Source organism: Streptomyces sp. NPDC001594, from assembly GCF_042893675.1.
In the GTDB taxonomy this organism is placed as follows: domain Bacteria; phylum Actinomycetota; class Actinomycetes; order Streptomycetales; family Streptomycetaceae; genus Streptomyces.
This window is the reverse complement of sequence record NZ_JBIAVB010000018.1, coordinates 125686-182702: the sequence shown is the minus strand read 5'-3', so window position 1 is coordinate 182702 and position 57017 is coordinate 125686. Positions and strand designations below refer to the sequence as shown.

Genomic DNA, 57017 nt, shown 5'->3' with positions numbered 1-57017 from the left:
ACCCCCTTGAACGGAGGTAGGTTCCGGTAGCGGGTGCCGACAACCGGCATGGAGAGATATGTTCGGTTGTGAGGAACTGGCGATCCTTGGGCCCCTGGTATCGGAGCGCCGGTCCGCCCGTTTTGGAATCTTCGTGTCAGAGGGTGTCTCTCTACTCCGAAGTCGGTGGGGTGTAGATCTTGCCGATGGGGGAGGAGGAGGTGAAAGTCGCCAAGTCCGAGGCTCCGGTGTTCACCGGAGCCTGGTGCGAAAGGGAGACGCTTCGCCGCTCGTGGTGAAGGTCTCCGGGAACGGAGTTCTGCGTGGACATCGTCGTCAAGGGCCGCAAGACCGAGGTGCCCGAGCGGTTCCGCAAGCACGTGGCCGAGAAGCTGAATCCCGAGCGGATCCAGAAGCTCGACGCCAAGGTGATCAGCTTGGACGTCGAGGTGTCCAAGGAGCACAACCCGCGCCAGGCCGACCGTTCCGACCGTGTCGAGATCACCCTGCATTCGCGGGGCCCGGTGATCCGCGCCGAGGCCGCCGCCGGCGACCCGTACGCAGCCCTCGACCTGGCTCAGGACAAGCTGGAGGCCCGGCTGCGCAAGCAGCACGACAAGCGGTTCACCCGCCGCGGCACCGGACGGCTCTCGGCGGCCGAGGTCGCCGACAGCGTGCCGGGCGTCGCGACGCTCAACGGCAACGGCCAGCCGGTCGGCGAGGAGATCGAGGACGGAATTCCGACCACCCGGATCGGATCCCTCGAAGTACAGGGCGAAGGCCCGCTGATCGTCCGCGAGAAGACCCACCCGGCCCGGCCCATGTCGCTCGACCAGGCCCTCTACGAAATGGAACTGGTCGGCCACGACTTCTATCTGTTCGTCGACTCCGAGACCAAGATGCCGAGCGTCGTCTACCGGCGCCACGCCTACGACTACGGCGTCATCCACGTGGACCCCGACGGGGCGTCCAGCTCGGAGGAGTCGGCCGTCGGCGGTGCCGGCGGAGCACTCGGAGGCTGATCATCGATCCGTTGCCCCTGCGGAAGCCGCGTGTTTCCGCAGGGGCACCTGTATGACTCGTATGAGCCAAAGGGATTCCGCCAGACCCCCGTGTGACGGTGCGGGCATGGAATCATGGCGGGCAGTCAACCGGCGGCCGCCCCCGCCGGGTTGGCCCAGCAGCTCGGTACATGCAGGGGGAGGAACGATGGCGGACAGCTTCGGGCCGGTGCGCGGTGACGACGGAGCCGGCTGTCGCGCGGCGGCGGAGGCGGTGGAGGCGGTCGACCCGGCGGAGGCCGGGGAGCCCATCCGGGTCCTGGTGGTCGACGACCACGCCCTCTTCCGGCGCGGGCTGGAGATCGTCCTCGCGCAGGAGGAGGACATCCAGGTCGTGGGTGAGGCCGGGGACGGGGCGGAGGCCGTGGACAAGGCCGCCGACCTGCTTCCGGACATCGTGCTGATGGACGTGCGGATGCCGCGGCGCGGCGGGATCGAGGCCTGCACCTCGATCAAGGAGGTCGCCCCCTCCGCGAAGATCATCATGCTGACGATCAGCGACGAGGAGGCCGACCTCTACGACGCGATCAAGGCGGGCGCGACGGGCTACCTGCTCAAGGAGATCTCCACGGACGAGGTCGCCACCGCGATCCGCGCCGTCGCGGACGGGCAGTCGCAGATCAGCCCGTCGATGGCGTCGAAGCTGCTGACCGAGTTCAAGTCGATGATCCAGCGCACCGACGAGCGCCGGCTGGTGCCGGCGCCCCGGCTGACCGACCGGGAGCTGGAGGTGCTGAAGCTGGTGGCGACCGGTATGAACAACCGGGACATCGCCAAGCAGCTGTTCATCTCCGAGAACACGGTGAAGAACCACGTCCGCAACATCCTGGAGAAGCTCCAGCTGCACTCGCGGATGGAGGCCGTCGTGTACGCGATGCGCGAGAAGATCCTCGAGATCCGCTGAGCGGGCCGCTCCGCGGGCTGCGGGTTCCTTCGGCTGCGGGCCGCCGGTGGCTGGTGGCGCAGTTCCCCGGGCCCCTGGCGGGGTGCCGGGGGCGCGGGGCGCCCCTGTCCCGCGGCGCTGCGCGCGCCGGGCGGTAGCCCCGGCTCGGTTCGGGAGCCCGGGTCAGGCGAGCCGGGCCAGTTCGGCCGTCACCGCGGCCGCCTCGGCCGCGTCCCGCGCCCGCTCCACGCGGACCGCGTCGCAGCCGACCCACTCCGCCGCCTCGCGCAGCGCGAGTGCCATCGCCCCGGCCGCCTTCGGGGTGGTCAGGGACAGCTGCCGGGCCACCAGCGTGCGTCCCTCGCGGCCCGGGTCGACCCGGCCCTGGAGCCGCCCGCCGGCCAGCAGCGGCATCGCGAAGTACCCGTGTATCCGCTTCGGCTTGGGGACGTACGCCTCCAGCCGGTGCGTGAAGTCGAAGATCCGCTCGGTGCGGGGGCGGTCCCAGACGAGGGAGTCGAACGGGGACAGCAGGGTGGTGCGGTGCCGGCCGCGCGGCTCGGACTCCAGCGCCGCCGGGTGCGCCCAGGCCGGCTTGCCCCAGCCCTCCACCGTCACCGGGACCAGGCCGGAGTCCGCGACCACCGCGTCGAACTCCTCGCCCTTGAGGCGGTGGTAGTCGGCGATGTCGGCGCGGGTACCCACCCCCAGGGACCGGCCGGCCAGCTCCACCAGGCGGCGCAGGCACTCGCGGTCTTCGAGGTCGTCGTGGAACAGGGCGTCGGGGACGGCCCGCTCGGCGAGGTCGTAGACCCGCTTCCAACCGCGCCGCTCCGTGCACACCACCTCGCCGGTGTCGAGCAGCCACTCCACCGCGATCTTGGTCTCGGACCACTCGAACCACTCCCCGCCGTTCTTGGCGCCGCCCAGCTCGGAGGAGGTCAGCGGGCCGTCGGCGCGCAGCCGGTCCAGGACGGCGGCCGTCGAGCGCTCCTTGTCCCGCAGGACGTGCCAGCGGTGGCCGCGGGCCCGGCGGGCGCGGCGGCGGAAGGCGAAGTGCGGCCACTCCTCGATGGGCAGGATGCACGCCGCGTGCGACCAGTACTCGAAGGCGTGGCCGCCGGACCAGTAGGCCCGCTCCACGGCGTCCCGGCCGACCGCGCCGAGCCGGGCGTAGGGGATCAGCTCGTGCGACCGGGCCAGGACCGAGATGGTGTCCAGCTGCACGGCGCCCAGGTGCCGCAGCACCCCGCGCACCCCCGCCCTCCGGTCGGGCGCGCCGAGGAAGCCCTGCGCCCGCAGCGCGATGCGGCGGGCCTCGTCGGCGGAGAGGGAGACGGTCGGCTGGGGTGCGGTCGCGGTCGTCATGGCCGCACCCTAGGCCCCGCCACTGACAGCGGAGACCCCGTCCGGCCGGGTCCCGTAGGGCAAGGGCTCGGAGGTGCGGGTCAGGGGTGAGGGGGGTTCATTCGGCGGGGAGGTACGGCTGTCGGGAGGGCAGGGCGAGGTCCGAGGGGAGCAGGCCGCCGATCCAGCAGTCGCGCAGGGTGCCGCGTACGTCGAGGGCGGCCCGCAGGGTGCCCTCGATGCGGAAGCCCGCCTTCTCGGCGACGGCGCGGGAGGGGGTGTTGCCGACGGCGGCACGCCATTCCAGGCGGCCGGCGCCGACCTCCGTGAACAGCCAGCGCGCGACACCCCCGACGGCCTCGGCCATGTAGCCGCGGCCCCGGTGCTCCTTCGCCGTCCAGTAGCCGATCTCGTACGCGCCGGGGCCGCGCACGTGCACCCCTACGGAGGCGACCAGCGGGCCGTCCTCCCCGAGCCGCACCGCGAAGGTGTACGCGCGGTCCTCGCGCCAGGCGGCGGGGGAGAACTCGTTCACCCAGTACTCGGCGTCCTCCCGCTCGTAGGGGGAGGGGACGAGGGTCCAGCGCTGGATCTCGGGGTCCTGGCAGGCGGCGTACACCTCCTGCGCGTCTGAGGGGGCGAAGGGGCGCAGGGACAGCCGGGGCGTGGACAGGGTGCGGGGCTCCATGACCGGATTGTGGCCGCCCCGGGTAACCCGGGCGAGGGGTTTTCCTCCGCACCGGCACCCAACGGGGCCCCCGTACGTTCTCATTCCGGGCGCCCGTGCCCTGCGGACACGGCGGACCTCCCGACGCGACCACGTCCTCGCTTACGATGGCCGTTGCGGTGGGGCCCACCTGCCGTGCCCGGCTACGTAAAGTGCCCAGGCCCGACCGGCAAGGAGACCAGCCTCAGTGTCCGTCCTCACCAAGCTCATGCGTGCAGGCGAAGGCAAGATCCTGCGCAAACTGCACCGCATCGCGGACCAGGTCAACTCCATCGAAGAGGACTTCGTCAACCTCTCCGACGCCGAGTTGCGGGCCCTCACGGACGAGTACAAGCAGCGCTACCAGGACGGCGAGAGCCTCGACGACCTGCTCCCCGAGGCCTTCGCGACCGTCCGCGAGGCCGCGAAGCGCGTCCTGGGCCAGCGGCACTACGACGTCCAGATCATGGGCGGCGCCGCGCTGCACCTCGGGTACGTCGCCGAGATGAAGACCGGTGAGGGCAAGACCCTCGTCGGCACGCTGCCCGCGTACCTGAACGCCCTGTCGGGCCTGGGCGTCCACCTGATCACGGTCAACGACTACCTCGCCGAGCGCGACTCCGAGCTGATGGGCCGGGTGCACAAGTTCCTCGGCCTGGAGGTCGGCTGCATCCTGGCGAACATGTCGCCCGCCCAGCGCCGCGAGCAGTACGCCTGCGACATCACGTACGGCACGAACAACGAGTTCGGCTTCGACTACCTGCGCGACAACATGGCCTGGTCGAAGGACGAGCTGGTCCAGCGCGGCCACAACTTCGCCGTGGTCGACGAGGTCGACTCCATCCTCGTCGACGAGGCCCGTACCCCGCTGATCATCTCCGGCCCGGCCGACCAGGCGACGAAGTGGTACGCCGACTTCGCCAAGCTGGTCACCCGCCTGACCAAGGGCGAGGCGGGCAACCCGCTCAAGGGCATCGAGGAGACCGGCGACTACGAGGTCGACGAGAAGAAGCGCACCGTCGGCATCCACGAGGCGGGCGTCGCCAAGGTCGAGGACTGGCTCGGCATCGACAACCTCTACGAATCGGTCAACACCCCGCTCGTCGGCTACCTGAACAACGCCATCAAGGCGAAGGAACTGTTCAAGAAGGACAAGGACTACGTCGTCATCGACGGCGAGGTCATGATCGTCGACGAGCACACCGGCCGTATCCTCGCCGGCCGCCGCTACAACGAGGGCATGCACCAGGCGATCGAGGCGAAGGAAGGGGTGGACATCAAGGACGAGAACCAGACCCTCGCCACGATCACCCTCCAGAACTTCTTCCGCCTCTACACCAAGCTGTCCGGTATGACCGGTACGGCCATGACCGAGGCCGCCGAGTTCCACCAGATCTACAAGCTCGGCGTCGTCCCGATCCCGACGAACCGCGCCATGCAGCGCAAGGACCAGGCCGACCTGATCTACCGCACCGAGGTCGCCAAGTTCGCCGCCGTAGTCGACGACATCGCGGAGAAGCACGAGAAGGGCCAGCCGATCCTCGTCGGCACGACCTCCGTCGAGAAGTCCGAGTACCTCTCGCAGCAGCTCTCCAAGCGCGGCATCCCGCACGAGGTCCTCAACGCCAAGCAGCACGAGCGCGAGGCCGCGATCGTCGCCCAGGCCGGCCGCCGAGGCGCCGTCACCGTCGCCACGAACATGGCCGGCCGCGGTACCGACATCAAGCTCGGCGGCAACCCGGACGACCTCGCCGAGGCGGAGCTGCGCCAGCGCGGCCTCGACCCGGAGGAGCACATCGAGGAGTGGGCGCACGCCCTCCCCGAGGCGCTCAAGCGGGCCGAGGCGGCCGTGAAGGCGGAGTTCGAGGAGGTCAAGGAGCTCGGCGGGCTGTACGTGCTGGGCACCGAGCGGCACGAGTCGCGCCGCATCGACAACCAGCTGCGCGGCCGCTCCGGCCGTCAGGGCGACCCGGGCGAGTCCCGCTTCTACCTGTCGCTGGGCGACGACCTGATGCGCCTGTTCAAAGCCCAGATGGTCGAGCGCGTCATGGCCATGGCCAACGTGCCGGACGACGTCCCGATCGAGAACAAGATGGTCACGCGCGCGATCGCGTCGGCCCAGTCGCAGGTCGAGACCCAGAACTTCGAGACCCGTAAGAACGTCCTGAAGTACGACGAGGTCCTCAACAGCCAGCGCGAGGTCATCTACGGCGAGCGCCGCCGCGTCCTGGAGGGCGAGGACCTGCACGAGCAGGTGCGCTTCTTCATGGACGACACCATCGACGCGTACATCGCCGCCGAGACGGTCGAGGGCTTCGCCGAGGAGTGGGACCTGGACCGGCTGTGGGGCGCCTTCAAGCAGCTCTACCCGATCAAGGTGACGGTGGAGGAGCTGGAGGAGGCCGCCGGCGACCGCGCGGGCATCACCGCCGAGTTCATCGCCGAGTCGGTCAAGGACGACATCCACGAGCAGTACGAGGCGCGCGAGGCGGCCCTGGGCGCCGACGTCATGCGCGAGCTGGAGCGCCGCGTGGTCCTGTCGGTGCTGGACCGCAAGTGGCGCGAGCACCTCTACGAGATGGACTACCTCCAGGAGGGCATCGGCCTGCGCGCGATGGCCCAGAAGGACCCGCTGGTCGAGTACCAGCGCGAGGGCTTCGACATGTTCAACGCCATGATGGAGGGCATCAAGGAGGAGTCCGTCGGCTACCTGTTCAACCTGGAGGTCCAGGTCGAGCAGCAGGTCGAGGAGGTCCCGGTGCAGGCCGAGGCGGCCCCGTCGCTGGCCAAGGAGCCGGTGCCGTCGGCGCGCCCGGAGATCCGCGCCAAGGGCCTGGACACCCCGCAGCGCCCGGACCGCCTGCACTTCTCCGCCCCGACGGTGGACGGCGAGGGCGGCGTGGTCGAGGGCGACTTCGACGACGCCAACGGCGGAGACGGCCTGACCCGCGCGGAGCGCCGCAAGGCCCAGAAGACGACGGGCGGCCGCCGCCGCAAGAAGTAGCCCACGCCCCGCACGCGGGCCGGGGCCGGACACCTTGGGGTGTCCGGCCCCTTTGGTTTGCGGGGTATTCGCCCCCGCGAGGTGCCGGGGGCGGCCCGGTGGCTGCCCACCCGCCGCGCGGGGCGCCCGCCGGGCGGGGGCGGCACAGTGCGGCGGCCCCAGCGCCGGTACCGACGCCGGGCGGGGGTGGGGGGAGGCGGGGCGGGGCCGGGACCCCGCCCTCCCCTGTGCCGGGTCTTCGTGTGCGGAGAGTGAAGGGTCCCGGGGGTTGCTGGGGCAGGGGCTGGGGGGCCGGGAGGGTGAGTGGGGCGTCCCCTATCGGGGGCTGGCGGGGCGGGGTCCGGGCGTCCACGTAGGGCCTTCGTGAGGCGTTTTCGGGGCCTGGGGGAGAGGGGGCGGCACTCGGATAGGTGAACCTCGGCGGGAGCTTCGGGGGCCGGGCGGGGTGGTTGCGGAGCGTGTTCGGGGGTCCGTAGAAAGGCCGGGTCAAGTTACCGCCTGGTACCGCGGGGGCCAGGCCCGGTCTGATCGGGGGAACGGCATGGACACCACCACGCGCGGCACCATCGGCGGCGGAGGCAGCCGCAGCAGGCCGGGGGCGTCGAACCGGACCCGGCCCGCCGGGCGGCGGGATCAGCGGCGGCCGGGCGCCGGGCCGGCCCGGCCGGCGGGCGGGGTCCGACCCGCAGGCGGGCCGCCGCCGGCCGGGGGTGCGCCGCCGCCGTCGGGCGGGGCTGGGCTGCCGCCGGGCGGGCGGGCCGGCCTGATCGTGCCGCAGCAGGGCGGGCGCGGGGGGCCGGGGGTCGGGGCCCGGTCGGGCGGGGTTCCGCAGCAGCGGGGGGTCGGGGGGCCTCGGGGTGGGCGGTGGATGGGGCCGCATGAGTGGTTCGCGCAGCGGATCCTGGCCGTGGTGAGCGGGCAGCGGCCCGTGCATTCGTTGCTCGGGCTGACCGTCGGGGAGGCGTACGACCAGCTGGTCGAGCTCGCGCCCACCGGGCCGCTGCGGGAGCGGCTGAGGCCCGTGCTGCGGCACTGCGGGCGGTTCCATCCGGGGCCGGGGGTGATCGAGGCCTTCGCGCGGATCGCGACCGGGGAGCGGGTCTCCGCGATGGCCTTCCGGCTGGAGCAGGGGGCCGATCGGCGGTGGCGGTGTGCCGCCGTGGAGATCCGGGGGCCCAGGGTCTGGGGGAGTCCGCCCGGTGCGGTCGTATCCTGAGGGGGTTTTCCGACTACCGAAAGCAGCCGGCCATGCGCGTGTACGTCCCCCTGACCCTCCCCGGGCTCGCCGAGGCGCACAAGGCGGGCGAGCTGGGGCCCGCCCCGCTCCGCGCGTACGCGGTGACCCCCGGCCTGCGGGAGTGGTACGTCTCCGACGACATCGAGGAGCTGGAGTACGCGGCCCTGGGCCGGGCCGCCGCCGCCTCCCTGCGGATGCTGGCCGAGGACGCCGCCGCCCCGCGCAAGCGGGTCGTGGTCGCCGTCGACGTGGCGGACAAGGCCGCCGTCGCGACCCCGGGCGTGGACGAGGCCACCCTCGGGCAGGTGACGCTCGCCGCCGCCGTGCGGCTGGCCGTGGCCGCCGCCGTGCACGTGGACGCCGAGGACGCCGAGGCGGACGTGACCGCCGCCGCCGGGGCGCTGGCCGCCGCGGACGCCGGGGACGACGACGCGCGGTTCACCGTCGACGGCGCCGAGGACCACGAGTTGCTGTGGTTCGGGGTGCAGGAGATCCCCGGGCTGCTGGGCTGAGCGGGCTGAGGGGCGTGAGCGGGGTGGACCCGGTGAGTGGGGTGGACCCGGTGAGTGGGGTGGACCCGGTGGGTGAGTTGGGTGTGATGGGTGGAATGGCGGCGGAGGTTCCGGTGAGTGGTGGTACGGCCCACATCGTGTGGGACTGGAACGGGACCCTGCTGCACGACATCGACGCCGTCATGATCGCTACCAACGCCTCCTTCGCCGAGCTCGGTTTCGCGCCGATCACCCTGGAGCGGTACCGCGAGCTGTACGTCGTCCCCGTGCCGAAGTTCTACGAGCGGCTGATGGGCCGGCTGCCCACCGAGGCGGAGTGGGCCGTCATGGACGAGGCCTTCCACCGGCACTACTGGGCGGCCGCCGTGGACTCCGCTCTCGCCGAGGGCGCGCGGGAGCTGCTGCGGGGCTGGGAGGCGGACGGGTACACGCAGTCCCTGCTGTCCCTCGCGCCCCACGACAAGCTGGTGCCCCTGGTCCGCGAACACGGCATCGACGTGCACTTCCTCCGGGTCGACGGCCGCACCGGGCCCTCCCACACCTCCAAGGCGGGCCACCTCGTACGCCATATGGCCGCCCTGGAGGCGGCCGGTGTGACGGCTTCCCGTACGGTCCTCGTCGGCGACGCCGTGGACGATGCGCTGGCCGCCGCCCACGTGGGCGCACGCGCGGTCCTGTACACGGGCGGCTCGCACAGCCGGGCCAGTCTGGAGTCGGCGGGCGTGCCCGTGGTCGACAGCCTCGCCGAGGCCGTCGCCACCGCCCGTGAGCTGGCCGGATAACGACCCCCGCACGCCGCGGCGGCCGAGTCGCTGGCCAGAGTGTCCAGGTTTTACCCCGGGTTTTGTACAGATGCAGTGAATGACGACCTGGGGGTCCGGCGAGATAGCCTTGTACCCGTGATCAGCGCGATAGTCCTCGGGGGCACCCATGCCCCCGGCCCGCGCCCGGCGCACGTCCGTGCCCGGGCCCTCGCTGATCCCCGCCGCCGGGACCTGTCGATCATGGTCGAAGCCCTCCCGGGCGGCTCTCCCGACGACACTGCGTCGCAACCGGACGGATGTTCCGTTCGGCGCTTTGTCATTCCTTCCTTCACCTACGTCACGCAATGGCGCGCGACAGGAGCCAGAGGACATGCAGACCAAGCTGGACGAAGCAAAGGCCGAGCTGCTCGCGCGGGCGGCACGGGTAGCTGAGAACAGCCCGGCCGGGGGGCTACTTCCGACTGGGTCCGAGCAAGGGGAGCACCCCGGGCAGGGCGCGACGCTCGCCTACCTCCAGCGTTACTACCTGCACACGGCCCCCGAGGACCTCGCGGACCGCGACCCGGTCGACGTGTTCGGTGCGGCGCTCTCCCACTACCGGCTGGCGGAGAACCGCCCGCAGGGCACGGCGAACGTGCGCGTGCACACCCCCACAGTCGAGGAGAACGGCTGGACCTCCAGCCACTCGGTCGTCGAAGTCGTCACCGACGACATGCCCTTCCTCGTGGACTCGGTCACCAACGAGCTGTCCCGCCAGGGCCGCGGCATCCACGTCGTGATCCACCCGCAGGTCGTCGTGCGCCGTGACGTCACCGGCAAGCTGATCGAGATCCTCGGCCCGGACTGCGACGCCCACGGCCCCAAGACCGCGCGCCCGCACGACTCCCTCGTCGAGTCGTGGATCCACGTCGAGATCGACCGCGAGACCGACCGCGCCGACCTGAAGCAGATCACCGACGACCTGCGCCGCGTGCTGTCCGACGTCCGCGAGTCCGTCGAGGACTGGGAGAAGATGCGCGACGCCGCGCTGCGCATCGCCGACGAGCTGCCGAACGAGCCGACCGCGCCGGACCTGCGCGAGTACGAGCTGGAGGAGGCCCGCGAGCTGCTGCGCTGGCTGGCCGACGACCACTTCACCTTCATCGGCTTCCGCGAGTACAACCTGGTCGACGGCGACGCCCTCACGGCCGTCCCCGGCACCGGCCTGGGCATCCTGCGCTCCGACCCGGTCCACCACGGCCAGGAGGACGCGCACCCCGTCTCGCCGTCCTTCAACCGGCTGCCGGCCGACGCCCGCGCCAAGGCCCGCGAGCACGAGCTGCTGGTGCTGACGAAGGCCAACAGCCGCGCGACCGTGCACCGCCCGTCCTACCTCGACTACGTCGGCGTGAAGAAGTTCGACGCCGAGGGCAACGTCGTCGGCGAGCGCCGCTTCCTCGGCCTGTTCTCCTCCGCCGCGTACACCGAGTCCGTGCGCCGCGTCCCGGTGATCCGCCGCAAGGTCGCCGAGGTCCTGGAGGGCGCCGGCTTCTCGCCGTCCAGCCACGACGGCCGCGACCTGCTCCAGATCCTGGAGACCTACCCGCGCGACGAGCTGTTCCAGACCCCGGTCGACAAGCTCCGCGAGATCGCCACCTCCGTCCTGTACCTGCAGGAACGCCGCCGGCTGCGGCTCTACCTGCGCCAGGACGAGTACGGCCGCTACTACTCGGCGCTGGTCTACCTGCCGCGCGACCGGTTCACCACCGGCGTCCGGCTGCGCCTGATGGACATCCTGAAGGAGGAGCTCGGCGGCACCAGCGTCGACTTCACCGCCTGGAACACCGAGTCGGTCCTCTCCCGCATCCACTTCGTCGTCCGCGTCCCGCAGGGCACCCAGCTGCCCGCGCTGACCGACGCCGACGTCGAGCGCGTCGAGACCCGCCTGGTCGAGGCCGCCCGCTCCTGGGCCGACGGCTTCGCCGAGGCGCTCACCGCCGAGCTGGGCGAGGAGCGCGCCGCCGAGCTGCTGCGCAAGTACAGCGGCTCCTTCCCCGAGGGCTACAAGGCCGACCACACGCCGCGCATGGCCGTGTCGGACCTGTGCCACCTGGAGCGGCTGTCCGCCAGCGACCGCGAGTTCGCGCTCTCGCTGTACGAGCCCGTCGGCGCGGGCCCGGGCGAGCGCCGCTTCAAGATCTACCGCGAGGGCGAGCAGATCTCCCTGTCCGCGGTCCTGCCGGTCCTCCAGCGCCTGGGCGTCGAGGTCACCGACGAGCGCCCGTACGAGCTGCGCCGCAGCGACCGGGTGAGTGCCTGGATCTACGACTTCGGCCTGCGGATGCCGCTGTCCACCGGCAACGGGGACAGCTACCTCGGCGACGACGCCCGCGAGCGGTTCCAGGAGGCCTTCGCGGCCGTGTGGACCGGCGAGGCCGAGAACGACAACTTCAACACCCTGGTCCTGGGCGCCGGGCTCACCTGGCGGCAGGCCGTGGTCCTGCGCGCGTACGCCAAGTACATGCGCCAGGCCGGCTCCACCTTCAGCCAGGACTACATGGAGGACACCCTCCGCAACAACGTCCACACCACCCGGCTGCTGGTCTCCCTCTTCGAGGCGCGGATGTCGCCCAGCCGCCAGGTCGCGGGCACCGAGCTCGTCGACGCCATGCTGGAGGAGCTGGACGGGGCCCTGGACCAGGTCGCCTCGCTGGACGAGGACCGCATCCTGCGGGCGTTCCTGACGCTGATCAAGGCCACCCTGCGGACCAACTTCTTCCAGCTGAACGACGCGGGCGAGCAGCACGCGTACGTGTCGATGAAGTTCGACCCGCAGGCCATCCCGGACCTGCCGGCCCCGCGCCCGGCGTTCGAGATCTGGGTGTACTCCCCGCGCGTCGAGGGCGTCCACCTGCGCTTCGGCAAGGTCGCCCGAGGCGGTCTGCGCTGGTCCGACCGGCGTGAGGACTTCCGTACGGAGATCCTCGGCCTGGTCAAGGCGCAGATGGTGAAGAACACCGTCATCGTCCCGGTCGGCGCCAAGGGCGGCTTCGTCGCGAAGAACCTGCCGGACCCGTCCGTGGACCGCGACGCGTGGCTCGCCGAGGGCATCGCCTCGTACAAGATCTTCATCTCGGCGCTGCTGGACATCACCGACAACATGGTCGCGGGCGAGGTCGTCCCGCCCAAGGGCGTGGTCCGCCACGACGGGGACGACACCTACCTGGTCGTCGCCGCCGACAAGGGCACCGCGACGTTCTCCGACATCGCCAACGGTGTCGCCGAGTCCTACGGCTTCTGGCTGGGCGACGCCTTCGCCTCGGGCGGCAGCGCCGGCTACGACCACAAGGGCATGGGCATCACGGCCCGCGGCGCCTGGGAGTCGGTCAAGCGGCACTTCCGCGAGCTGGGCCACGACACCCAGACCGAGGACTTCACGGTCGTCGGCGTCGGCGACATGTCCGGTGACGTGTTCGGCAACGGCATGCTGCTCTCCGAGCACATCCGCCTGGTCGCCGCCTTCGACCACCGGCACATCTTCATCGACCCGACCCCGGACGCGGCCACCTCGTACGCCGAGCGCCGGCGCCTGTTCGAGCTGCCGCGTTCCTCGTGGGCGGACTACGACACCGCGCTGCTGTCGGCGGGCGGCGGCATCCACCCGCGTACGGCCAAGTCCATCCCGGTCAACGCGCACGTCCGCGAGGCCCTCGGGATCGAGGCGGGCGTCACCAAGATGACCCCGGCCGAGCTGATGCAGGCGATCCTCAAGTCCCCGGTGGACCTGCTGTGGAACGGCGGCATCGGCACGTACGTGAAGGCGACGGCCGAGACGCACGCCGACGTCGGCGACAAGGCCAACGACGCCATCCGCGTCAACGGCGCCGACGTCCGCGCGCAGGTCATCGGCGAGGGCGGCAACCTGGGTCTGACCCAGCTGGGCCGTATCGAGTTCGCCCGCAGCGGCGCCGGCGGCGAGGGCGGCAAGATCAACACCGACGCCATCGACAACAGCGCGGGCGTGGACACCTCGGACCACGAGGTGAACATCAAGATCCTGCTGAACGCCCTGGTCACCGAGGGCGACATGACCGTCAAGCAGCGCAACAAGCTGCTGGCCGAGATGACGGACGAGGTCGGTCACCTGGTCCTGCGCAACAACTACGCGCAGAACACGGCCCTGGCCAACGCCTCCGCGCAGGCGCCGAGCCTGCTCCACGCGCAGCAGCGCTTCATGCGCCGCCTGGGCCGTGACGGGCAGCTGGACCGCCAGCTGGAGTTCCTGCCCAACGACCGGCAGATCCGCGAGCTGCTGAACACCGGCCGCGGTCTGACCCAGCCGGAGCTGGCCGTCCTGTTCGCCTACACCAAGATCACGGTGGCGGACGAGCTCATCCACACCGAGCTGCCGGACGACCCGTACCTGCGCCGTCTGCTGCACGCCTACTTCCCCGGCGCGCTGGTGGCGAAGTTCCCGGAGCAGGTCGACGCGCACGCCCTGCGCCGGGAGATCATCACGACGCTGCTGGTCAACGACACCGTCAACACCGGTGGTTCGACCTTCCTGCACCGCCTGCGGGAGGAGACCGGGGCTTCGCTGGAGGAGATCGTCCGGGCGCAGCTGTCGGCCCGTGAGATCTTCGGCCTGGCCGAGGTGTGGGACGAGGTCGAGGCCCTCGACAACAAGGTCGCGGCCGACGTCCAGACCCGGGTGCGGCTGCACTCGCGGCGCCTGGTGGAGCGCGGTACGCGCTGGCTGCTCAACAACCGGCCGCAGCCGCTGCAGATCACCGAGACCGTCGAGCTGTTCGGCGCGCGGGTGGCGCAGGTCTGGGCCGAGCTGCCGAAGCTGGTGCGCGGCGCGGACCTGGAGTGGTACCAGTCGGTGATGGACGAGCTGACGTCCGAGGGCGTGCCCTCGGAGCTCGCGGCGAAGGTGGCCGGGTTCTCCTCGGCCTTCCCGACGCTGGACATCGTCGCCACGGCCGACCGGACGGGCGTGGACCCGCTGGCCGTCGCCGAGGTGTACTACGACCTCGCCGACCGGCTGGACATCACGCAGCTGATGGACCGGATCATCGAGCTGCCGCGGTCGGACCGCTGGCAGTCGATGGCCCGTGCCTCGATCCGCGAGGACCTCTTCGCGGCGCACGCGGCGCTGACGGCGGACGTGCTGTCGGTGGGTGACGCGGACGCGACTCCCGAGGAGCGCTTCAAGGCGTGGGAGGCGAAGAACGCGGCGCTGATCGGCCGTGCGCGCACGACGCTGGAGGAGATCCGCAGCTCGGACGACTTCGACCTGGCGAACCTGTCGGTGGCGATGCGCACGATGCGTTCGCTGCTGCGGGCGCACGTCTAGTCGGCGGGCGGACGGAAACGGGCCGGGCCCGGAACCCCTTCGAGGGGTTCCGGGCCCGGCCCGTTCGCGCTGTCGTCAGCCGCGGGTGAACGCCTCGTAGGCGTCGCAGACCTCCTTGGAGGGGCCGTCCATGCGGACGACGCCGGACTCCAGCCAGATGGCCCGGTCGCAGGTCTCGCGGACGGTGCCGATGGCGTGGCTGACGAGGAAGACGGTGCCGGCCCGCGCGCGGAGTTCCTCGATGCGGGCCTGGCTGCGGCGCTGGAAGGCGGCGTCGCCGGTGGCGAGGGCCTCGTCGATCATCAGGACGTCGTGGTCCTTGGCGGCGGCGATGGAGAACCGCAGGCGGGCGCCCATGCCGGAGGAGTAGGTGCGCATGGGAAGGGAGATGAAGTCGCCCTTCTCGTTGATGCCGGAGAAGTCGACGATGTCCTGGTAGCGCTCGCGGATCTGCTGTTTGGTCATGCCCATCGCGAGCCCGCCGAGGACCACGTTCCGTTCGCCGGTGAGGTCGTTCATCAGGGCGGCGTTCACTCCGAGGAGGGAGGGCTGGCCGTGGGAGTAGACGGCGCCGCGGGCGACGGGCTGGAGGCCGGCGATGGCCTTGAGGAGGGTGGACTTGCCCGAGCCGTTGGTGCCGATGAGGCCGATGGCCTCGCCCTTGTAGGCGGTGAAGCTGACGCCGCGGACGGCGTGGACCTCGCGGACGCCGGGGGCGGGCTTGCGGGAGAAGATCCGGCTGAGCGCGGCGGTGGCGCCGCCCTTGCGGGTGCCGGAGTTCACCTTGTAGACGACGTGCACCTCGTCGGCGATGACGGTGGGGACGCGGGTGTCGGCGGCGGTGCCGGGGGTGGCGCCGGTGCGGGTGAGGGTGTCAGCCACGGCCGTACTCCTCCTCTGCCTTCCAGAAGTAGACGAAGCCGCCGATGCCGGCGAGCAGGGCCCAGCCGATGGCGATCGGCCAGACGTGGTGGGGGAGCTGCGAGGCCTTGAAGCCGTCGATGAGGGAGAAGCGCATCAGGTCGATGTAGACGGCGGCCGGGTTGAGCTTGAGCAGGAGCATGACCCAGTGCGGCAGGTGGTCCGAGCGCAGCATGGTGTCGATGGACCACATCACGCCCGAGGAGTACATCCAGGTGCGCAGCACGAACGGCATCAGCTGGCTGACGTCGGGGTTCTTGCTGCCGATGCGGGCCATGACCATGGCGCAGCCCGAGCAGAAGACGGCCATCAGGAAGAGGGACGGCACGGCGAGCAGCCAGGCCGGGGAGGGGACCTGCCCGAAGGCCAGCAGCAGGATGACCAGGGCGCCCATGGTGATGAGCAGCTGCTGGAACAGCTGGACGACCGAGGACAGGGGCAGGCTGGCCCGGGGGAAGTGCAGGGCCCGGACCAGGCCGAGGTTGCTGTGGACGGCGCGGGTGCCGGTGTTGATCGAGCTGCCGATGAAGTCCCAGACGAAGACGCCGGTGATCAGGAACGGCAGGTAGTCCGGTACGCCGTGGCTGGCGTGCATGACCAGGCCGAAGATGAAGTAGTAGACGGCCGCGTTGAGCAGCGGGGTCATCAGGTGCCAGACCTGGCCGAGCTTGGCCGTGCTGTACGTGGCCTGCATCCGCGCGGTGGCGTACGCGATCACGAAGTGGCGCCGGTCCCAGAGCTGCGCGACGTAGGCGGGCAGGGAGGGGCGGGCGCCGCTGAGGGTCAGGCCGTGGGCCGCCGCCAGTTCCGCGGCGGTCATGGGGGGCGCGGCGGGTGGCGCGGAGGTCGCTCGGGTCACGGGCTTCGCTTTCGACGGGTCGGGGCGTCGTCGGCCGGGGGCGCCCCGAGGGGTTCCCCGTACGCGGTGCGGGGGTGGGCCGGGCGACGGGACGGGTCCGTATCGTCGCTACGGCGAGGTTAGGGGTCCCTGGGACGGAACGCAACCGTATCGTCGTGACGGGTCAGTGGCGGCGTCCGCGGCTATGCTCTGTGCATGACCACCGAGCCTGCCGCCGCCCCGGCCCCCGCCTCCGCGCCCGCCCCCGCCCCGGCCCGCCGCGCCCCCGCGGGCGCGGCCGTCCTGCGCGAGGACGTGACGGAGGCGATCCGCGCCGCGGTGCTCGCGGAACTGGCGGAGGCGGGCTTCGCCCGGATGTCCATCGAGGGCATCGCCCGCCGGGCCGGCGTCGGCAAGACCGCCGTGTACCGGCGCTGGAAGTCCAAGCTGCACCTGGTCCTCGACCTGATCGGCGCCTTCGCCGCCGACGGCCTGCCCGTCCCCGCCACCGGCTCCCTCTACGGGGACGTCCGCGCCCTGCTGGAGGTGATGACCCACGTCCTGCGCCACCCGGTGGCCTCCGCGGTGATCCCCGACCTCCTCGTGGAGGCGGCGCGGAACCCGGAGATCGCCGACGCGGTCCGCGGGGCCCTCCTCGACGGCCAGCGCCGGCTGGCCGAGGGGATCGTCGCCGAGGCCGTGGCCCGCGGCGAGCTGGCGGACTCCGCCTCCCCCGAGCGGGCCCTGGACCTGGCGATCGGCCCCCTGTACTGGCGGCAGGTCGTCGTGGGCGACGCCGTGAAGGGCGAGCACCTGGACCAGCTCGCCCGCTCCGTCGTGGCCGGGCTGAAGACCGGCTGACCTCCCCGCCGATGTGATCCGGCCCACACCCTGTCACAGGGGGGTGGGCTTCGGTGTCCTGTGGTCGCCCCCCCGGAGGGGCGGACCACTGCACCGGAGGAGAGACCATGAGCGGCAAGAGCACCGAAGTCCTCGTCATCGGCGGCGGTTACGCGGGCGTGATGGCGGCCAACCGCCTGAGCGGGCGCGGCGATGTGGCGGTCACCCTGGTCAATCCCCGCCCGGACTTCGTGCACCGCGTCCGCCTGCACCAGCTGGCGGGCGGCACCGACCCGGCGGTGGTGGCCTACCGCGAGGTGCTGGCGGACGGCGTACGGCTGCTGGTCGACAGCGTGACCCGGATCGACGCGGCCGGCCGCGCGGTGGAGCTCGCCTCGGGCGCCACCACCCCCTACGACTACCTCGTGTACGCGGTCGGCAGCGGCAGCGCCGACCCGAGCGTCCCCGGTGCCGCCGAGCACGCCTACCCGCTGGCCACCTTCGAGGAGGCGCGGCGGCTGCGGCCGGTCCTGGAGGCCGCCGCCCCGCAGGCCCCGGTGACCGTCGTCGGCGGCGGCCCGACCGGCATAGAGACGGCCGCCGAACTGGCCGAGGAGGGCCGCGCCGTCACCCTGGCCTGCGGCGGGGTCCTCGGCCCCTACCTCCACGCCCGCGGCCGCCGCGCGGTGGCCCGGCGGCTGGCGGCCCTCGGGGTGCGGGTCCTCGAAGGCCCGAAGGCGCGGGTGACGGAGGTGACCGCCGACGCCGTGCACCTGGCCGACGGCCGCGAGCTGCCCAGCGCGGTCACCGTGTGGAGCGCGGGCTTCGGCGTGCCGGACCTGGCCGTGCGCAGCGGGCTGCGCACCGACGCCCTGGGCCGCCTGCTCACGGACGAGACCCTGACCAGCGTGGACGACGAACGCATCGTGGCGGCGGGGGACTCGGCCGCCCCCTCGAACCTGCCGCCGCGGATGAGCTGCCAGGCCGCCATCCCGCTGGGTGCGCGGGCCGCGGACACCGTCCTGAGCCGGATCGCGGGGGAGCGGCCGGCGCACCTCAGCCAGGGCTTCGCGGGGCAGTGCATCAGCCTGGGCCGGGGCGAGGGCATCTTCCAGTTCGCCAGCAGGGCCGATGAAGCCGTGTGGTTCCACGTCGACGGCCGCCTCGGCGCGAAGCTGAAGGAACTGGTCTGCAAGGGCATCCTCAAGCACCTGTCGGGAGAGGCGCGCGAGCCCGGCGGCTACACGATGCACCAGGCCTCGGGAGCCACCCGCCGCAAGATCCTGGCGGCCGGCCGCACCGAGGCCCCCACGGCCCTCGAACAGGCCGCCTGACCGGGCGCCGCCCGCATCCGAGGACACCCCGGCCGACCGGCCGCGAAGGAGAGGCAGCAGAACATGACCCCCGAGACCACCGACACCACCGACCCGGCGACCGAGGCGTTCGTCGCGCACCGCAACCTGCTGTTCACCGTCGCCTACGAGATGCTCGGATCGGCCGCCGACGCCGAGGACGTCCTCCAGGAGACCTGGCTGCGCTGGGTCGCCGTCGACCTCGCCCAAGTCCGCGAGCAGCGCGCCTACCTGGTCCGCATCACCACCCGCCAGGCCCTCAACCGGCTGCGCAGCCTCCAGCGCCGCAAGGAGGCCTACGTCGGCCAGTGGCTGCCCGAGCCGCTGCTCACCGCACCCGACGTGGCCGAGGACGTCGAGCTCGCCGAGAGCGTGTCGATGGCGATGATGCTGGTCCTCGAAACCCTCTCGCCGACCGAACGCGCCGTCTTCGTCCTGCGCGAGGTCTTCGACTTCGGCTACGAGGAGATCGCCGCCGCCGTCGACAAGACCCCGGCGGCCGTCCGCCAGATCGCGCACCGGGCCCGCAAGCACGTCGACGCCCGCCGTCCCCGCCAGAGCGTCCCCCGCAGCGCGGCCTCCGCCGCCGTGGAGTCCTTCCTGCGGGCCGTGGAGACCGGGGACCCGCAGTCCCTCCTCGAGGTCCTCGCCCCCGACGTGGTCCTGATCGGCGACGGCGGCGGCCTCAAGCAGGCCGCGCTCCGCCCGATCGGCGGTGCCGAGAAGGTGGCCCGCTTCCTCCTCGGCGGCATCGGCAAGAACAAGCTGCCGCTCACCCTCGCCCCCACCGTGGTCAACGGCAGCCCGGCCCTCGTCGCCCACCTGGACGGGGAGCTCGACGGGATCATGGCGATGCGGATCGACGGCGACCGCGTGACCGGCCTCTACTACGTCCGCAACCCCGAGAAGCTCACCCACGTCCTGGCCGAGACCGCGCTCACCCTGCGCTGACTCAGGGCCACAGGCCCGCCGTCAGCGGCGTGCGGGCCGGGGCCGGCGCCGAGGACGGCGCCGGGGGCGCGGGTCGGCGGTCCTCCGGCGGGACGACCGCCGGGAGCGGTGCCTGCTGGCCCAGGAAGACCCGCCGCACCACGCGCTCGGCCGCGTACCCGTCGTCGTACGCGCAGAAGCGCGCGCGGAACGCCGCCCGCAGCTGGGCCGAGCGCGAGCCCTGCCAGTGTCCGGTGGAGAAGATGTCGACCAGTTCGTCCTCGGTCCGGGCGATCGCCCCCGGCGGGCAGGTCCGCAGGTCGAAGTAGGTGCCGCGGGCCGCCTCGTACGCCTCCCAGTCGTCCGCGTGGATCACGATCGGCCGGTCCAGGGAGGCGTAGTCGAACATCAGGGACGAGTAGTCGGTGACCAGCGCGTCCGAGGCCAGGCACAGCTCTTCCACCGACGGGTGGTCGGAGACGTCCAGCAGCCTCGGGTGCACGTCCCGGGCCCGCTCGGTGCCAGCGTACGTGAGGTGGGTGCGGGCCAGGACCGTGAAGCGGGGGCCCAGGTCGCGCAGGACCCGCTCGAAGTCCAGGTGCTCGGGCCGGCTGCGCCGGTAGTCGCGGTGGGTGGGGGCGTAGAGGATCACGGTGGTGCCCGGGGCGATGCCCAGGCGTTCGCGCAGGGCCACGACCTCGTCCTGGGTGGCCCGGTGGAAGGGGTCGTTGCGCGGGTAGCCGTACTCCAGGGTGGTGTACGAGGCGGGCACGGCCTTCTCCCACACGAGGGTGGAGTGCCGGTTCGCGGACAGCAGGAAGTCCCACTGGTCGGCGCCGCGCAGCAGGCCCTCGAAGTCCGTGGTGGGGGCGGCGGCCGGCCGGTCCTGGAGGTCGAGGCCGACCCGCTTGAGGGGGGTGCCGTGCTGGGTCTGGAGCAGGACCTGGCCCGGCCGCTTGACCAGCCCCCGGTCGAAGTTGACGTTCGTCGTCAGGTACGTGGCCCGGGCCAGCGCCGTCCAGTAGGCGGCCGAGCCCGGCTTCAGCGGGGTCGTCTCGGGCGGCAGGGTCGCGGTGTGCCGGGGGTCGCAGATCCAGGCCGTGCGCATGTGCGGGGCCAGCTCGCGCAGGGTGGCCTCGATGGCCGCCGGGTTGCAGGCGTAGCCGCCGTGCCAGTACGTGGAGAACACCGCGAGCTCGGGCCGCAGGGGCCGCAGCCGCTGGATCCGGTAGTGCAGGCGCAGGGCGCTCTCGCGCAGCCCCCGCCGCAGGGCCGTGCCGGCCCGGGCCGCGGCCAGGGCCGCCGCGCGGACCGCCGACGCCAGCCGGTGGGTACGGCGCAGCCCGAGCCGCATCAGGGCGTGCCGCAGCCGGTCGGTGCGCCCTGGCGACGGCGGCAGGGCGCCGACGCCGCCCGGGGTGCGGTAGCGGCGCAGCAGGGCCGAGGCGCGGGCGAAGAACTCGGCCCGGGCGGCCCGGGGGAGGCGGCGGGGGTCGGCGTACAGGGCGCAGAAGTGCTCGGCCATCCGCCGGTGCACCGCCGGGCGCCAGCGCTCCAGTTCGGGTCGGCCCGCGAGGTGGCCGAAGACCCGGTCGTACTGGTCGAAGACGTCGAGGTGGCGGCGGCTGGTGGTGGTCAGGACCGAGCCGGTGCGCCGCTGCCGGTGGTGCACGCAGACCCGGTCCAGGACGGCCACGGACTCGGCGGCCAGCAGCGCCGGAAAGGTCCAGGGGACGTCCTCGTAGAAGCCGGGCGGGAACTCCAGGCCCTCGCGGTCCACGTACTCGCGGCGGTACGCCTTGTTCCACACCGCCGTCGGCGTGCCCAGCAGCGCCGGCCGGTCGGCGAGCCGGAAGCTGGCCGGTCCCTCCTCGGAGAGCCGGTGCGCGAGGCCGCCCGGGACCAGTTCGCCGGTACAGGAGGCGCGGGCGTGGTCGAAGACGAGGACGTCGGGCGAGCCGGTGGCCTTGAGCCGGTCGGTGACGGCCTGGAGGGCGCCCGGGGCGAGGGTGTCGTCGCCGTCGAGGAAGACCAGGTAGTCGCCGGTGGCCCGGGTCAGGCCCGCGTTGCGGGCCGGGCCCGGGCCGAGGTTGTGCGCCAGGTGCACGGCGGTGACGCGGGGGTCGCGGGCCGCGTACTCGTCGATGATCGAACCGCAGGCGTCCGGCGAGGCGTCGTCGACCGCGATCAGCTCCAGATCCGGGTACGACTGGGACAGGACCGAGTCCAGACTCTCCTGGAGGTACGCCTGAACCTTGTACGCGGGCACGATGACGCTGAACCGGGGCACGGGACATCCAGGGGTCGGCGCGGGCATATTGCCGGGGAACGCCCGCGTGGCGATCGGGTTACGGCCCCTGCGGCATTCGGGTTACCCAGCGTCAACACGGCACGTCAACGCCATGATCGAGAAGGCTTCCCCGCTATTTGACCGCCCCGGCCATCACCCCCGTCACGAACTGCCGCTGGAAGGCGAAGAAGACCGCGAGCGGCACGACCATCGACAGGAACGCCCCCGGCGCGAGCACGTCGATGTTGTTCCCGAACTGCCGCACCTGCTGCTGGAGCGCCACCGTCACCGGCGGGTGCGCCGAGTCCGCGAAGACCAGCGCGACCAGCATGTCGTTCCACACCCACAGGAACTGGAAGATGCCCAGCGAGGCGATCGCCGGCCCGCCCAGCGGCAGCACCACCCGGGAGAACAGCCGCAGTTCGCCCGCCCCGTCCAGCCGTGCCGCCTCCAGCAGCTCGCGCGGGATCTCGGCGAAGAAGTTCCGCAGCAGGAACACCGCGAACGGCAGCCCGAAGGCGGTGTGGAACAGCACCACCCCGGCCGTCGTCTCGAACAGGCCGATGGCGCCGAAGAGTTCCGAGACCGGGATCAGCGCCACCTGCACGGGCACCACCAGCAGCCCCACCACCACCAGGAACAGCCAGTCCCGACCGGGGAACTCCAGCCAGGCGAAGGCGTATCCGGCGAGCGCGCCCAGGGTGAGGACCAGCACGGTCGCCGGGACCGCGATCGCGAGCGTGCTCAGCAGGGAGCCGGTGATCGTGTCGTTCGCCAGCAGGTGCGCGTAGTTGGACGCCGTCAGCCGCGAGGGCGCGGTCAGCGCCCGCCACCAGCCGCCCCGGTTCAGATCGCCCGAGGACAGGAAGGAGGAGACCAGCAGCCCGACGGTCGGCACCAGCCAGAACAGCGCGGCCAGGACCAGGAACACGCGCAGCAGCACACTGCCCGCGAGACGCCGCACGGCGTTCATCGCCGGCCCTCCTTCCGGATCCGGCGGATGTTGACCAGCATCACCGGCACCACCAGCACCAGCAGCAGCACCGCGATGGCACTGCCCAGCCCCTGGTCGGCGTCCGTGCCGAAGGAGGTCCGGTACAGCTGGAGCGCCAGCACGTTCGCGTCGTCCTGGACGGCACCCGGCGCGATCACGAAGACCAGGTCGAAGACCTTCATCACGTTGATGACGAGGGTCACCAGCACCACCACCAGTACCGGCGCCAGCAGCGGCACGGTGATCCGCCGGAACACCTGCCACTCGCCCGCCCCGTCCACCCGGGCCGCCTCCAGCAGCTCCCGCGGCACCGCCGCCAGCCCCGCCCCGATCAGCACCATCGCGAACCCCGCCCACATCCACACGTACGCGCCGATCACCGCCGGCGTCACCAACACCGGCCCCAGCCACTCCACCCCCGCGTACGCCTCACGGAAGTTCGACGCCGGCAGCCGCAGCCGGGCCCCGTCCGCGGCGGCCGGCAGGGTGAACGTGCCGTCGGCGCGGGCCGTGGCCGCCGCCACCGTCCGGCCGTCCTTCACCGCCTCGATCCGCATCCCCGCCAGGCCCGTCTCCGCCGGGTCCACCACGTTCACCGCGCCGCCCCCGCCCCGGGTGAAGTCCTGCCAGACCGTCCCCGTCACCTGCCCCGGCACCGGCCGCGCCCCCACCGCCGTACGGGCACCCTCGGGCAGGGCCTCCGGCGCCACCCCGACCAGCGGCAGCAGGGCCGGCACCCCGGCCCGTACCGGCTCGCGCGTCACGAAGGCGCCGTCCCCGGCGGGCTCCAGCGGGGAGTCCCGGCCCGGGCGGGCCTTCGGGAACGCCGAGGACGGGGCGAAGGCGTCGTGCACCCCGACCACGACCGCGTTGGCCACGCCCCGGTGCGGATCGTGGTCGTACACCAGCCGGAAGATGATCCCCGCCGCCAGCATCGAGATCGCCATCGGCATGAACACCAGCAGCTTGAACGCCGTCCCCCAGCGCACCCGCTCCGTCAGCACCGCGAAGACCAGCCCGAGCCCGGTCGCCACCGCCGGCGCCACCGCAACCCACAGCGCCGTGTTGCGCAGCGCCGTGCGGATCGCCGGATCACGCACGATCGCGGTGTAGTTGGCGGCGCCGACGAAGGAGTCCCCGGAACGGTCGAAGAGGCTGCGGTAGAGCGAGAAGCCGATGGGCTGCACCACCAGCGCCCCCAGCAGCACCAGCGCCGGCAGCAGGAACGCCGCCGCCACCAGCCGCCGCCGCGCGGCGGCCCGGCGGCCCGGGGTACCCCGGACCGCCCGCGTCGAGGCCCGCACGGCCCCTAGTTCCCGTAGGCCTTGGCCGCGTCGGCCTCCAGCCGCGCCTGGGTCCCCGCCACGTCGGAGGGGTTCGCCAGGAAGTCCTGGAGCGCCTTCCACTCACCCGTCCCCGGCGTCGCGCCGAACGCCGCCGGAGCCTGGTCCGACATGTCGAAGCGGAAGTCGTCGCCCGCCGCGATCAGCGCCTTCGCGATGCCCCGCTGGATGTCGTTCGGGTACGCCGCGAAGTCCACCGCCTTGTTCGGGGAGACGAAACCGCCCTCGGCGGCCTGGATCCGGGCCGCGTCCGCCGACGCCAGGAAGGTGAGCAGGGCCTGCGCCCCCTTCGACGGCTTCAGCGCCACCGCCACGTCACCGCCCGACACCACCGGGGCCTTCGCCCCGACCGCGGGGAACGGGAAGACCAGGGCGTCCTTGCCGACCTTCGCCTCCGTCTGGGCGATGTTCACGCCCACGAAGTCACCCTCGAAGACCATCGCCGCGGCCGGCCGGTCGCCCCCGGTGAAGGTCTGCGTCACCGACTTCGGGAACTCCGTAGCCAGGGCCCCGCTGGTGCCGCCTGCCAGGAAGTCCTTGCGGCCGAACAGCTCGCCCAGGGTGGTCAGCGCCTGCTTGACGCTGTCGTCCGTCCACTTGATCTCGTGCTTCGCCAGCCGGTCGTACTTCTCCGGACCCGCCTGCGAGAGGTAGACGTTCTCGAACCAGTCCGTCAGCGTCCAGCCGTCCGCACCCGCCACCGAGACCGCCGGGGTACCGGACGCCGACAGGGTGTCCGCCGCCGCCAGCAGCTCCTTCCAGGTCTTCGGCGGCTTCACGCCCGCCGCGTCGAAGGCCTTCGCGTTGTACCAGACCAGCGACTTGTTGGCCGCCTTGTAGTAGACCCCGTACTGGGTGCCGTCCACCGCCCCCAGCTGCCGCCAGCCCGGCGAGTAGTTCGCCTCCAGCTGCGCCCGGGCCTCGGGCCCCACCGGCTGCGCCCACTTGTTGCGCACCGCCGCGGCCAGTGCGCCGACCTGCGGGAGCAGCGCCACGTCCGGCGGCTGGCCACCCGCGACCTTGGTGCCGAGGAAGGTGACGATCGGGTCCTGCGCCGGGACGAAGGCGACGCTCGCACCCGTCCGCTTCTCGAACTCCTTGAGCACCTTGGCGAAGTTGGCCTGTTCGGGGCCCGTCCAGACCGCCGCGACCTCCAGCTTCTCGCCGGGCAGCTTCGGTAAGACGACCGTGGGGCCCTTCTGCTCCGGGCCGGTGGACGGGCGTGCGGCGTCACCGGACTCGACGTCGCAGGCGGTCAGCGCCAGCGCGCCCGCCGCGATGAGGGCCGCCCAGGCCCGTCTCCTCGTGTGGGTTCTCGTACCGGATCTCGTACGCGTTCTCGTGTGGCTCGATCCCTGCCGTCCGTACCGTCCGCGCATGGTGCCGCCCCCGATGCCGTGTGGCCGTGAAGTGCTCCGTGCCACCAGGTCTACGCCGCCCCGCGCACCCCCGCAATACCGCGTCACGGGGGAGCGGCGGCGCTCAGGGGGCCGCCGGGAACAGCACCGGTATGGCCGAGACCAGGTGGGAGGCCCGGTCGAGGGCGCTGGCCAGGAGGGCGAGGTCGGTCGGCCCGTTGCCGAGCTCCCGCACCGGACGGCGGGCCGGCGGGTCGCCCATCCGCTCCCACTCCAGCGGAACCACGGTGGGCCTCAGGGTCGCGGTGCGCGGGATCCGACCGGTGATCCGGCCCGCCTGGAACGGGACGGCCCGCCCGTCGGCGTACAGCAGCCGGCCGCGGCCGGGGCCCGGCCGGTCCGGGGCGTCCAGCTCCACCCGCAGCGCCGCCTGCCGGGCCGGCTCGGTCTCGGCGGTGCGGTCCGGGCGGGCGGTGGCCGCGATCAGGTGCACCCCGAGGCGGGCGCCCTCACGGGCCACGCCCTCCAGGATCCGGACGAGGGAACCCGCCGCGGGCCGGCCGGGGCTGCCCAGGGCCGGGGCGACCAGCGCGTCGAAGTCGTCCACCAGCAGCACCAGCCGGGGCAGCGGGCTCGGCCCGGCGGCCGGGTCGGTGCGCGGCGCCGAGGCCCGCAGCCGCAGGGTGCCGGTGCGCTGCGGGTCGAGGTCGCCGCGGTGTTCGCCCGGGCCGGGGTCGCGGGGCGAGACCATCCGGTCGGAGAGGCTGCGCCGGCCGTGCCACTCCGTGAACGGCACCCCGTCCAGCAGCTCGTGGCGGCGCTTGAGCTCGGTCGCGAGGGCCTGCGCGAACTCCCGCATCCGCAGCGGGTCCGAGGCCACGAGGTGGGCCGAGACGTGAGGGAGCTCCGTGCAGGGCAGCAGGCCCTCGCCGCGCTCGCCGCCCGCGCCGTCCAGGAGGAGCAGGCCCAGGTGGTCCGGGCGGAACCCGGCCGCCAGGGAGGCGGCGAGGGAGCGCAGGAGCTCCGTGCGGCCGCTGCCGGCGGGGCCCTCGATCAGCAGGTGCGGGCCCTCGTGGACCAGCTCGGCGCCGACCGGCCCGCGCCGGCCCGCCCCGAGCACCACGTCGGCCAGGCCGCCGACGGCCCGGCCCTGGTCGGCGGCGGCCGCCCAGCGGGCCATCAGGGAGGCCGGGGTGGCACGGGCCAGCCCGAGCTCGTCGAGGAGCCGGGCGGCCGCGGGGAGGCTGGCGGCCGGGCGGTGCGCGTGGCTGTCCGCCGGGGGCACGTCCGCGCGCAGCGGGGCCAGGGCGCGGGCGAACCGCTCCGCCCAGGCGGCGGAGACCCCGTCGGCGACGGCGGTGCCGCCCGGCGGGACGAGCCGGCCGCCACTGACCGCGAAGGTGCGTACGGCGGTGGCGACGTCCCCGCTGAGCAGGGCGACGGCGGCGCAGTCCCGGAAGGCGGGGCCGCTCGCGCAGGCGGTGTCGTACGTCTGCGCCACCGGGGAGGCCGGGGTGGCGGCCGGGGCCTCGGCGAGCGCGAGGACGTGGACGCCGGCGGCGGGGCCGTGCGAGGCCAGCCGGCCGGTGAGCTCGCGCAGGGGGGCGCTACCGGGGTCGCCGTCCACGACGACGAGGGTGCGCGGGCCCTCGTACGCGTCGGCGGCGAGGCGCACCGCAGCCGGGTCGGCGGCCGCCCAGCCGCTGCCGAGCGGGCCGTCGTCCAGCCGCCGGGCCAGCTCCGCGACCCGGGCGGCGGCCTGGTCGCGGTCGTACGCGAGGAGCAGGCGGCAGTGCTGGCCGTGCGCGGGCCGTACGTGGGGCAGCCAGCCGAGCCAGGCCCAGTCGCGGCGGCGCTCCTGCAGGGGCCGCACGCGGTCGGCGGCCAGCAGCACGATCTCCAGCCGCGCGGGCGAGTGCAGTCCGGCGAGCTGCGCCACGACGGACCGGGCGACGCCCATGAGCCGGGCCCGCGGCCCGGCGACCCCGAGCGACCCGCTCGCGCGCAGCCCGACCCGGCTTCCGGCGCCCAGCCCCACCTCCAGGAACCCGGGGTGCCCGGGCCCCCGTGACCACAGCCGGCCGGTGGGGCCGAGCGCGGCGAGCAGCAGGGCGGCGGGGTCGTCGGCGTCGGGCACCGCGACGGCGGGCTCCGCCACCCCGACGGCCTCCACCACCCCGTCCTCCTCCCCCCGCACCCACTTCCGCGCCCAGGCCCCGATCCCGCCCCGCCGCCGCCGGGGTGCCCCCCCGTCCGCGACACCGCCGCCCCCACCGGGTGCGCCGTACCCGTACCCACCGCCCCCGGGCTGCGCCTCGCCGGGGGCGGCGGGTCCGGGGTGCGCGGGTCCGGGGCCCCCGGCCGCGCCGGCGTGCCCGGGGCTGGCGGGGTGGGCTCCGCCGGGGAAGCCAGTCGCACCTGGCTGCGCCGGGCCGCCGGGGGAGGGGTGCGTTTGCGTCCCGTGCGCGGGTGTGGCGCCGGGGTGCGACCCCGCGCCCGAGTCGTCGCCGTACGCGCCCGGCGCGCCGGGGCGGAGCCCCGTGGCGGGGTCGGGGGCGGAGCCCCCGTTTCGGGAAGGGGCGGGGTGGGGGACGAAGGACTCCGGCGCGCCGGAGCCCCCGGCCGACCGGCCCGCACCGCCGCCCGCACCTGCGCCCGGCCCCGACGCGCCGCCGCAGGCACCCGCGCCCCGGCCGGTACCGCCGCCGGAGGCACCCGCGCCCGGGCCCGGTCCGCCGCCGGAGGCGCCGGCGGTCGGGAGGGCGAGGTGGCCCTCCAGGTCGGGGACGACCGGGAGGCGGGTGCCGCCGCCCATGGCCAGGCGGAGGGTGGATTCGCCGATCCGCAGCAGCGCCCCCGGCGCCAGCGGGACCGCCCGGACCCCGACCTCCGCGCCGTCCAGCGCCGTCCCGTTGGTCGAGCCGAGGTCGGCCACCGCCACCCGCCCGTCCGGCATCACGGTGACCGTGCAGTGCAGCCGCGACACGTCCGGGTCGTCCAGCGGGACGTCCGCGTCGGCCGAGCGCCCGATCCGCACCGACCCGGGGTGCAGCAGGTGGACGCCGCCCGCGTCGGGACCGGCCACCACGTGCAGCTGAGGGGCGCCGAGCCCGTCGTCCCCGAGCGCGTCCGCGTCCGGCGCCGGGACGTGCAGCGTCAGCACGGCCCCGTCCACGAGCGGCGGCTCGCCCAGCACCGTGCGCTGGAGGTCGAGCCGCCGCGACCCCGCGTACAGCACCACGGTGCCTCCGGTGTCGGGCCCGCCGACGGTGGCCGCGAGCCCGGAGGCCACGGCGGCCAGCGCGGTTCCGGCGGGGGCGGTGACGAGCACGTCACAGCCGGCGGGCGCGGTGGCGGCCTGGTGGCCGCCGCGCGACCCGAGGACGGTCAGCCGGATCTGCATCGCCGTCAGCGGTCCCTTCTGCGCGGAGCGCAGTGCACGGTGCGGGGCGCCCGGCGGGAGGAGCGGCGGGACATGTCTGCCCGGTCAACCCCCCGCCCGGCACGGACGCTTCGTCCGTTCAGGTCAGCCGGAAGGCAGGGCTCCCGTCCCGGCCGTTCCGTACGGGTGCATCCTCGCACCTGTCGCCCGCAACACGCCCGGCACCCACCCAGGAATGATCTTGGTTGACGGCGGCCGCCTCCCCCCGCCGCTCGGATCCGGCCACCCGGTCGGGCGAACGACAAGGCGATTCCGTGGAAAAGAGCCTCCGGCATACGCCGCAAAACTCACCCTCCGCACAAATGTGCGGCAACCAACCTCCCCGGACCCGCGTCCTCCATCGAGACACCCCCTAGAGTTGGGCCGGAAACCCACCGGGACCCGACCCGCAGGGGACCCACGACAGCAGAACGAAGCAGAACGACAGCAGGGGAGCGCGAGACGTGCGGCCAGTCGGCAGCAAGTACCTGCTCGAGGAGCCGCTCGGACGCGGCGCCACGGGCACCGTCTGGCGTGCCCGCCTGGGGGTCCCCCCAGGCGCGCCAGCGCCGTGGGGGAGGGAGACGGCCGGCGCGGAGGCCGCCGTCGCAGGCCAGCCCGGCGAGACCGTGGCGATCAAGGTCCTCAAGGAGGAGCTGGCCCAGGACGCGGACATCGTCATGCGCTTCCTGCGCGAACGCTCCGTCCTGCTGCGCCTGACGCACCCCAACATCGTCCGCACCCGCGACCTCGTCGTCGAGGGCGACCTCCTCGCCCTCGTCATGGACCTGATCGACGGCCCGGACCTGCACAAGTACATCCGGCAGAACGGCCCCTTCAGCCCGGTCGCCGCCGCCCTGCTCACCGCGCAGATCGCGGACGCCCTGGCCGCCAGCCACGCCGACGGCGTCGTCCACCGCGACCTGAAGCCGGCCAACGTCCTGCTCGACGAGAGCAACGGGCAGATGAAGCCGATGCTCACCGACTTCGGCATCGCCCGCCTCGCCGATTCCCCGGGCCTCACCCGCACCCACGAGTTCGTCGGCACCCCCGCCTACGTCGCCCCCGAGTCCGCCGAAGGCCGCCCGCAGACCTCCGCCGTCGACATCTACGGCGCCGGCATCCTGCTGTACGAGCTCCTCACCGGCCGCCCGCCCTTCGCCGGCGGCACCGCGCTGGAGGTGCTCCACCGCCACCTCAGCGAGGACCCGCAGCGGCCCTCGTCCGTGCCCGAGGCGCTGTGGATCGTCATCGAGCGCTGCCTGCGCAAGGAGCCCGACGAGCGCCCGAGTGCCGAGAGCCTGGCCCGCGGCCTGCGCGTGGTCGCCGCCGGCATCCGCGTGCACTCCTCGCCCGACGAGGTCGAGGCCGCCCTCGGCGTCGGCGCCCTGCTCGCGCCCGACCCCTCCCCGGCGCCGGTGCCGACCTCGGCCCCCCAGTTCCCCGGGAGCGCCGCGCCGACCGAGGTGACGCCCGTGGTGGCGGCGGGGGACTACGACCCGAACGCCATGACCAGCGTCCTGCCGCCGGTCGACGGGGCGGACGCCACCACCGTCCTGCCGCCCGTCGCCGGCGGTCCGGGCGCGGGCGGGGGCCCGGGCGCCCCCGACCCGACCTCCGTCATGCCGCCCGTGCAGCGGCCCGACGCCCCGCACCCGTGGCAGTCGCAGATGGCCGCCGCGCGGGACCGCAACGAGCAGACGCAGATGCACTACCTCGACCCGAGCGAGGACCCCCTGCGCCGCCGCCCGCAGCGCCAGGCCCCGCCGCCCCCGCAGCACCAGCCGCGCCAGAACCAGCAGCCGCAGCAGTACCAGCAGCCGCCGCAGTACCGCCCGGCCCCGTCGCCGCAGCAGCAGTACCAGCAGCAGCCGCCCCAGTACGCCCCGCAGCCCCAGCAGTACCAGCAGCCGCAGGCGTACCAGCCCCCGCAGCAGCCGCAGGCGTACCAGCCTCCGCAGCAGCAGCCCCCGCGGCAGCCGCAGCAGCCGCAGCAGCGTCCGCCCCGGCAGCAGCCCCCGCGTGAGCCGCGACCGCCGCGCGAGCCGCGCGGCCGCAGCGCCAACCCGATCCGCATCCCGGGCCTCGGCTGCCTCAAGGGCTGCCTCGTCCTGATCCTGCTGCTCTTCGTGGGCGGCTGGCTGGTCTGGGAACTGACCCCGCTCCAGGAGTGGGTCGGCACCGGCAAGGGCTGGTGGGACCAGGTGTGGAGCTGGGGCAGCGACGCCGTCGACTTCGTCGGCTCGATCGGCGACAAGACGAACGGCGGCGCCGACACCGGTTCCTGACGCACAGGCAGGCGCGGACGTTCGCGAAGTCGGCGCTACGGGGGGCCTTTTCGGCCCTCCGTAGCGCCGACCTTGTGGATTTGTCGACATCCAGGACGTGATTTCGCCCGCAGAAGTGAAGGTCACCGCGATCCGCAGCGCCGGGCCCCCATTCGGCCGCGTAGCTTTGGGGCGTTACGCCAGCCGCTGAGGGAGCAGTCGTGGCACGGAAGATCGGCAGCCGGTACACAGCGCACCAGATCCTGGGGCGCGGCAGCGCGGGCACGGTGTGGCTGGGCGAGGGGCCGGACGGGCCCGTCGCGGTCAAGCTGCTGCGCGAGGACCTCGCCTCCGACCAGGAACTGGTCGGACGCTTCGTCCAGGAGCGCAGCGCCCTGCTCGGCCTGGAACACCCGCACATCGTCTCCGTCCGCGACCTGGTCGTGGACGGCAACGACCTCGCCCTCGTCATGGACCTCGTCCGCGGCACGGACCTGCGCACCCGCCTCGACCGCGAGCGGCGGATGGCCCCCGAGGCGGCCGTGGCCGTCGTCGCGGACGTCGCGGACGCGCTGGCCGCCGCGCACGCGGCGGGCGTCGTCCACCGGGACGTGAAGCCCGAGAACGTCCTGCTCGACATGCAGGGCCCCCTCGGCCCCGGCGGCGCGCACCCCGCGCTGCTGACCGACTTCGGCGTGGCCAAGCTCATCGACCACCCGCGCCGGACCCCCGCGCCCGTCGGGGCGCGGGCGGCGGCACCGGCCACGCGGATCATCGGCACGCCGGACTACCTGGCCCCCGAGATAGTGGAGGGCCTGCCCCCGCGGGCGGCCGTCGACATATACGCCCTCGCCACGGTGCTGTACGAGCTGCTGGCCGGGTTCACCCCCTTCGGCGGGGGCCACCCGGGCGCCGTGCTGCGCCGGCACGTCACCGAGACCGTGGTACCGCTGCCGGGGATCCCCGAGGAGCTGTGGCAGCTGATCGTCCAGTGCCTGGCCAAGGCCCCGGCGTCGCGGCTGCGGGCCTCGGAGCTGTCCGTGCGGCTGCGGGAGCTGCTGCCGCTGCTGGCCGGGATGCCGCCGCTGGACGTGGACGAGCCCGACGACGCGGAGCCGGCCGAGGCGGAGGCGGCGGCCGCCTCCGAGGAGGCGGTGGCCGCGGATCCGGTGCGGCGGCGGGGGGTGGTGCCGCTGGTCCCGGGCTCCGCGACGGACTCCAACCGGGACACCCACACCTCCATGCGGGTACCGACGCCCGACGAGCTCGCGGGCGGGGCGCTGGGCACCGCGCGCGTCCCGCGCCCGGCCGGCGGCCACCGGCCGGGCACCGCCCGGCACCGGGCGGAGGCGGTGCGCAAGCGGCGGCTGGTCCTCTCGGCGTCGGCGGTGGCGCTGGCCGCGGCGGTGGGCGTCGGCAGCTGGCTGGCCACCTCCGGCGACGACCCGGCCCCCCGCCCCGCGGGCCCGTCCCACTCGAACCCGACCCACCGCTAGGGCTCGGGCTCGGCTGGTCGTTGCCCGCGGCAGCGCCCGGAACGGGTCCGGGCGAAGCCCGGGGAACGGTGGAAGGGCGGGTAGGGGACCGGCCCCGCGCAGCGGCCCACCCCGGCCCCGCCCCCGGACGGCTACGCCGCTACCAGCGACGGGTGCCAGCGCCGCGCCACGGCGGGGTGCGCCCGGACCCAGCCCTTCAGCTCGTTGCGCCCGTACTCCGCGTGCAGCGGGTTCGACGCGTCGTGCGCCACCCCCGGCGCGGACCGCAGGTACTCCCCGGGCACGGTCTCGATCACCGCGTCCAGCCGGGGGTTGTAGAAGAACGGCACCGAGAACCGCTCCACCGCCCCCGGCGGACTGACCACCCGGTGGTCGGTGGCCACCAGGTACCCCTCCGTGGCGATCTCCAGCAGCTCGCCCAGGTTCACCACGAACGCCCCCGGCAGCGGCGGGATGTCCACGAAACCGCCGTCCCGGACGACCTGGAGCCCGCCCACCCCGTCCTGCAGCAGCAGGGTCAGGAAGCCGTAGTCCTTGTGCGCGCCGACCCCCTGGTCCGCGCCCGACGGGGCCGACCCGGGGTAGCGGATCAGCTTCGTGTGCAGGTGCGGCCGGTCCGCGAAGGCCGCGTCGAAGAAGTCCGAGGGGGCCCCGATCGCCGTCAGCAGCTCCCGCAGCAGCCGGTGCGCCACCGCCGCCAGCCGCTCCTGCCAGCCCAGCACCACCTCCCGCAGCTCCGGCAGCGACGCCGGCCACTGGTTCGGCCCCTCCAGCCACAGGTACGCCGGGTCCTGCGGCCCCAGCTCCGGCGCCGGCCGCTCCGCTCCCACGTCCAGCTGGTCCCGCCAGTCCGAGGCCCCGCCCGTCAGCTCGTGCCCGATGCGGGTGTAACCGCGGAAGTGCGGGGAGTTCAGGTTGCTCACGGCCAGCCGGTCGGCCTCGGGGAGCGCGAAGAAGGCCCGGGTCAGCTCCAGGATGCGGGCGGTCTCGGCCTCCGTTATCCCGTGGCCCGTCAGGTACAGGAAGCCGGTGTCGCGGGCGGCGGCGTGCAGCTGCTTGAGGAAGTCGTCCCGCTCCGCGGGGTCGTCGGCCCGGGAGAGGTCGATCACAGCGAGCGAAGGAGAGGGGGAGGAGGACGCGGCGGAGGAGGCGGAGAAGGTGGAGGAAGGGTGCGCGGACGGCATGACGGCTCCGTTTCGGATGTCACGGGGTCCTGTGCCCCAGAGATGGCGGGGCAGCGGGCAGCGTGGAACGGACCGGCCGGCAGGGATGGCGCCGGGCGGGCGTGACCGCGTACAGGACCGAAGTCGGATCGGGGTTGATCAGGCTTGTGCGAGGTCCGGCGGCAGACAGCTCGTGGTGGTGACACGCATGTGGTCCACATGGCGGCGCTTCACGAGTAGAACGGTCATACGGTGAGCGTACGCCCGTACCCGCCCTCCTCCGAAGCCGTTGATCCGGCCTGGCCGGAGATGGCCGTCCGGGGACCGGCTACGCTGGACCCGTGGCAGTCGTCGATGTTTCCGAAGAGCTGAAGTCCCTCTCCTCGACCATGGGGTCGATCGAGGCCGTCCTGGACCTCGACAAGCTGAGGGCAGAAATCGCCGTGCTCGAGGAGCAGGCCGCCGCGCCGTCCCTGTGGGACGACCCGGACGCCGCCCAGAAGATCACGAGCAAGCTTTCGCACCTCCAGGCGGAGGTCCGCAAGACCGAGACCCTCCGCGGCCGCATCGACGACCTCGCGGTGCTGTTCGAGCTCGCCCAGGAGATGGACGACGCGGACACCCTCGCCGAGGCCGAGGCCGAGCTGGTGTCCGTCCGCAAGGCGCTGGACGAGATGGAGGTCCGCACCCTGCTCTCCGGCGAGTACGCCGAGCGCGAGGCGCTGGTCAACATCCGCGCCGAGGCCGGCGGCGTCGACGCCTCCGACTTCGCCGAGCGCCTCCAGCGCATGTACCTGCGCTGGGCCGAGCGCCACGGCTACGCCACCGAGATCTACGAGACCTCGTACGCGGAAGAGGCCGGCATCAAGTCGACCACCTTCGTGGTCAAGGCCCCGTACGCCTACGGCACCCTCTCCGTCGAGCAGGGCACCCACCGCCTCGTGCGCATCTCGCCCTTCGACAACCAGGGCCGCCGCCAGACCTCCTTCGCCGGCGTCGAGGTGCTGCCGGTCGTCGAGTCCAGCGACCACGTCGAGATCGACGAGGGCGAGCTGCGCATCGACGTGTACCGCGCCTCCGGCCCCGGCGGCCAGGGCGTCAACACCACCGACTCGGCCGTGCGCATCACGCACCTCCCGACCGGCATCGTGGTCTCCTGCCAGAACGAGCGCTCGCAGATCCAGAACAAGGCCAGCGCCATGAACGTGCTCCAGGCCAAGCTGCTGGAGCGGCGCCGCCAGGAGGAGCAGGCCAAGATGGACGCCCTCAAGGACGGCGGCAGCTCCTGGGGCAACCAGATGCGCTCCTACGTCCTGCACCCGTACCAGATGGTCAAGGACCTGCGGACGGAGTTCGAGGTCGGCAACCCGCAGGCGGTCCTCGACGGCGACATCGACGGCTTCCTGGAGGCCGGCATCCGCTGGCGCAAGCAGCAGGAGCAGGGCGCTTAAGCCCCAGCCCCCTACACGGTGAGGAAGGGCCCGGACACCATCGGTGTCCGGGCCCTTCCTTCTCGGCCTGTGATCGGAGCGCGGCGCGGCCTACGCGGCGCGGGCCACCAGTGCCAGCGCGGCCACCAGCACCACCATGAGCGCGATGAGCGCCATCGGATTCAGCCCTGCGAAGGGGCCCTCCTGCTGGAGGCGCTCCCGGTTCGCCCGGCACACCGGGCAGCGGCCCTGGCTGACAGGTGCGGCGCAGTTCGCGCACACGAGCCGGTCATATGTCATGCGCTCCTCCTCTCGTCCCCTCATGACGCTTAACGGCAAGGGGACCGAGTCCGTTCCCCCTACCACTGTGCCAGCTCCGCCGACATTCGGCGCGGCCCGTCCGGGCACGAGCGATCGGGCTCCCCCGGGAGCCGGGGATAAATGGGGCAACTCCGGATGCCGGGTCCCTACCCGGCGCCCGTTCGCGTATGGTCACGCACACCTACTCCCGGCGACCGTGGTGCACCCGTGATCCGATTCGACAACGTCTCCAAGTCCTACCCGAAGCAAACCCGGCCCGCACTCAGAGATGTCTCCCTCGACATCGCCAAGGGCGAGTTCGTCTTCCTGGTCGGCTCCTCCGGCTCCGGCAAGTCCACCTTCCTGCGGCTGGTCCTGCGCGAGGAACGGGCGAGCCACGGGCAGGTGCACGTCCTGGGCAAGGACCTCGCCAAGCTCTCCAACTGGAAGGTCCCGCACATGCGGCGCCAGCTGGGGACCGTCTTCCAGGACTTCCGGCTCCTGCCCAACAAGACGGTGGCCGAGAACGTCGCCTTCGCCCAGGAGGTCATCGGCAAACCCCGCGGCGAGATCCGCAAGGCCGTCCCGCAGGTGCTGGAGCTGGTCGGCCTCGGCGGCAAGGAGGACCGGATGCCGGGCGAGCTGTCCGGCGGCGAGCAGCAGCGCGTGGCCATCGCCCGCGCCTTCGTCAACCGGCCCGCCCTGCTGATCGCCGACGAGCCGACGGGCAACCTCGACCCGCAGACCTCCGTCGGGATCATGAAGCTGCTGGACCGGATCAACCGGACCGGCACCACCGTCATCATGGCCACGCACGACCAGCAGATCGTGGACCAGATGCGCAAGCGCGTCATCGAACTCGAACAGGGCCGACTCGTACGCGACCAGTCGCGCGGCGTCTACGGCTACCAGCACTGAAAGGTCCCCCAAGACGCCATGCGCGCCCAGTTCGTCATGTCGGAGATCGGCGTAGGACTCCGCCGCAATCTCACCATGACCTTCGCGGTCATCATCTCCGTGGCCCTGTCGCTGGCCCTCTTCGGCGGCTCCCTGCTCATGCGGGACCAGGTCAGCGCCATGAAGGGGTACTGGTACGACAAGGTCAACGTCACCGTCTACCTCTGCACCAAGAACGACGCCGTCGACGCCGCGGACGGCACCCCGGCGGCCGCCGGCGCCCCGGGCACCCCGGCCGCGCCCGCCGCCGGCAACGGCAAGCCCTGCTCCAAGGGGGCCGTCACGCCCGAGCAGAAGCAGGGCATCGAGCGCGAGCTCAAGAAGATGGACCTGGTCCAGACCGTCATGTACGAGTCCTCGGACGAGGCCTACAAGCACTACAAGGAGCGCTTCGGCCACACCGCCCTGGCCTCCGTCGTCACCCCCGACCAGATGCCCGACTCCTTCCGGGTCAAGCTGAAGAACCCGGAGAAGTACGAGGTCATCACCTCGGCCTTCGCCGGCCGCGACGGGGTGCAGTCGGTCCAGGACCAGTCCCTGGAACTCGACAACCTCTTCGCCCTGCTGGGCACCCTCAACTGGGCCGCCCTCGGCATCATGCTGATCATGCTGATCGTGGCGCTGCTGCTGATCGTCAACACGGTGCGCGTCTCGGCGTTCAGCCGTCGGCGGGAGACCGGCATCATGCGGCTGGTCGGCGCCTCGGGCTTCTACATCCAGGTCCCGTTCATCATGGAGGCGGCCGTGGCCGGCCTCATCGGCGCCGGCTTCGCCTGCGGCATGCTGGGCGCCGTCCAGTACTTCGTGATCGACCACGGCATCGCACTCCGCGAGAAGCTCCAGCTGATCAACTTCATCGGCTGGGACGCCGTCTTCACCAAGCTCCCCCTGGTCCTGGTCATCGGCCTCCTGATGCCCTCCCTGGCGGCGTTCGTGGCGTTGCGCAAGTACCTGAAGGTGTGACGAGTGCCGCCTGTCGGCTGCGGTCAACCCGCCTTGCGGCAGCGGTGCTTGTCCTAGACTCGGCCGCATGCCGGGTCTGCCCGCTCTCTGTCTCCGGCCCCGTGACCTGCGTCGCGGGGCCGTTCTGACGCTGCTGTTCGCCGTGTCCGTCGGTACGGCGGCCGCCACCGGATGCTGGGGTTCCGACGGGGTGGGCGGGGCTTCGGCCGCCGTCCTCGCGGATGCGGGCCCGGCGGGGGGCGGCCCGGCCGCCGGGACCGCCGACCGGGAGGCCGTCGCGCGGGCCGCCGCCGAGGCCGTCGCCGAGGGGAAGTCCGGCAAGAAGGCCGCCCAGGAGGTGGTCAGCCGCAGCGGGGACCGCTGGGGCACCGTCTACGACCAGGGCGAGTACGCGGCCTTCGCCGAGGACCTCGACGGCCGCTGGACCGGCGTCGGGCTGTGGACCGGGCGCCGCGGCGACGGCCGGATCGAGGTCGACCGGGTCCAGCCCGACAGCCCCGCCGCCCGGGCCGGGCTGCGGGCCGGGGACCGGCTGCTGAGCGTCGACGGCCGCGAGGTCACCGGTCTGCCCGTCGCCGAGGTGGTGGCCCTGCTGCGCGGCGAGGCCGGCACCCCGGTGGTCCTCGGCGTCGGCCGGGACGGCGCCGCCCTCACCGAGACCGTCCGCCGGGCCGAGCTGCACGCCGACCCCGTGACCGTACGGCGCCTCGCGGGCGGCATCACCGTGATCAAGGTGGCCTCCTTCACCAGGGGTTCGGGCGAGCGCGTCAAGGAGGCCCTGCGGGAGGCCCCGCCCGGCGGCGGGGTGATGCTGGACCTGCGCGGCAACCCGGGCGGGCTGGTCGCCGAGGCGGTCACGGCGGCCTCCGCGTTCCTGGACGGCGGGCTCGTGGCGACGTACGACGTACGGGGCTCCGAGCGCGCCCTGTACGCCGCCCCCGGCGGGGACACCGGCCGCCCCCTGGTGGCCCTCGTGGACGGCGGCACGATGAGCGCCGCCGAGCTCGTCACCGGCGCCCTCCAGGACCGCGGCCGTGCGGTGACGGTCGGCACCCGCACCTTCGGCAAGGGTTCCGTGCAGATGCCGACCCCGCTCCCGGGCGGGGCGGTGGCGGAGCTGACGGTGGGCACGTACCGCACCCCGGCGGGCCGCAGCATCGACGGCGGGGGCATCACCCCGGACCTGGCGGCCGGCGACGGGGCCGAGGAGCGGGCTCGGAAGGTATTGGGTGGCCTCGGGGCGGGGTCGTAGTGCGAAAATGACCGCACTATGGCTAAGGAAAAAGGGCGCAAGCTGATCGCCCAGAACAAGAAGGCGCGGCACGACTACGCGATCATCGACACCTACGAGTGCGGCATCGTGCTCACGGGCACCGAGGTCAAGTCCCTGCGCCAGGGCCGGGCCTCGCTGGTGGACGGCTTCGTGTCGGTGGAGAGCGGCGAGGTGTGGATGTACAACGTCCACGTGCCGGAGTACAGCCAGGGCACCTGGACCAACCACAGCGCCCGCCGCAAGCGCAAGCTCCTCATGCACCGCGAGGAGATCGACAAGCTGGCGCGCAAGGCGGAGGAGTCGGGCCACACGGTCGTGCCGCTGTCCCTGTACTTCAAGGACGGCCGCGCGAAGGTCGAGATCGCGCTGGCGAAGGGCAAGAAGGAGTACGACAAGCGCCAGACCCTGCGCGAGAAGCAGGACACGCGCGAGACCCAGCGGACGATCTCGGCGATCCGGCGCAAGCAGCGGGGCACGGTTTAATCTCCTGGCACGCGGAGGTCCACTTCGCGTACCATGGGCGTCAGCACCGCCCCTCCGGGGTCGGCGCACCTTGAGCAGTACCTAATTAAAGAGTGAACATGGGGATGATCGGTTTCGACAGCGGATGTCGATGCAGGGGAAGCGAGCCGAGGAAGCGGCAATGATCTCGCTAACCACATGTCGCAAAAAATAATCGCCAACACCAAGAGCGATAACTCCCGCTTCACCCTCGCTGCCTAATAACAGTGAGCTGAAGCCTCTGTGAGGAGCGTCAGCCCGGAAGTGGTCCCGGTCCGGATCCTGGCGTCAACTAGGGATCTAAACCTCTAGCCCCGGTCACGGGGGTTGGAGGGAAACCAAACAGTGACTGAGCCCGTCGGAGACTTGTCCGTGTGATCTCCGGGGCCGAGAAAAGCGCAGCGGACTGCGCTCGGAGAAGCCCTGCTTCTGCACCGTTGGACGCGGGTTCGATTCCCGCCATCTCCACTCATCCCATGTGGGCGAAGGCCCCGCAGCCGGTCGGTTGCGGGGCCTTCGTCATGTCCGGGGTGCGCTCGCGGCGGCCGGTTCAGTAGTGGTACCGGGCCTTGAGGATCTTCACTTCCTTCTCGTCCGCCCGGTACACGAGGCGGTGCTCGTCGTCGATGCGGCGGGACCAGTAGCCGGACAGGTCTCCCTTCAGCGGCTCCGGTTTGCCGATCCCGGCGAACGGGTCACGCTGGACCTCGCCGATGAGCCGGGTGATCCTGCGGGCCGTCTTCCGGTCGGAGGCGAGCCAGAACAGGAAGTCCTCCCAGGCTGCCGGGTCGAAGTGGACGCTCCTCACTCCTCGCCCCCGGCCAACTCCCGCAACTCGTCCATGCTCTTGGCGACGGTGGCCGCGCCCTCGCGGTCGCGGGCGACGGCCTCCATCAACCGCTGCGCGTTGGCGGGCGAGCGCAGCAGGTAGACGGTCTCCTGCCAGGAGTCGTAGTCGTCGGCGGACATCAGGACGGCATCGCCGTTGCGCGAGGTGATGCGCACGGGGGTGTGATCGGTGTTGACCCGCTCGATCAGGGGGAAAAGGCCCGCCCGGGCTTCGCTGGCGCTTATGGACATCGTCGTCTCCTCTCGGGGTGGTACGGGTTCATGGTACGACTCAGGTACCAAAATCCGGTCCCGCTATGCCGCGGTGATCCACTAGGGTGGCGCGATGTTCGAAGGAAACCTGGTGAGACTGCGGGCGCTGCGCGCCGAAGATGCCGAACACCACGTGCGGTGGCGCAACGACCCGGAGGTGGTGCGTCTGGCCGCCGCCGGCGATCCCCTGTTCGGGCCGGTCACGGCGGAGGCGGTCGCGAACGCGTTCGAGGGGAAGCTGCGGCTGGTGCCGCGGGAGGCGGCCGTGTTCACGGTCGAGGAGCTGGAGAGCGGCCGGGTCATCGGCATGGTCGACTACCGCGACCTCGACCCCTACGTCGGGGTGGCCACCTTGGGCGTCACCATCGGCGAGCGGGAGTTCTGGGGCCGCGGCCACGGCCGGGAGGCGACGCGGCTGCTGGTGGACCACCTGTTCGGCGCGTACGGGCTGCACCGGCTGGAGCTGGACACCTGGAGCGGCAACGAGCGTGCCGTGCGGGCCTTTTCGGGGCTCGGCTTCCGGGAGGAGGGGCGGCTGCGGTCGGCCGTGCTGGTGGCGGGGGAGCGCTACGACCGGGTGCTGTTCGGGATGCTGCGCGAGGAGTGGTCCCGCTCCGCGTGAGCGGTGGAACGGGCGAAGGCCCCGCGGCCTGGGGCTGCGGGGCCTTCGTGGTGCGTACGGGGGTCAGGAGCAGTACGGGACCTTGTTGAGGTTCAGGGCGTAGCGGGCGGCGATCCAGCCGCGGCCGTCGGCGAGCTTGTACCAGATCGCGTTGTCGTCGACCTGCTCGCCGTTGACCTTGCACTGCAGGGCCACGACCGTGTTCGCGGCGAGCTTGCCGGTCCTGCCGTAGCCCGTGCCGGGGCCGGAGCGGATGCCGAGGCCCTCGCCGGAGACCACGCGGGCCTTCGGGCCGCCCTTGCCGTGGTCGCCCTTGTCGCCCTTGCCGTGGTCACCCTTGCCGTGGTGGTCCTTGTCGTGGTCACCCTTGCCGCCGTGGTCCTTGCCGCCGTGGCTGCTGCACTTGCAGTCGCCGGGCTTGCCCTTGTCGCCCTTGGGGCCGCGGTCGCCCTTCGGGCCCTGCGGACCGGCCGGGCCGCGGTCGCCCCTGTCGCCCTTGTCGCCCTTCGGGCCCTGGGGGCCCTGGGGGCCTCCGGCCGGGCCGGTGTCGCCCTTCGGGCCCTGGTCGCCCTTCGGGCCGCGCGGGCCTTCGGGGCCACGGGGGCCGGTGGGGCCGCGGTCGCCCTTGGGGCCCTGGGGGCCGGTGTCGCCGGGGCGGCCCTGGGGGCCGCGCTCGCCGGTGTCGCCCCGGTCGCCCTTCGGGCCGCGGTCGCCGGTGTCTCCCTTGTCGCCCTTGGGACCCTGCGGGCCGCCCGCCGGGCCCGTGTCGCCCTTGGGCCCCTGCGGGCCGGTGTCGCCGCGGTCGCCCTTCGGGCCGCGGTCGCCCGTGTCACCGCGGTCGCCCTTGGGGCCGCGGTCGCCGGTGTCTCCCTTGTCGCCCTTGTCGCCCTTGGGGCCCGGGCGGCCGGGCCTGCCGTGGTGGCCCGGCTTGCCGTCGTGACCGTCGTGGCCGTCGTGGCCGTGCTCCCCGGGCGGGCCGTCGTCGCCCTTCGGGCCCCGGACCGGGGTGGCCACGGCGAACAGCGCGGGCGCGTCCTGGCCGTCCGACCACTCGCCGCCGTCCAGCGTGGTGCCCTCGGGGGCGTTCACGTCCACCTTCAGGGAAACCGCCAGCCGCGTCTGGGCGTTCGCCGGGAAGGCGAAGCCGGCGCGGGTCCCGGCGTTGCAGGTGAGCAGGCGCGCGTCCTTCGAGCGGTTGCACGAGCCGCCCGCCCGCTGCCCGTTCCAGTAGAACCGGGCCTCCGGGAACGTGGTGCGTTCCGGGGCGGTGATGCGGAAGGTGCTGCTGTGCGCCGGGTCCGCCCCGTTCAGGGCCGCGATGACGACGCGGCCCGTCTGCCCGGGGGCGATGGAGGGGACGTAGGGCTGGGAGAAGCGGACGTGCGAGGAGTCCGCCAGGGCGGGAACGGCGGGCATCAGACAGGACGCCGTGACGGCCGCGACGATCAGGGCCGAGGAGACGGAGCGCGAAGCAGACAAGGGGAGTTCCTCCGCTAAGGGAAGGGTTTGGGGGAAAGCCTCCCTAGTTATGGCGGATTGCGGCCTGGAAGGGTGCGACCCACGCGGTGGCGTCACCCGGCAGCCGGATGAAATCCCGATCAACGGCCGGGCCGTGGAGTCGCCGATCCGACAATCAGTGCGGCGATGGCGGCGGACGCCGGCAGCAGGTACGCCGTCCCCGTCCCGAGGCGGTCGACGGCCAGGCCCGCCGTCGCGGAGCCGGCCGCGATACCGGCGAGGATCGCGGTGACGGCCAGCGTCATGCCCTCGTTGAGACGGCCCTCGGGGGTGCGGGACTGGACCAGGCCCATCGCCGTGACCATCACCGGCGCCGTGGCCATCCCGGCCAGCAGCAGGGCCGCGGCGAGCGGCAGGACGGAGCCCGTGGCGGCCGCCGCCCAGGGCAGCGCCATCGCCCCCGCCAGCCAGACCAGACAGGTCCGCAGGCTCCGCGGGCGCCGTGCCCCGTACAGCAACCCGGCCGCGCAGGAGCCCGCCGCCTGGAGCGCGAGGACCGGGCCGGACGTGCCGCCCAGGCCCAGGGCGGCGAGGTGGGCGACCGAGGTGACCTCCATCGAGCCGAAGACCAGGCCGGTGGCCAGGAACAGGCCCAGGAGGGGCAGCAGGGCGCGCAGCGGAGACCGGCCCCGTCCGGCGCCCGGGGTCCCCCCGGCCGGGGGCTCGGTGGCGCGGTGGGCCGTGAACACCAGCATGCCGGTCAGCAGCAGCGCCGCCCCGGTGAGGGTGCCGGCCTCCGGGAAGGCGGCCGTGCACAGGAAGGCGGCGAGGACCGGGCCGAGCATGAAGCACAGCTCGTCGGCGGCCTGTTCGAAGGACATCGCGGTGTGGTGCGCGGAGCGGGGCAGCAGGTGCGTCCAGCGGGCCCGGGACATGCCGCCGGTGTTGGGGGTGGTGGCGGTGGCCGCGTAGGAGGCGAACAGGGTCCAGGCCGGTGCCTGCGCACGGACGCACAGGACCAGCGAGAGCGAGCCGAGGACCGCGATCACGGTGGCCGGAACGGCGATCCGGGCCTGCCCGTACCGGTCGACGAGGCGGGCCGTCCACGGGGCGACGACGGCGGTGGCGGCCATCCCGGTCGCGGTGACCGCCCCGGCGAGGGCGTACGAGCCGCGCTGCCCGGCGATCATCATGACCGCGCTGATCCCGAACATGCCCATGGGCAGCCGGGCGAGCAGGTTCCCGGCGGTGAACCCGCGCGCCCCGGGGACGGCGAACAGCCGGGCGTAGGGGCCCAGGAGGCGCACGGCGGCGGAACACCGGACGGAGGCGGAGGCGGAGGAAGGGGTGGGGGCGGAGGAAGGGGCGGGGGCGGCCAGGACCAGGGTGGTGCCCGTCACGGCCATGAGCGGGGTCTCTTGCGGCATGCACCGAGCCTGCGGCCCGGCCCCGCCCGGGGTCCAACACCTGTTCGGGGGCCATTCACGCCCTCCCGTTGTTAATCTTCCCCGGTGACCTCCCCCGACGTGGACCCCCGGCTGCTGCGCGGCTTCCTCGCCGTCGCCGAGGAACTGCACTTCACCCGTGCCGCCGCCCGCCTCTACGTGGCCCAGCAGGCCCTCAGCCGCGACGTCCGCCGCCTCGAACGGACCCTGGGCGCGGCCCTGTTCACCCGCACCACCCGGGCCGTCGAGCTCACCGCCGACGGCGCGCGGCTGCTGCCCCACGCCCGCGAGGTGCTCCGCGCCCACGAGGAACTCGCCGCCGCCTTCGCCGGACCGCCCCCCGCCCTCCTCGTCGACCTCAACACCGACGGCCCCACCACCGCCCGCCTCGTCCTGGAACGGGCCCGCGAACTCGCCCCCGGCCACGAGCTGATGGCCCGCTTCGAGAGCGGCCTCACCCACGCCGCCGCCGAGATCGCCGCCGGGCGGCTCGACGTCTCCTTCGGCTACTTCGACGGCCTGGACCCCGCCCTGCGCTCCCGCCTCGCCCACCGGCCCGTGCGCCACGAACCCCTCGCCGTGCTCCTGCCCGAGGACCACCCGCTGGCCGCCCTGGAAGCCGTACCGCTCGACGCGCTCGCCGGGGAGAGCGTCTACGCCGGCGCCGGGAACCCGCGCACCCTGGAGTGGACCGGCCTGGCCCGTGAGCTGTTCGCCGGGCGGGGCATCGAGGTGGCCCCGCCCGCGCCGGTGGCCATCGGCAAGGAGGAGTTCGTGCGGGTGATGGCCAAGACCCGCAACCCCGTCCTGGTCACCGTCGTCTTCCTCGACATCCCCGGCTGCGTCAAACGCCCCCTCGTGGACCCCGTGCCGCTCTCCCCGCTGTCCATGGTCTGGCGCGCGGGCCTGCGCCACCCCGGCCTCGACGCCCTCGCCCGCGCCGCCGCCGAACTCCAGGAAGCCCACGGCTGGCTGGAACTCCCCCCGGACGGCCGGCTCCCCGCCGCGCTCACACCCGGCGCGCACGGCGGGTGAGAGCGAGGTTTCCCCCCGGTCATCCGGCGGGGACCGGGGCCGAAACGCGCCCTCCCTAGCGTCGTCACCACGGACGCGACAGCTGTGGAGGCGTGTGATGAACGCAAGCGGAAGCGGAAGCGGAAGCGGGAGCAGGAGCGGGGGCGGGAGCCGACCGCAAGGCCGCCGCGGGGGCCGGTGGATCGAGCACTGGGACCCCGAGGACGAGACCTTCTGGCGGGAGACCGGCGAGAAGACCGCCCGCCGCAACCTCCTCTACTCCGTCTTCTCCGAGCACATCGGCTTCTCCATCTGGTCCCTGTGGTCCGTGATGGTGCTCTTCATGGGCCCCGGCTACGGCATCGACCCCGCGGGGAAGTTCTTCCTCATCGCCACCGCCACCACCGTCGGCGCCCTCGTCCGCATCCCCTACACCTTCGCCGTCGCCCGCTTCGGCGGCCGCAACTGGACCGTCGTCAGCGCGCTGCTCCTGCTCGCGCCCACCGTGGCCGCGCTCGTCGTCATGGAACCCGGCACCCCGTACGGGACCTTCCTCGCCGTCGCCGCGCTCACCGGGGTCGGCGGCGGCAACTTCGCCTCCTCCATGACCAACATCAACGCCTTCTTCCCGCTCCGCAAGAAGGGCTGGGCCCTCGGCCTCAACGCCGGGGGCGGCAACATCGGCGTCCCGGTCGTGCAGCTCGCCGCGCTGCTCGTGATCGCCACCGCCGGCGCCGGACACCCCCGGCTGCTGCTCGCCGCCTACCTCCCGCTGATCGTGGCCGCCGCCGCGCTGGCCCTCCTGCGCATGGACAACCTGGCCCCGGTGCGGGGCGACGCGGGCGCCGTACGGCAGGCCGTCCGGGAGCCGCACACCTGGATCATGGCCCTGCTGTACGTCGGCTGCTTCGGCTCCTTCATCGGCTACGGCTTCGCCTTCGGGCTGGTCCTCCAGACCCAGTTCGGCCGCACCCCGCTCCAGGCCGCGTCCTTCACCTTCGTCGGCCCGCTGCTCGGCTCGCTCGTCCGGCCCGTCGGCGGGGCCCTCGCCGACCGCTACGGCGGGGCGCGGATCACCCTCGCCGCCTTCGTGGCGATGGCCGCCGCGACCGGAGTGGTCGTCCTGGCCTCCGTACGGGAGTCCCTGCCGGTGTTCCTCGTCGGCTTCACCACCCTGTTCGCGCTCAGCGGGCTGGGCAACGGCTCCACGTACAAGATGATCCCCGGCATCTTCCAGGCCCAGGCCCTCGCCCGCGGGCTGCGCGGCGAGGAGGCCGCCGCCCACGGCCGGCGGCTGTCCGGGGCCGCCATGGGCCTGATCGGCGCGGTCGGCGCCCTCGGCGGGCTCGGCATCAACCTGGCCTTCCGCGAGGCCTTCGCGGCCTCCGGGACGGGTACCGCCGCCTTCGTCTCCTTCCTCGGCTTCTACGCCGTGTGCTGCGCCGTCACCTGGGCGGTATACCTCCGCCGGCCCACGGCCCCGCCCGCCGGCCCCGAGACGGCGCAGAGCGGGCAGCAGGCGCAGCTCACGGCGGTGTGAGGGAGATCGCGGGCGCCCAAGGCCGGTTAACGGCACCGAAATACGACGGAACCGAGCCGGACACGACGGGTTGGCAGGCTCGGACGCCGAAGCGCCGATCGGGCCGAGCCGGGGCCGCCGGCCGGCTGGGGCCGGGGTCCTGCGCCGGCTGCGCCGACCGACGTACGTACTGGGCACTGGGCACTGGGCAAGGCAGGTCACACGATGGACGACGCTACGCACGGCCCCCTCGCGGGCTTCACCGTCGCAGTCACCGCCGCGCGGCGCGCGGACGAGCTGATCGCCCTGCTGCGCCGGCGCGGCGCGGCGGTCGTACACGCCCCCGCGCTGCGGATCGTGCCGCTCGCCGACGACGGCGAACTGCTGGCCGCGACCCGGCAACTCGTCGACGACCCGCCGGACGCCGTCGTCGCCACCACCGCCATCGGCTTCCGCGGCTGGATCGAGGCCGCCGACGGCTGGGGCATCGGCGAACGGCTCCTGGACCGGCTGCGCGCCACCGAACTCCTGGCCCGCGGCCCCAAGGTCAAGGGCGCCGTACGGGCCGCCGGACTGGTCGAGGCCTGGTCGCCGCAGTCCGAGTCCCTGGCCGAGGTACTGGACCGGCTGCTGGCCGGCCCGGTCGCCGGCCGGCGCATCGCGCTCCAGCTGCACGGCGAGCCGCTGCCCGGGTTCGTGGAGGCGCTGCGCGACGCCGGGGCCGACGTGGTGCCCGTGCCCGTCTACCGGTGGATGCCGCCCGAGGACCTCGCCCCGCTGGACCGGCTGCTGGACGCCGTGGCCGTCGGCACGGTGGACGCCCTCACCTTCACCTCCGCCCCCGCCGCCGCCTCCCTGCTGTCCCGGGCCGGAGAACGCGGGCTGCGCGAGGCCGTGCTGGAGGCGCTGCGCGGGCGGGTGCTCGCGGCGTGCGTGGGGCCCGTGACGGCGCTGCCGCTGCAGGGCGAGGGGGTGGCGACCGTCCAGCCGGAGCGGTTCCGCCTCGGGCCGCTGGTGCAGCTGCTCTGCCAGGAACTCCCCGGCCGGGCACGGGTGCTGCCCGTCGCCGGGCACCGGCTGGAGATCCGGGGCCACGCGGCGGTGGTCGACGGCGGGCTGCGCCCCGTGCCGCCGGCCGGGATGGCCCTGCTGACGGCCCTGGCCCGGCGGCCCGGCTGGGTGGTGTCGCGGGCCGACCTGCTGGGCGCGCTGCCGGGGGCCGGGCGCGACGAGCACGCCGTCGAGACGGCGATGGCCCGGCTGCGGGCCGCCCTCGGGGTGCCGAACCTGATCCAGACGGTGGTCAAGCGCGGTTACCGGCTCTCCCTGGACCCCGGGAGCGTCCGTTAGCGTGCTCGCATGATCATCAACGGGGTGGAGATGAGGGGCCTGGCCGTCGAGGACGCCGCCGGGCTGGCCGACGTACTGACGCGCAACCGGGCGTACATGGCGCCCTATGAGCCCGAGCGGCCCGAGGCGTTCTACACCGAGGCGGGACAGCGGGCCCGCATCGAGGGCCTGCTCGGCGAACGGGACGCCGGGCGGCTGGTCCCGTACGTGTTCACGGAGACGGCGACCGGCGCCGTCGTCGGGGCGATGAACCTCGGCAGCATCGCGCGCGGGCCGCTGTGCAGCGGCGGCGTCGGCTACTGGGTCGACCGGGCCTGGCACGGCAAGGGCCTGGCCACCGCCGGCCTGGAGGAGGTCGTCCGCACGGCCCGCGACGAGCTCGGGCTGCACCGGATCGAGGCCGGCACCCTGGTCGACAACACCGCCTCCATCCGGGTCCTGGCCAAGGTCGGCTTCACCGAGTTCGGGCTCGCCCCCCGCTACCTCCACATCAACGGCGCCTGGCGCGACCACCGCCTGTTCCAGCGCCTCCTGCACGACGACCCGCCGCCCGCGTAGCCCGCGCGGGGGCTTCCGCTTCCCGGTCGGCGACGGCACTCTGGGGAGGCGTCCCACGGCGACGACCGAGGCGGTGACGGGCATGTGGTTCGACTCCGGGCGGGTCTGTCTGGACCTGCTGGCCACCCGGACCCCCCAGGGGGCCGAGGCCATCCACGACGGCGACGAGCTGCGCCTGTGGCTGGTCGGCGCCGGCCTGGTCCCCGACCGGACCCCGCTCGGCCGGCTCGGGCCCGACTGGGTGGAGGCCTTCCGCCGGCTGCGCCGCGACGTCGACCGCCTCGTGCGCGCCGAACTGTCCGGCACCGCCCCGGAGGAGGACGCCCTGGCCCGCGTCAACGCCGCCGCGGCCGGCCCCCCGCCGGGGGTGTGCGCGGTCCGGGACGGGGAGGGGCACCTGGTGCGGGAGCTGTGCGGCGGCGTGGAGTGCGCGGGCCTGCTGGCCACGGTGGCCCGGGACGCGGTGGAACTCCTCACCGACCCCGGCGACCTGGCCCTCCTGCGCACCTGCGGCGGCGACGGCTGCGCCCGCCTCTACCTGGACACCTCCCGCGGCCACCGCCGCCGCTGGTGCTCGAGCGAAGCCTGCGGCAACCGCGAGCGCGTGGCCCGCCACCGGAGACGGGTGCGGGGGGCGGTGGGGTAGGGGCGCGAAGGCCTTGTGTACGAGGCCCGAGGTGCGGGCCCGCCACCACCCCCGCGAGGGCCCGGGGGCGGGCCGGTGGCTGCCCACCCGCCGCCCCGGGGTGGTGGCGGGTGGGCGGCTGGAACGGTTCGGCGGGCTGGGGGCGGGGCGGGCGGCTCGCGGCGGGGGCCCGCCATCTCCCCCGCGAGGGGCCGGGGGCCGGGCGGTGGCTGCCCACCCGCCTCCCCGGGTGCGGGGCGGTGGGCGGGGGCGGTCTGCCGCCGGGCGGTGACGGGAGAGCGGACCGGGACCGGGACCGGGGAGGGCGGGGCCTTACCCAGCTCCCTCAGGGAGGGTTGGGGCTTTCCCGCCAGTCCCACTGTCCTTCCGGTCCGGGCCGGCCTGTCAAGGGCGCTCCTTCGTCGCGTCGCTACGCGATCGCCTTCGGCGACCCTTGACAGACCAGCCCGAACCGGAAAGACAAGGACTGCCGGGAAACCCCCAAAGGAACGGGACGGTCCGGAGATGGACATGCGGCGGGATCAGCGATGAGCCGGGCGGCCGGGGGCCGGCGGACCAGGCATCCGGCCCCGTTGCCTGTAAACGGGGCTGCTCCACGCGTCAGATCGCTACGCGCTCCTCATTTCTCAGCGTCCGGCGGCCGCCTGGGGCCGCTACCTGCAAGAAAGGCCAATCAGAGTGGCATTCCGGGCTGGTGGGCGCAGCAGATCGCTACGCGCTCCTCTCGTCTCGGCGTCCGGCGGCCGTCTTGGGCTGGTCATAGGCGGGTTGGACGTTCTCGACGGCGGTGGTGAATTCGCGGCCGGATGCGCCCCGGATGTATGCGAGTTCCTTCCAGTACGTGTGCGTGGGGGAGTCCGAGACGTCCTCGTTGACCACGGCCATCAGCTCGCCCTCGGCGCCCGATGCGATGTCGCGGACCCGGCGGCGGAGGAGGCGGTGGGGGAGGTACTCGTACTGCTCACTCACCAGGCGCTCCCTCGAAGGTGCTGAGGAAGCGCTCCCAGCCGGTCTGTGCCCGATCGAGCAGGTTGGAGCCGGAGTCGACGACCGCGATGACTCGCACCTCGTGAGAGCCGTCGGTGTGGATGTTCGTGCAACACGGCGTCTTGCCGACCGCTGTGGTGACGGGAATCTGCCTCATGGGCCTACTCCTCTAAAGAGGTTGAACTCCATCACTCATGTATAGGAGTGATGGGGAGAAGGTTGCCTGCCTCCTGTACATGAGTCAACCCACCGTGAGTATGTACTCACGGTAGGTTGCTGTGTTCGGCTCTCAGTCGGTCGCGGGGATGCGGTACTCGAAGACGAACTGGTCGGCGGCCATGAGGGTGTCGCAGACCTCCACGACGCGACCCGCATCCGTGATCGCATTCCGCAGTAGATGTACCACCGTCGCCCCGGGGCTCAGCGCGAGTTCCGATGCCTCCGCCTTGGCCGCCGGGCGTGCCAGCAGGGTCTCCGCGAACTCGGCGAAGACGTGGCCGTGTTCCTCGAGGCGGGCGTAGATGCCGCCGTCTCCCGGGTTTTCGGCGAAGAGTTCGGGGATGTCGCGCGCCACGTCCCAGGGCAGGTAGGACGTCGCGGTTTCCACAGGCGTCCCGTTGCGGAAGTACAGGCGACGGCGTGCCAGTACCTTGGTTCCGACATCCAGGCCGAGCCGCTCGGCGATCGCCTCCGGGGCGTCCACGGGTCCGATGTGGATGACACTGACCTTCGCGGTGGCACCGGACCGTTCCGACTCGGCGAGGTAGGCGGCTTTGCCGCCCTGCCGGAGCGAGCGGCGGAAGCGGTCCGAAGACCGGTGGCGCACCGGCGGCCGGGCCTTCACGAAGGAACCCTTGCCGTGCCGTGTCTCCACGAGACCGCTGGCACGGATCTCCAGCATGGCCTTACGGACCGTCCCGCCCGAGACGCCATAACGGTCCACCATCTCGGCTTCGCTCGGCACCTGGTCCCCGGGCTTCAGGACGCCGGTGCGGACCTGCCGGACGATGTCCTCGGCGATCTGCAAGTACCGGGGGACGGCCCTGCCCTCTCCTACAGCTGCTCCCATGGTCCTTCGCTTCCTCCTATGCTCATGCACATGAGTAACAGCGTCCCGCCGAACAGGTCAACGCCACGTCACTCCGTGTCGGTTGCCGGGGTCGTGGTGCGTGATGACGGCCGGCTGCTGGCCATTCGCCGGGCCGACAACGGAACGTGGGAGCTGCCCGGCGGAGTGCTGGAGCTGGCGGAAACGCCGGAGAACGGGGTGCGGCGGGAAGTGCTGGAGGAAACCGGCATCCACGTCGAGGTGGACCACCTCACCGGCGTCTACAAGAACACCACGGCCGGCGTGGTCGCCCTGGTCTTCCGCTGCAAGGCCTCGGGCGGCACGGAACGCCTCTCCCGCGAGACCACGGCAGTCCAGTGGCTCACACCCGAGGAGGTCGTCGACCGCATGTCCGAGGTCTACGCCGTCCGCCTCCTGGACGCCCTCGACGGCAACGGCCCCCACGTCCGCAGCCACGATGGCCGCCACTTGCTCAGGGACCAGCCCAAGACGGCCGCCGGACGCCGAGACGAGAGAAGCGCGTAGCGATCTGACGCGCCGGACCGCGCCCGATGGGGTCCTGATCGTCATTTCGTGCAGGTAGCAACCCAAGACGGCCGCCGGACGCCGAGACGAGAGGAGCGCGTAGCGATCTGCTGCGCCCACCAGCCCGGAATGCCACTCTGATTGGCCTTTCTTGCAGGTAGCGGCCCCAGGCGGCCGCCGGACGCTGAGAAATGAGGAGCGCGTAGCGATCTGACGCGTGGAGCAGCCCCGTTTACAGGCAACGGGGCCGGATGCCTGGTCCGCCGGCCCCCGGCCGCCCGGCTGTCCGCTGCCGCCCGGCGGGATCCCGCCCCCCGCCCACCGGCCCGCACCCGGGGAGGCGGGTGGGCAGCCTCCGTCCGGCCCCTACCCCTCGCGGGGGAGATGGCGCGCCCGCGCCGCGAGCGGCCCCCCGGCGGGCCGCCGCACTGGGCCGCCGCCGACCCGCCCGGGCCCCGGTCGGCGGGTGGGCAGGCACCGGGCCGTTGGCGGTCCCTCGCGGGGGTGAAGGTCCCGCCCGGCCGTGACCTCGTACGAAACGACGTCACCCGGGGGCTTCGATGTGGACCGGGCGTGCGGAGTGGGGGCTGGTTCGCGTACGGTTGACGGTCGCCCATGCACGTCAGAAGGGGGCCTTGGTGGCCGCGCAGAATGCCGCTGTCGACAGCACGGCGGATTCCGTCCGCGATCGGGAGATCGCGGTCGAGCAGACGCATCTCGATCAGGTGTACCGACGCCTTGAGGAGAAGATCCACGAGGCCGAGTTCCTCATGAACGACGCCGCCAAGCGCGGCCAGGTCGGGACGCCCGGCGCGCTCGCGGAGCGGGACGCGCAGGTGTTCCGGGCCGGGATCCACCTCAACCGGCTGAACAACGAGTTCGAGGACTTCCTCTTCGGGCGCATCGACCTCGTCCTCGGGAAGGACGGGGAACGCGGCCCCGACGGTGCCTACACCTCCGTCGAGCCCGCCGACGACGCGATCCGGCCGGACCTGACCGCCGACATCGCCGAGACCCTGCACATCGGCCGCATCGGCGTGCTCGACACCGACTACGCGCCGCTCGTGATCGACTGGCGGGCGCCGGCCGCCGCGCCGTTCTACCGTTCGACCCCCAAGGACCCCGGCCGGGTGATCCGCCGCCGGGTGATCCGGTCCAAGGGCCGCAAGGTGCTCGGCGTCGAGGACGACCTGATGCGTCCCGAGATCACCGCCAGCCTCGACGGCCGGGAGCTGCCGGCCATCGGCGACGGCGCGTTGATGGCCGCCCTCGGGCGGGCTCGGACGCACACCATGCGGGACATCGTCTCCTCCATCCAGGCCGAACAGGACCTGGTCATCCGCGCCCCCGCCGCCTCCGTGGCGGAGGTGGCCGGCGGCCCGGGCACCGGCAAGACCGCCGTGGCCCTGCACCGGGCCGCCTACCTCCTCTACCAGGACCGCCGCCGCTACTCGGGCGGCATCCTGATCGTCTCGCCGACCCCGCTGCTGGTCGCCTACACCGAGGGCGTGCTGCCCTCGCTCGGCGAGGAGGGCCAGGTCGCCATCCGGGCGCTGGGCTCCCTGGTCGACGGCGCCGAGGCGAGCACGTACGACGACCCGGCCGTGGCCCGGATCAAGGGTTCCTCCCGCATGCTCAAGGTGCTCCGCAAGGCGGTGCGCGGCGCGCTGGAGCTGGGCGACGCCCCGGAGCGGCTGCGCGTGGTGGCCTTCGGCCGCCGCGTCGAGCTGGAGGCCCCGGAGCTGAACCGGATCCGGCAGAACGTGCTCGGCGGCACCGCCCCGGTGAACCTGCTGCGCCCGCGCGCCCGCAAGCTGCTCCTCGACGCCCTGTACGCGAAGACCGGCGCGAACGGCCGGCACAGCGACCCGGAGCTGGCGGCCGAGCTGCGCAGCGCGTTCGACGAGGACATCTCCACCGAGGACGACTTCCTCGGCTTCCTGAACGCCTGGTGGCCGGAGCTCACCCCGCGCCGGGTGCTGGCCGCCATGGCCGACGAACGCCGCCTGGGCCGCTGGTCGCGCCGGGACCTGAACCCGCGCGAGACCCGCCAGCTGGCGCGTTCGCTGCGCCGGGTCGGTGCGGACGGCTCGGGGCCGCTGTCGGTGCACGACGTGGCGCTGCTGGACGAGCTCCAGCAGCTGCTCGGCGCGCCCGCGCGGCCCAGGCGCAAGCGGGAGCTGGACCCGTTGGACCAGCTCACCGGGCTGGAGGAGCTGATGCCGACCCGGGAGGAGACCGCCTGGGAGCGGGCGGAGCGGATCGCGGCGGAGCGCACCGAGTACGCGCACGTGATCGTGGACGAGGCGCAGGACCTGACGCCGATGCAGTGGCGGATGGTGGGCCGGCGGGGCCGTACGGGCACCTGGACGGTGGTCGGGGACCCGGCGCAGTCCTCGTGGACGGACCCGGAGGAGGCGGCCGCGGCCCGTGACGAGGCGCTGGGGTCGCGGCCGCGCCGGCGGTTCACGCTGACGGTGAACTACCGCAACCCGGCCGAGGTCGCCGCGGTGGCGGCGCGGGTGCTGGAGCGGGCGATGCCGGGGATGGAGCCGCCGACGGCGGTGCGCTCGACGGGTCTGGAGCCCCGCTTCACGACCGCCGGAGAGGACCTCGGGGCGGCGGTGCGGGAGGAGACGCGGCGGCTGCTGGAGCAGGTGGACGGCACGGTCGGCGTGGTCGTGGCCATGGACCGGCGGGCCGAGGCGGCGGGCTGGCTCGCCGACCTGGGCGAGCGGGCGGTGGCGCTGGGCAGCCTGGAGGCGAAGGGCCTGGAGTACGACGCCACGGTGGTGGTCTCCCCGGCGGAGATCGCCGGGGAGTCGGCGGCGGGCCTGCGGGTGCTGTACGTGGCGTTGACGCGCGCGACGCAGCAGCTGACGGTGGTGTCGGCGCAGGCCGACCGGCCGGACGGGGCAGGGGTGCCGGAGCTGCTGCGGCCATGAGCGTGACGGGGTGTCCGACTCGCGGGAGGGGGGACCGCTTCGGGCGATCCTTTGTTAGCCTGGTTACGACACCGGCTCGATCCAAGCCCCCGGGCCCAACCTTCGTCGCTTAGAGCGACCACTTGCCGCGAGGCGAGCATGGCGGGTCGGTGTCGTAGTCATCGCGTCCGTCCTGGACGGAGCACCGGGTCCGCGCCCTCCACCTGTGGGGGGCGCGGACCTGTTTTGTGTGTACCCACCATTCCAACACCCAAGGTTCTCTCGTATGGTGGAAGAGTTCTTCCGAAATTTGTAGCTGGTTACCTTGTACCGGCTGGTAGGTGGGACGATCGGACAACAGGTCCTGCCACACCTGCCGTGTGACGGGGCCCTGTGTGTACAGAAGAACCAGGGACAGAAGAGGAACACGGCCATGGCAACGGCGCCCAGCGTCTCGTATTCGATGACGGTCCGCCTGGAAGTGCCCGCGAGCGGAACCGCGGTCTCCCAGCTCACCACCGCCGTGGAGTCTTCCGGAGGCTCGGTCACCGGCCTCGACGTGACCGCGTCCGGCCACGAGAAGCTCCGTATCGACGTCACCATCGCCGCCACCTCCACCGCCCACGCCGACGAGATCGTCGAGAAGCTGCGCGGTATCGAGGGCGTCAGCCTCGGGAAGGTCTCCGACCGTACCTTCCTGATGCACCTCGGCGGCAAGATCGAGATGTCGTCCAAGCACCCCATCCGCAACCGCGACGACCTCTCGATGATCTACACCCCGGGCGTGGCCCGCGTGTGCACGGCCATCGCCGAGAACCCCGAGGACGCGCGCCGCCTGACCATCAAGCGCAACTCCGTCGCAGTCGTGACCGACGGTTCCGCCGTGCTGGGCCTGGGCAACATCGGCCCGATGGCCGCGCTGCCCGTCATGGAGGGCAAGGCGGCCCTCTTCAAGCGCTTCGCGGGCATCGACGCCTGGCCGATCTGCCTCGACACGCAGGACACCGACAAGATCGTTGAGATCGTCCGTGCCATCGCCCCCGGGTTCGCCGGCATCAACCTGGAGGACATCTCCGCGCCCCGCTGCTTCGAGATCGAGGCCCGGCTGCGCGAGGCCCTCGACATCCCCGTCTTCCACGACGACCAGCACGGCACCGCCATCGTCGTCCTCGCCGCCCTCACCAACGCACTGCGCGTCGTGGGCAAGGCAGTTGAGGACGTCAAGGTCGTCATGTCGGGGGCCGGCGCCGCCGGTACGGCCATCCTCAAGCTGCTCCTCGCCGCCGGTGTGAAGAACGCCGTCAGCGCCGACATCCACGGCGTCGTGCACGCCGGCCGCCCCGACCTGGTCGACGCCGCGCCGGACTCCCCGCTGCGCTGGATCGCCGACAACACCAACCCCGAGGGCTACACCGGCACCCTCAAGGAGGCCGTGGTCGGCGCCGACGTCTTCATCGGCGTCTCCGCCCCCAACGTGCTCTCCGGCGAGGACGTCGCCGCCATGGCCGAGGGCGCCATCGTGTTCGCGCTCGCGAACCCGGACCCGGAGGTGGACCCGGCCATCGCGCGCCAGACCGCCGCCGTCGTGGCCACCGGCCGCTCCGACTTCCCCAACCAGATCAACAACGTGCTGGTCTTCCCGGGTGTCTTCCGCGGCCTCCTGGACGCCCAGTCCCGGACCGTGAACACCGACATGATGCTCGCCGCAGCCACCGCCCTCGCCGACGTCGTCGGCCAGGACGAGCTGAACGCGAACTACATCATCCCGTCCGTCTTCAACGACAAGGTCGCGGGCGCCGTCGCCGGAGCCGTCCGCAAGGCCGCGCAGGCCGGTGGCGGGAAGGCCGCTGTGACGGGGCCCACGGTCTGATCCCGGCGCGTCGCGGGATGCGGGCCCCCCGGGGCGCCTCTAGGGTTGCGGGGATGCCCGCGCAGCGCGCGGACCACATCAGCGTCGGAGCCTCGGGTGCGACGGAGCGTCACCGTGGCGTGACTGTGGCGCTTTTCGTGTGACCCCGGCGGGTGCCGGATTGGCTTTCCCGCCGCTGGTGGGGGCAGGATGCGTAACCGGGCGAGAGGGTCTGACGTTCAGACCCGGGTCCGGGGACTGTCCTAGGGCCCTGGCAGCATCGGCTTCGATCTCACGCCTCTAAGGCAAGTTGAACACGGGAGTACAACATGAACCGCAGTGAGCTGGTGGCCGCTCTGTCCGAGCGCGCCGAGGTGACCCGCAAGGACGCCGACGCCGTTCTGGCCGCGCTCGCCGAGACCGTCGGCGAGATCGTCGCCAAGGGCGACGAGAAGGTCACCATCCCCGGCTTCCTGACCTTC

Annotated in this window: 45 protein-coding genes and 1 other RNA gene (1 of these 46 running past the window's edge); 28 read left to right on the top strand and 18 right to left on the bottom strand. The window is 73.1% G+C overall.

The window, feature by feature from the left end; all coding sequences use genetic code 11:
• Positions 1-302: 302 nt before the first annotated feature.
• Both hpf and ACFY0O_RS31095 read left to right on the top strand, forming a co-directional pair.
• Positions 303-1001: a ribosome hibernation-promoting factor, HPF/YfiA family gene (gene hpf / locus ACFY0O_RS31100; RefSeq protein ID WP_388952803.1), complete on the top strand. Its 699-nt coding sequence runs from the start codon at positions 303-305 to the stop codon at positions 999-1001.
• 187 nt (positions 1002-1188) lie between these two features.
• Positions 1189-1944, top strand: coding sequence for a response regulator transcription factor (locus ACFY0O_RS31095; protein WP_358898097.1), 756 nt, complete (start codon positions 1189-1191; stop codon positions 1942-1944).
• Between the two features lie 162 nt (positions 1945-2106).
• Here the strand turns inward: ACFY0O_RS31095 and ACFY0O_RS31090 are convergent, their stop codons facing one another.
• Both ACFY0O_RS31090 and ACFY0O_RS31085 read right to left on the bottom strand, forming a co-directional pair.
• Positions 2107-3291, bottom strand: a complete 1185-nt coding sequence (locus ACFY0O_RS31090) for a winged helix-turn-helix domain-containing protein (RefSeq protein ID WP_388952799.1) — start codon at positions 3289-3291, stop codon at positions 2107-2109.
• Positions 3292-3388: 97 nt separating this feature from the next.
• Entirely contained in the window at positions 3389-3958 is a 570-nt protein-coding gene (locus ACFY0O_RS31085; protein WP_388952798.1) for a GNAT family N-acetyltransferase, read from the bottom strand.
• A 226-nt stretch (positions 3959-4184) separates the two neighbouring features.
• Here ACFY0O_RS31085 and secA point away from each other — a divergent pair, with 226 nt between their 5' ends.
• The 5 genes from secA to ACFY0O_RS31060 all read left to right on the top strand — a co-directional run bounded on the left by secA (position 4185) and on the right by ACFY0O_RS31060 (position 14831).
• A complete protein-coding gene (gene secA, locus ACFY0O_RS31080; RefSeq protein WP_388952796.1) occupies positions 4185-6980 on the top strand; it encodes a preprotein translocase subunit SecA in 2796 nt (931 codons plus the stop codon).
• Between the two features lie 868 nt (positions 6981-7848).
• Positions 7849-8196, top strand: coding sequence for an Rv3235 family protein (locus tag ACFY0O_RS31075; protein WP_358898107.1), 348 nt, complete (start codon positions 7849-7851; stop codon positions 8194-8196).
• Positions 8197-8228: 32 nt separating this feature from the next.
• A complete protein-coding gene (locus ACFY0O_RS31070; protein ID WP_388952794.1) occupies positions 8229-8729 on the top strand; it encodes a DUF6912 family protein in 501 nt (166 codons plus the stop codon).
• A gap of 113 nt (positions 8730-8842) precedes the next feature.
• On the top strand, positions 8843-9511 hold the full coding sequence (locus ACFY0O_RS31065) for an HAD family hydrolase (protein ID WP_388952793.1): 669 nt from the start codon (positions 8843-8845) through the stop codon (positions 9509-9511).
• A gap of 352 nt (positions 9512-9863) precedes the next feature.
• Positions 9864-14831, top strand: coding sequence for an NAD-glutamate dehydrogenase (locus ACFY0O_RS31060; RefSeq protein ID WP_388952790.1), 4968 nt, complete (start codon positions 9864-9866; stop codon positions 14829-14831).
• Between the two features lie 75 nt (positions 14832-14906).
• Here the strand turns inward: ACFY0O_RS31060 and ACFY0O_RS31055 are convergent, their stop codons facing one another.
• Complete coding sequence (locus ACFY0O_RS31055) at positions 14907-15713, bottom strand: ABC transporter ATP-binding protein (RefSeq protein WP_388952788.1); 807 nt, start codon at positions 15711-15713, stop codon at positions 14907-14909.
• Complete coding sequence (locus ACFY0O_RS31050; RefSeq protein ID WP_388952832.1) at positions 15706-16572, bottom strand: ABC transporter permease; 867 nt, start codon at positions 16570-16572, stop codon at positions 15706-15708. The genes ACFY0O_RS31055 and ACFY0O_RS31050 overlap by 8 nt, the downstream gene beginning before the upstream one ends.
• Before the next feature lie 234 nt (positions 16573-16806).
• On the opposite strand from ACFY0O_RS31050, the gene ACFY0O_RS31045 reads away from it, so the two are divergent.
• The 3 genes from ACFY0O_RS31045 to ACFY0O_RS31035 all read left to right on the top strand — a co-directional run bounded on the left by ACFY0O_RS31045 (position 16807) and on the right by ACFY0O_RS31035 (position 19733).
• Entirely contained in the window at positions 16807-17451 is a 645-nt protein-coding gene (locus ACFY0O_RS31045) for a TetR/AcrR family transcriptional regulator (RefSeq protein ID WP_388952785.1), read from the top strand.
• Positions 17452-17558: 107 nt separating this feature from the next.
• Positions 17559-18764 (top strand): NAD(P)/FAD-dependent oxidoreductase, encoded by a 1206-nt coding sequence (locus tag ACFY0O_RS31040; RefSeq protein ID WP_388952782.1) that lies wholly within the window; start codon positions 17559-17561, stop codon positions 18762-18764.
• Positions 18765-18827: 63 nt separating this feature from the next.
• Positions 18828-19733 (top strand): RNA polymerase sigma-70 factor, encoded by a 906-nt coding sequence (locus ACFY0O_RS31035; RefSeq protein ID WP_388952780.1) that lies wholly within the window; start codon positions 18828-18830, stop codon positions 19731-19733.
• A gap of 1 nt (position 19734) precedes the next feature.
• Here ACFY0O_RS31035 and ACFY0O_RS31030 read toward each other — a convergent pair whose 3' ends face one another.
• The 5 genes from ACFY0O_RS31030 to ACFY0O_RS31010 all read right to left on the bottom strand — a co-directional run bounded on the left by ACFY0O_RS31030 (position 19735) and on the right by ACFY0O_RS31010 (position 29100).
• Positions 19735-22029: a CDP-glycerol glycerophosphotransferase family protein gene (locus ACFY0O_RS31030; RefSeq protein WP_388952777.1), complete on the bottom strand. Its 2295-nt coding sequence runs from the start codon at positions 22027-22029 to the stop codon at positions 19735-19737.
• Positions 22030-22135: 106 nt separating this feature from the next.
• Complete coding sequence (locus tag ACFY0O_RS31025; protein WP_388952775.1) at positions 22136-22975, bottom strand: carbohydrate ABC transporter permease; 840 nt, start codon at positions 22973-22975, stop codon at positions 22136-22138.
• Complete coding sequence (locus ACFY0O_RS31020; RefSeq protein WP_388952772.1) at positions 22972-24300, bottom strand: carbohydrate ABC transporter permease; 1329 nt, start codon at positions 24298-24300, stop codon at positions 22972-22974. The genes ACFY0O_RS31025 and ACFY0O_RS31020 overlap by 4 nt, the downstream gene beginning before the upstream one ends.
• Positions 24301-24305: 5 nt before the next feature.
• Positions 24306-25718, bottom strand: a complete 1413-nt coding sequence (locus tag ACFY0O_RS31015; protein ID WP_388952769.1) for an ABC transporter substrate-binding protein — start codon at positions 25716-25718, stop codon at positions 24306-24308.
• Between the two features lie 103 nt (positions 25719-25821).
• The gene (locus ACFY0O_RS31010; protein ID WP_388952766.1) at positions 25822-29100 is read right to left on the bottom strand and encodes an FHA domain-containing protein; all 3279 of its coding nucleotides are present in this window, start codon (positions 29098-29100) and stop codon (positions 25822-25824) included.
• A 482-nt stretch (positions 29101-29582) separates the two neighbouring features.
• On the opposite strand from ACFY0O_RS31010, the gene ACFY0O_RS31005 reads away from it, so the two are divergent.
• Positions 29583-31406, top strand: coding sequence for a serine/threonine-protein kinase (locus tag ACFY0O_RS31005; RefSeq protein ID WP_388952763.1), 1824 nt, complete (start codon positions 29583-29585; stop codon positions 31404-31406).
• A gap of 200 nt (positions 31407-31606) precedes the next feature.
• Positions 31607-32881: a serine/threonine-protein kinase gene (locus tag ACFY0O_RS31000; protein ID WP_388952761.1), complete on the top strand. Its 1275-nt coding sequence runs from the start codon at positions 31607-31609 to the stop codon at positions 32879-32881.
• Between the two features lie 131 nt (positions 32882-33012).
• On the opposite strand, the gene ACFY0O_RS30995 is transcribed toward ACFY0O_RS31000, so the two are convergent.
• Positions 33013-34065 (bottom strand): isopenicillin N synthase family dioxygenase, encoded by a 1053-nt coding sequence (locus ACFY0O_RS30995; RefSeq protein ID WP_388952758.1) that lies wholly within the window; start codon positions 34063-34065, stop codon positions 33013-33015.
• A gap of 320 nt (positions 34066-34385) precedes the next feature.
• Here ACFY0O_RS30995 and prfB point away from each other — a divergent pair, with 320 nt between their 5' ends.
• Positions 34386-35495: a peptide chain release factor 2 gene (prfB, locus tag ACFY0O_RS30990; RefSeq protein WP_388952756.1), complete on the top strand. Its 1110-nt coding sequence runs from the start codon at positions 34386-34388 to the stop codon at positions 35493-35495.
• A 90-nt stretch (positions 35496-35585) separates the two neighbouring features.
• Here the strand turns inward: prfB and ACFY0O_RS30985 are convergent, their stop codons facing one another.
• Complete coding sequence (locus tag ACFY0O_RS30985; RefSeq protein ID WP_079427415.1) at positions 35586-35774, bottom strand: hypothetical protein; 189 nt, start codon at positions 35772-35774, stop codon at positions 35586-35588.
• Between the two features lie 228 nt (positions 35775-36002).
• Between ACFY0O_RS30985 and ftsE the strand changes: the two genes are divergently transcribed.
• The 5 genes from ftsE to ssrA all read left to right on the top strand — a co-directional run bounded on the left by ftsE (position 36003) and on the right by ssrA (position 39939).
• Positions 36003-36692: a cell division ATP-binding protein FtsE gene (gene ftsE / locus ACFY0O_RS30980; protein WP_358898286.1), complete on the top strand. Its 690-nt coding sequence runs from the start codon at positions 36003-36005 to the stop codon at positions 36690-36692.
• A gap of 18 nt (positions 36693-36710) precedes the next feature.
• A complete protein-coding gene (gene ftsX / locus ACFY0O_RS30975) occupies positions 36711-37694 on the top strand; it encodes a permease-like cell division protein FtsX (protein WP_358898288.1) in 984 nt (327 codons plus the stop codon).
• 67 nt (positions 37695-37761) lie between these two features.
• On the top strand, positions 37762-38946 hold the full coding sequence (locus tag ACFY0O_RS30970) for a S41 family peptidase (protein ID WP_388952753.1): 1185 nt from the start codon (positions 37762-37764) through the stop codon (positions 38944-38946).
• 18 nt (positions 38947-38964) lie between these two features.
• On the top strand, positions 38965-39450 hold the full coding sequence (gene smpB / locus ACFY0O_RS30965; protein WP_388952751.1) for an SsrA-binding protein SmpB: 486 nt from the start codon (positions 38965-38967) through the stop codon (positions 39448-39450).
• Positions 39451-39550: 100 nt separating this feature from the next.
• Positions 39551-39939, top strand: a transfer-messenger RNA (tmRNA) gene (gene ssrA / locus ACFY0O_RS30960).
• A gap of 79 nt (positions 39940-40018) precedes the next feature.
• On the opposite strand, the gene ACFY0O_RS30955 is transcribed toward ssrA, so the two are convergent.
• Positions 40019-40276 (bottom strand): Txe/YoeB family addiction module toxin, encoded by a 258-nt coding sequence (locus ACFY0O_RS30955; protein ID WP_344155530.1) that lies wholly within the window; start codon positions 40274-40276, stop codon positions 40019-40021.
• A complete protein-coding gene (locus tag ACFY0O_RS30950) occupies positions 40273-40548 on the bottom strand; it encodes a type II toxin-antitoxin system Phd/YefM family antitoxin (RefSeq protein ID WP_358898296.1) in 276 nt (91 codons plus the stop codon). The genes ACFY0O_RS30955 and ACFY0O_RS30950 overlap by 4 nt, the downstream gene beginning before the upstream one ends.
• A 94-nt stretch (positions 40549-40642) precedes the next feature.
• On the opposite strand from ACFY0O_RS30950, the gene ACFY0O_RS30945 reads away from it, so the two are divergent.
• Positions 40643-41191 carry a GNAT family N-acetyltransferase gene (locus ACFY0O_RS30945; RefSeq protein WP_388952746.1) on the top strand — a complete coding sequence of 183 codons (549 nt, stop codon included), beginning with the start codon at positions 40643-40645 and terminating at the stop codon, positions 41189-41191.
• A 63-nt stretch (positions 41192-41254) separates the two neighbouring features.
• On the opposite strand, the gene ACFY0O_RS30940 is transcribed toward ACFY0O_RS30945, so the two are convergent.
• The gene (locus tag ACFY0O_RS30940; protein WP_388952743.1) at positions 41255-42670 is read right to left on the bottom strand and encodes an SH3 domain-containing protein; all 1416 of its coding nucleotides are present in this window, start codon (positions 42668-42670) and stop codon (positions 41255-41257) included.
• A gap of 119 nt (positions 42671-42789) precedes the next feature.
• Positions 42790-44076 (bottom strand): MFS transporter, encoded by a 1287-nt coding sequence (locus ACFY0O_RS30935; RefSeq protein WP_388952740.1) that lies wholly within the window; start codon positions 44074-44076, stop codon positions 42790-42792.
• 84 nt (positions 44077-44160) lie between these two features.
• Here ACFY0O_RS30935 and ACFY0O_RS30930 point away from each other — a divergent pair, with 84 nt between their 5' ends.
• From ACFY0O_RS30930 to ACFY0O_RS30910, 5 genes are all read left to right on the top strand, one after another.
• Positions 44161-45129: a LysR family transcriptional regulator gene (locus tag ACFY0O_RS30930; RefSeq protein ID WP_358898304.1), complete on the top strand. Its 969-nt coding sequence runs from the start codon at positions 44161-44163 to the stop codon at positions 45127-45129.
• A 97-nt stretch (positions 45130-45226) separates the two neighbouring features.
• A complete protein-coding gene (locus tag ACFY0O_RS30925; protein WP_388952737.1) occupies positions 45227-46648 on the top strand; it encodes a nitrate/nitrite transporter in 1422 nt (473 codons plus the stop codon).
• 204 nt (positions 46649-46852) lie between these two features.
• Positions 46853-47977, top strand: a complete 1125-nt coding sequence (locus tag ACFY0O_RS30920; protein WP_388952734.1) for a uroporphyrinogen-III synthase — start codon at positions 46853-46855, stop codon at positions 47975-47977.
• Between the two features lie 9 nt (positions 47978-47986).
• Positions 47987-48535 carry a GNAT family N-acetyltransferase gene (locus tag ACFY0O_RS30915; RefSeq protein ID WP_388952732.1) on the top strand — a complete coding sequence of 183 codons (549 nt, stop codon included), beginning with the start codon at positions 47987-47989 and terminating at the stop codon, positions 48533-48535.
• A gap of 82 nt (positions 48536-48617) precedes the next feature.
• A complete protein-coding gene (locus ACFY0O_RS30910; RefSeq protein ID WP_388952729.1) occupies positions 48618-49181 on the top strand; it encodes a CGNR zinc finger domain-containing protein in 564 nt (187 codons plus the stop codon).
• 711 nt (positions 49182-49892) lie between these two features.
• Here the strand turns inward: ACFY0O_RS30910 and ACFY0O_RS30905 are convergent.
• The 3 genes from ACFY0O_RS30905 to ACFY0O_RS30895 form a co-directional block, all read right to left on the bottom strand.
• On the bottom strand, positions 49893-50150 hold the full coding sequence (locus tag ACFY0O_RS30905) for a hypothetical protein (RefSeq protein ID WP_385534187.1): 258 nt from the start codon (positions 50148-50150) through the stop codon (positions 49893-49895).
• Positions 50143-50325, bottom strand: coding sequence for a hypothetical protein (locus ACFY0O_RS30900; protein WP_388952726.1), 183 nt, complete (start codon positions 50323-50325; stop codon positions 50143-50145). Before ACFY0O_RS30900 ends, ACFY0O_RS30905 begins: the two co-directional genes overlap by 8 nt.
• A 132-nt stretch (positions 50326-50457) precedes the next feature.
• Positions 50458-51237 carry a GntR family transcriptional regulator gene (locus tag ACFY0O_RS30895; RefSeq protein ID WP_388952724.1) on the bottom strand — a complete coding sequence of 260 codons (780 nt, stop codon included), beginning with the start codon at positions 51235-51237 and terminating at the stop codon, positions 50458-50460.
• Positions 51238-51255: 18 nt separating this feature from the next.
• On the opposite strand from ACFY0O_RS30895, the gene ACFY0O_RS30890 reads away from it, so the two are divergent.
• The 4 genes from ACFY0O_RS30890 to ACFY0O_RS30875 form a co-directional block, all read left to right on the top strand.
• Positions 51256-51762 carry an NUDIX hydrolase gene (locus ACFY0O_RS30890; RefSeq protein ID WP_388952722.1) on the top strand — a complete coding sequence of 169 codons (507 nt, stop codon included), beginning with the start codon at positions 51256-51258 and terminating at the stop codon, positions 51760-51762.
• A gap of 638 nt (positions 51763-52400) precedes the next feature.
• Complete coding sequence (locus ACFY0O_RS30885) at positions 52401-54707, top strand: HelD family protein (protein WP_388952719.1); 2307 nt, start codon at positions 52401-52403, stop codon at positions 54705-54707.
• A gap of 412 nt (positions 54708-55119) precedes the next feature.
• Entirely contained in the window at positions 55120-56556 is a 1437-nt protein-coding gene (locus ACFY0O_RS30880; protein WP_388952716.1) for an NAD-dependent malic enzyme, read from the top strand.
• Between the two features lie 308 nt (positions 56557-56864).
• Positions 56865-57017: the 5' portion of an HU family DNA-binding protein gene (locus ACFY0O_RS30875; RefSeq protein WP_007264399.1), read on the top strand. Its footprint extends 129 nt past the window's final position; only the first 153 of its 282 coding nucleotides appear in the window; the start codon lies at positions 56865-56867; its stop codon lies beyond the right edge, outside the window.

Excerpts from the sequence above, each read along its gene's own strand:
- ACFY0O_RS31095 (WP_358898097.1), top strand. The coding sequence starts at position 1,189 with ATGGCGGACAGCTTCGGGCCGGTGCGCGGTGACGACGGAGCCGGCTGT.
- ACFY0O_RS31090 (WP_388952799.1), bottom strand. The coding sequence starts at position 3,291 with ATGACGACCGCGACCGCACCCCAGCCGACCGTCTCCCTCTCCGCCGAC.
- ACFY0O_RS31085 (WP_388952798.1), bottom strand. The coding sequence starts at position 3,958 with ATGGAGCCCCGCACCCTGTCCACGCCCCGGCTGTCCCTGCGCCCCTTC.
- ACFY0O_RS31075 (WP_358898107.1), top strand. The coding sequence starts at position 7,849 with ATGGGGCCGCATGAGTGGTTCGCGCAGCGGATCCTGGCCGTGGTGAGC.
- ACFY0O_RS31070 (WP_388952794.1), top strand. The coding sequence starts at position 8,229 with ATGCGCGTGTACGTCCCCCTGACCCTCCCCGGGCTCGCCGAGGCGCAC.
- ACFY0O_RS31060 (WP_388952790.1), top strand. The coding sequence starts at position 9,864 with ATGCAGACCAAGCTGGACGAAGCAAAGGCCGAGCTGCTCGCGCGGGCG.
- ACFY0O_RS31050 (WP_388952832.1), bottom strand. The coding sequence starts at position 16,572 with ATGACCGCCGCGGAACTGGCGGCGGCCCACGGCCTGACCCTCAGCGGC.
- ACFY0O_RS31045 (WP_388952785.1), top strand. The coding sequence starts at position 16,807 with ATGACCACCGAGCCTGCCGCCGCCCCGGCCCCCGCCTCCGCGCCCGCC.
- ACFY0O_RS31040 (WP_388952782.1), top strand. The coding sequence starts at position 17,559 with ATGAGCGGCAAGAGCACCGAAGTCCTCGTCATCGGCGGCGGTTACGCG.
- ACFY0O_RS31035 (WP_388952780.1), top strand. The coding sequence starts at position 18,828 with ATGACCCCCGAGACCACCGACACCACCGACCCGGCGACCGAGGCGTTC.
- ACFY0O_RS31030 (WP_388952777.1), bottom strand. The coding sequence starts at position 22,029 with ATGCCCGCGCCGACCCCTGGATGTCCCGTGCCCCGGTTCAGCGTCATC.
- ACFY0O_RS31025 (WP_388952775.1), bottom strand. The coding sequence starts at position 22,975 with ATGAACGCCGTGCGGCGTCTCGCGGGCAGTGTGCTGCTGCGCGTGTTC.
- ACFY0O_RS31015 (WP_388952769.1), bottom strand. The coding sequence starts at position 25,718 with ATGCGCGGACGGTACGGACGGCAGGGATCGAGCCACACGAGAACGCGT.
- ACFY0O_RS31010 (WP_388952766.1), bottom strand. The coding sequence starts at position 29,100 with ATGCAGATCCGGCTGACCGTCCTCGGGTCGCGCGGCGGCCACCAGGCC.
- ACFY0O_RS30995 (WP_388952758.1), bottom strand. The coding sequence starts at position 34,065 with ATGCCGTCCGCGCACCCTTCCTCCACCTTCTCCGCCTCCTCCGCCGCG.
- ACFY0O_RS30985 (WP_079427415.1), bottom strand. The coding sequence starts at position 35,774 with ATGACATATGACCGGCTCGTGTGCGCGAACTGCGCCGCACCTGTCAGC.
- ftsX (WP_358898288.1), top strand. The coding sequence starts at position 36,711 with ATGCGCGCCCAGTTCGTCATGTCGGAGATCGGCGTAGGACTCCGCCGC.
- ACFY0O_RS30970 (WP_388952753.1), top strand. The coding sequence starts at position 37,762 with ATGCCGGGTCTGCCCGCTCTCTGTCTCCGGCCCCGTGACCTGCGTCGC.
- smpB (WP_388952751.1), top strand. The coding sequence starts at position 38,965 with ATGGCTAAGGAAAAAGGGCGCAAGCTGATCGCCCAGAACAAGAAGGCG.
- ACFY0O_RS30950 (WP_358898296.1), bottom strand. The coding sequence starts at position 40,548 with ATGTCCATAAGCGCCAGCGAAGCCCGGGCGGGCCTTTTCCCCCTGATC.
- ACFY0O_RS30945 (WP_388952746.1), top strand. The coding sequence starts at position 40,643 with ATGTTCGAAGGAAACCTGGTGAGACTGCGGGCGCTGCGCGCCGAAGAT.
- ACFY0O_RS30935 (WP_388952740.1), bottom strand. The coding sequence starts at position 44,076 with ATGCCGCAAGAGACCCCGCTCATGGCCGTGACGGGCACCACCCTGGTC.
- ACFY0O_RS30925 (WP_388952737.1), top strand. The coding sequence starts at position 45,227 with ATGAACGCAAGCGGAAGCGGAAGCGGAAGCGGGAGCAGGAGCGGGGGC.
- ACFY0O_RS30920 (WP_388952734.1), top strand. The coding sequence starts at position 46,853 with ATGGACGACGCTACGCACGGCCCCCTCGCGGGCTTCACCGTCGCAGTC.
- ACFY0O_RS30915 (WP_388952732.1), top strand. The coding sequence starts at position 47,987 with ATGATCATCAACGGGGTGGAGATGAGGGGCCTGGCCGTCGAGGACGCC.
- ACFY0O_RS30910 (WP_388952729.1), top strand. The coding sequence starts at position 48,618 with ATGTGGTTCGACTCCGGGCGGGTCTGTCTGGACCTGCTGGCCACCCGG.
- ACFY0O_RS30900 (WP_388952726.1), bottom strand. The coding sequence starts at position 50,325 with ATGAGGCAGATTCCCGTCACCACAGCGGTCGGCAAGACGCCGTGTTGC.
- ACFY0O_RS30895 (WP_388952724.1), bottom strand. The coding sequence starts at position 51,237 with ATGGGAGCAGCTGTAGGAGAGGGCAGGGCCGTCCCCCGGTACTTGCAG.
- ACFY0O_RS30890 (WP_388952722.1), top strand. The coding sequence starts at position 51,256 with ATGCTCATGCACATGAGTAACAGCGTCCCGCCGAACAGGTCAACGCCA.
- ACFY0O_RS30880 (WP_388952716.1), top strand. The coding sequence starts at position 55,120 with ATGGCAACGGCGCCCAGCGTCTCGTATTCGATGACGGTCCGCCTGGAA.